This is a genomic window from Pseudomonas shirazica (genome assembly GCF_015168335.1).
Classification (GTDB): Bacteria; Pseudomonadota; Gammaproteobacteria; order Pseudomonadales; family Pseudomonadaceae; genus Aquipseudomonas; species Aquipseudomonas asiatica.
Window position 1 is genome coordinate 3295070 of sequence record NZ_CP063456.1, and the last position, 54708, is coordinate 3349777.

At 63.5% G+C, this 54708-nt stretch carries 55 protein-coding genes, 4 tRNA genes and 2 pseudogenes (2 of these 61 only partly in view); 23 read left to right on the top strand and 38 right to left on the bottom strand.

The window, feature by feature from the left end:
- A protein-coding gene (locus tag IMX18_RS15210; RefSeq protein ID WP_003259781.1) for a GNAT family N-acetyltransferase crosses the window boundary here: on the bottom strand, window positions 1-148 show its 5' portion. The gene continues 134 nt to the left of window position 1, outside the view; only the first 148 of its 282 coding nucleotides appear in the window; it begins with the start codon at window positions 146-148; its stop codon lies off the left edge, out of view.
- Between the two features lie 510 nt (window positions 149-658).
- Between IMX18_RS15210 and oprI the strand changes: the two genes are divergently transcribed.
- Window positions 659-910, top strand: a complete 252-nt coding sequence (oprI, locus tag IMX18_RS15215; RefSeq protein WP_003259780.1) for an outer membrane lipoprotei OprI — start codon at window positions 659-661, stop codon at window positions 908-910.
- 132 nt (window positions 911-1042) lie between these two features.
- On the opposite strand, the gene IMX18_RS15220 is transcribed toward oprI, so the two are convergent.
- From IMX18_RS15220 to IMX18_RS15230, 3 genes are all read right to left on the bottom strand, one after another.
- A complete protein-coding gene (locus IMX18_RS15220; protein WP_003259779.1) occupies window positions 1043-2020 on the bottom strand; it encodes a L,D-transpeptidase family protein in 978 nt (325 codons plus the stop codon).
- Between the two features lie 111 nt (window positions 2021-2131).
- Window positions 2132-2422, bottom strand: coding sequence for a hypothetical protein (locus IMX18_RS15225; protein WP_013971899.1), 291 nt, complete (start codon window positions 2420-2422; stop codon window positions 2132-2134).
- A 58-nt stretch (window positions 2423-2480) separates the two neighbouring features.
- On the bottom strand, window positions 2481-3086 hold the full coding sequence (locus tag IMX18_RS15230; RefSeq protein ID WP_191472943.1) for an arylesterase: 606 nt from the start codon (window positions 3084-3086) through the stop codon (window positions 2481-2483).
- A gap of 10 nt (window positions 3087-3096) precedes the next feature.
- Here IMX18_RS15230 and IMX18_RS15235 point away from each other — a divergent pair, with 10 nt between their 5' ends.
- Window positions 3097-3780 carry an ABC transporter ATP-binding protein gene (locus IMX18_RS15235; RefSeq protein ID WP_003259775.1) on the top strand — a complete coding sequence of 228 codons (684 nt, stop codon included), beginning with the start codon at window positions 3097-3099 and terminating at the stop codon, window positions 3778-3780.
- On the top strand, window positions 3780-6287 hold the full coding sequence (locus IMX18_RS15240) for an ABC transporter permease (RefSeq protein WP_191472945.1): 2508 nt from the start codon (window positions 3780-3782) through the stop codon (window positions 6285-6287). Before IMX18_RS15235 ends, IMX18_RS15240 begins: the two co-directional genes overlap by 1 nt.
- Window positions 6288-6413: 126 nt before the next feature.
- Here the strand turns inward: IMX18_RS15240 and greB are convergent, their stop codons facing one another.
- From greB to IMX18_RS15260, 4 genes are all read right to left on the bottom strand, one after another.
- Window positions 6414-6887, bottom strand: coding sequence for a transcription elongation factor GreB (greB, locus tag IMX18_RS15245; RefSeq protein ID WP_054572842.1), 474 nt, complete (start codon window positions 6885-6887; stop codon window positions 6414-6416).
- An 11-nt stretch (window positions 6888-6898) separates the two neighbouring features.
- The gene (locus IMX18_RS15250) at window positions 6899-7207 is read right to left on the bottom strand and encodes a hypothetical protein (RefSeq protein ID WP_054572841.1); all 309 of its coding nucleotides are present in this window, start codon (window positions 7205-7207) and stop codon (window positions 6899-6901) included.
- Window positions 7208-7456: 249 nt separating this feature from the next.
- Window positions 7457-7894, bottom strand: a complete 438-nt coding sequence (locus IMX18_RS15255) for a DoxX family protein (protein WP_015269705.1) — start codon at window positions 7892-7894, stop codon at window positions 7457-7459.
- A 114-nt stretch (window positions 7895-8008) separates the two neighbouring features.
- Window positions 8009-9415 carry an MltF family protein gene (locus IMX18_RS15260; RefSeq protein WP_015269704.1) on the bottom strand — a complete coding sequence of 469 codons (1407 nt, stop codon included), beginning with the start codon at window positions 9413-9415 and terminating at the stop codon, window positions 8009-8011.
- A 158-nt stretch (window positions 9416-9573) separates the two neighbouring features.
- Here IMX18_RS15260 and IMX18_RS15265 point away from each other — a divergent pair, with 158 nt between their 5' ends.
- The 3 genes from IMX18_RS15265 (at window position 9574) to IMX18_RS15275 (ending at window position 12550) form a co-directional block, all read left to right on the top strand.
- Window positions 9574-10371 (top strand): TatD family hydrolase, encoded by a 798-nt coding sequence (locus IMX18_RS15265; protein ID WP_217190578.1) that lies wholly within the window; start codon window positions 9574-9576, stop codon window positions 10369-10371.
- A 256-nt stretch (window positions 10372-10627) separates the two neighbouring features.
- Entirely contained in the window at window positions 10628-12106 is a 1479-nt protein-coding gene (locus tag IMX18_RS15270) for a methyl-accepting chemotaxis protein (protein WP_013971890.1), read from the top strand.
- Between the two features lie 75 nt (window positions 12107-12181).
- Window positions 12182-12550: an Mpo1-like protein gene (locus tag IMX18_RS15275; RefSeq protein ID WP_054572839.1), complete on the top strand. Its 369-nt coding sequence runs from the start codon at window positions 12182-12184 to the stop codon at window positions 12548-12550.
- 168 nt (window positions 12551-12718) lie between these two features.
- Here IMX18_RS15275 and IMX18_RS15280 read toward each other — a convergent pair whose 3' ends face one another.
- The 3 genes from IMX18_RS15280 to IMX18_RS15290 form a co-directional block, all read right to left on the bottom strand.
- Entirely contained in the window at window positions 12719-13516 is a 798-nt protein-coding gene (locus IMX18_RS15280) for an acyl-CoA thioesterase (RefSeq protein WP_015269701.1), read from the bottom strand.
- 77 nt (window positions 13517-13593) lie between these two features.
- Complete coding sequence (locus IMX18_RS15285; protein ID WP_015269700.1) at window positions 13594-14373, bottom strand: CHAD domain-containing protein; 780 nt, start codon at window positions 14371-14373, stop codon at window positions 13594-13596.
- Window positions 14374-14390: 17 nt separating this feature from the next.
- Window positions 14391-14669 carry a hypothetical protein gene (locus IMX18_RS15290; RefSeq protein WP_003259403.1) on the bottom strand — a complete coding sequence of 93 codons (279 nt, stop codon included), beginning with the start codon at window positions 14667-14669 and terminating at the stop codon, window positions 14391-14393.
- Between the two features lie 178 nt (window positions 14670-14847).
- On the opposite strand from IMX18_RS15290, the gene IMX18_RS15295 reads away from it, so the two are divergent.
- On the top strand, window positions 14848-15888 hold the full coding sequence (locus tag IMX18_RS15295; RefSeq protein WP_024086621.1) for a patatin-like phospholipase family protein: 1041 nt from the start codon (window positions 14848-14850) through the stop codon (window positions 15886-15888).
- A gap of 237 nt (window positions 15889-16125) precedes the next feature.
- Here the strand turns inward: IMX18_RS15295 and IMX18_RS15300 are convergent, their stop codons facing one another.
- From IMX18_RS15300 to IMX18_RS15330, 7 genes are all read right to left on the bottom strand, one after another.
- Entirely contained in the window at window positions 16126-17997 is a 1872-nt protein-coding gene (locus IMX18_RS15300) for a SurA N-terminal domain-containing protein (RefSeq protein ID WP_015269698.1), read from the bottom strand.
- Window positions 17998-18180: 183 nt separating this feature from the next.
- Window positions 18181-18453: an HU family DNA-binding protein gene (locus tag IMX18_RS15305; protein WP_003259401.1), complete on the bottom strand. Its 273-nt coding sequence runs from the start codon at window positions 18451-18453 to the stop codon at window positions 18181-18183.
- Window positions 18454-18605: 152 nt separating this feature from the next.
- Window positions 18606-21002: an endopeptidase La gene (gene lon, locus IMX18_RS15310; RefSeq protein WP_015269697.1), complete on the bottom strand. Its 2397-nt coding sequence runs from the start codon at window positions 21000-21002 to the stop codon at window positions 18606-18608.
- Window positions 21003-21165: 163 nt separating this feature from the next.
- Window positions 21166-22449 (bottom strand): ATP-dependent Clp protease ATP-binding subunit ClpX, encoded by a 1284-nt coding sequence (gene clpX / locus IMX18_RS15315; RefSeq protein WP_013971882.1) that lies wholly within the window; start codon window positions 22447-22449, stop codon window positions 21166-21168.
- 108 nt (window positions 22450-22557) lie between these two features.
- Window positions 22558-23199: an ATP-dependent Clp endopeptidase proteolytic subunit ClpP gene (gene clpP, locus IMX18_RS15320; RefSeq protein ID WP_003259400.1), complete on the bottom strand. Its 642-nt coding sequence runs from the start codon at window positions 23197-23199 to the stop codon at window positions 22558-22560.
- Between the two features lie 91 nt (window positions 23200-23290).
- A complete protein-coding gene (gene tig / locus IMX18_RS15325) occupies window positions 23291-24604 on the bottom strand; it encodes a trigger factor (protein ID WP_015269696.1) in 1314 nt (437 codons plus the stop codon).
- A gap of 247 nt (window positions 24605-24851) precedes the next feature.
- The gene (locus tag IMX18_RS15330) at window positions 24852-25151 is read right to left on the bottom strand and encodes a DUF6388 family protein (RefSeq protein ID WP_100413772.1); all 300 of its coding nucleotides are present in this window, start codon (window positions 25149-25151) and stop codon (window positions 24852-24854) included.
- A gap of 206 nt (window positions 25152-25357) precedes the next feature.
- Here IMX18_RS15330 and IMX18_RS15335 point away from each other — a divergent pair, with 206 nt between their 5' ends.
- Window positions 25358-25714, top strand: coding sequence for a type II toxin-antitoxin system RelE/ParE family toxin (locus IMX18_RS15335; protein ID WP_015269694.1), 357 nt, complete (start codon window positions 25358-25360; stop codon window positions 25712-25714).
- Window positions 25711-26013, top strand: a complete 303-nt coding sequence (locus tag IMX18_RS15340) for an XRE family transcriptional regulator (RefSeq protein WP_015269693.1) — start codon at window positions 25711-25713, stop codon at window positions 26011-26013. Before IMX18_RS15335 ends, IMX18_RS15340 begins: the two co-directional genes overlap by 4 nt.
- Window positions 26014-26086: 73 nt before the next feature.
- Here IMX18_RS15340 and IMX18_RS15345 read toward each other — a convergent pair.
- The 4 genes from IMX18_RS15345 to IMX18_RS15360 form a co-directional block, all read right to left on the bottom strand.
- A tRNA-His gene (locus tag IMX18_RS15345) sits at window positions 26087-26162 on the bottom strand.
- A 44-nt stretch (window positions 26163-26206) separates the two neighbouring features.
- Window positions 26207-26291, bottom strand: a tRNA-Leu gene (locus IMX18_RS15350).
- A 52-nt stretch (window positions 26292-26343) separates the two neighbouring features.
- A tRNA-His gene (locus tag IMX18_RS15355) sits at window positions 26344-26419 on the bottom strand.
- Between the two features lie 42 nt (window positions 26420-26461).
- Window positions 26462-26538 (bottom strand) — tRNA-Arg (locus IMX18_RS15360).
- A gap of 272 nt (window positions 26539-26810) precedes the next feature.
- Here IMX18_RS15360 and folD point away from each other — a divergent pair.
- Window positions 26811-27665, top strand: a complete 855-nt coding sequence (folD, locus tag IMX18_RS15365; RefSeq protein WP_015269692.1) for a bifunctional methylenetetrahydrofolate dehydrogenase/methenyltetrahydrofolate cyclohydrolase FolD — start codon at window positions 26811-26813, stop codon at window positions 27663-27665.
- A 166-nt stretch (window positions 27666-27831) separates the two neighbouring features.
- On the opposite strand, the gene IMX18_RS15370 is transcribed toward folD, so the two are convergent.
- From IMX18_RS15370 to IMX18_RS15395, 6 genes are read right to left on the bottom strand one after another with little or no spacing between them, the layout of a single operon-like run.
- A complete protein-coding gene (locus IMX18_RS15370) occupies window positions 27832-29571 on the bottom strand; it encodes an ABC transporter substrate-binding protein (protein WP_217190576.1) in 1740 nt (579 codons plus the stop codon).
- A gap of 39 nt (window positions 29572-29610) precedes the next feature.
- Complete coding sequence (locus tag IMX18_RS15375) at window positions 29611-29883, bottom strand: DUF2160 domain-containing protein (protein ID WP_013971877.1); 273 nt, start codon at window positions 29881-29883, stop codon at window positions 29611-29613.
- A gap of 12 nt (window positions 29884-29895) precedes the next feature.
- A complete protein-coding gene (locus IMX18_RS15380) occupies window positions 29896-30696 on the bottom strand; it encodes a carbohydrate ABC transporter permease (protein ID WP_013971876.1) in 801 nt (266 codons plus the stop codon).
- A gap of 3 nt (window positions 30697-30699) precedes the next feature.
- Window positions 30700-31563 (bottom strand): carbohydrate ABC transporter permease, encoded by an 864-nt coding sequence (locus IMX18_RS15385; protein ID WP_015269691.1) that lies wholly within the window; start codon window positions 31561-31563, stop codon window positions 30700-30702.
- Window positions 31560-32672, bottom strand: coding sequence for an ABC transporter ATP-binding protein (locus tag IMX18_RS15390; protein ID WP_015269690.1), 1113 nt, complete (start codon window positions 32670-32672; stop codon window positions 31560-31562). Before IMX18_RS15390 ends, IMX18_RS15385 begins: the two co-directional genes overlap by 4 nt.
- Entirely contained in the window at window positions 32672-33766 is a 1095-nt protein-coding gene (locus IMX18_RS15395) for an ABC transporter ATP-binding protein (RefSeq protein ID WP_015269689.1), read from the bottom strand. Before IMX18_RS15395 ends, IMX18_RS15390 begins: the two co-directional genes overlap by 1 nt.
- A gap of 224 nt (window positions 33767-33990) precedes the next feature.
- Here IMX18_RS15395 and IMX18_RS15400 point away from each other — a divergent pair, with 224 nt between their 5' ends.
- The 3 genes from IMX18_RS15400 to IMX18_RS15410 all read left to right on the top strand — a co-directional run bounded on the left by IMX18_RS15400 (window position 33991) and on the right by IMX18_RS15410 (window position 37707).
- The gene (locus IMX18_RS15400) at window positions 33991-35739 is read left to right on the top strand and encodes a sigma-54-dependent Fis family transcriptional regulator (RefSeq protein WP_015269688.1); all 1749 of its coding nucleotides are present in this window, start codon (window positions 33991-33993) and stop codon (window positions 35737-35739) included.
- 261 nt (window positions 35740-36000) lie between these two features.
- Window positions 36001-37065 carry an ornithine cyclodeaminase gene (locus IMX18_RS15405; RefSeq protein ID WP_217190574.1) on the top strand — a complete coding sequence of 355 codons (1065 nt, stop codon included), beginning with the start codon at window positions 36001-36003 and terminating at the stop codon, window positions 37063-37065.
- A 162-nt stretch (window positions 37066-37227) separates the two neighbouring features.
- Window positions 37228-37707 (top strand): Lrp/AsnC family transcriptional regulator, encoded by a 480-nt coding sequence (locus IMX18_RS15410; protein ID WP_015269686.1) that lies wholly within the window; start codon window positions 37228-37230, stop codon window positions 37705-37707.
- A 3-nt stretch (window positions 37708-37710) separates the two neighbouring features.
- Here the strand turns inward: IMX18_RS15410 and IMX18_RS15415 are convergent, their stop codons facing one another.
- The 3 genes and pseudogenes from IMX18_RS15415 to IMX18_RS28515 form a co-directional block, all read right to left on the bottom strand.
- Complete coding sequence (locus IMX18_RS15415; RefSeq protein WP_085721235.1) at window positions 37711-39396, bottom strand: putative bifunctional diguanylate cyclase/phosphodiesterase; 1686 nt, start codon at window positions 39394-39396, stop codon at window positions 37711-37713.
- A gap of 13 nt (window positions 39397-39409) precedes the next feature.
- Window positions 39410-40579: a methyl-accepting chemotaxis protein gene (locus IMX18_RS15420; RefSeq protein ID WP_425355287.1), complete on the bottom strand. Its 1170-nt coding sequence runs from the start codon at window positions 40577-40579 to the stop codon at window positions 39410-39412.
- 114 nt (window positions 40580-40693) lie between these two features.
- A pseudogene (locus IMX18_RS28515) lies at window positions 40694-40975 on the bottom strand (PAS domain-containing protein); the annotation flags it as partial.
- Between the two features lie 55 nt (window positions 40976-41030).
- Here IMX18_RS28515 and IMX18_RS15425 point away from each other — a divergent pair.
- The 5 genes from IMX18_RS15425 (at window position 41031) to IMX18_RS15445 (ending at window position 45529) form a co-directional block, all read left to right on the top strand.
- Window positions 41031-41204, top strand: coding sequence for a hypothetical protein (locus tag IMX18_RS15425; RefSeq protein ID WP_156485969.1), 174 nt, complete (start codon window positions 41031-41033; stop codon window positions 41202-41204).
- Between the two features lie 275 nt (window positions 41205-41479).
- Window positions 41480-42790 carry a C4-dicarboxylate transporter DctA gene (locus IMX18_RS15430; protein WP_191471838.1) on the top strand — a complete coding sequence of 437 codons (1311 nt, stop codon included), beginning with the start codon at window positions 41480-41482 and terminating at the stop codon, window positions 42788-42790.
- Window positions 42791-42834: 44 nt separating this feature from the next.
- Window positions 42835-43539 (top strand): FadR/GntR family transcriptional regulator, encoded by a 705-nt coding sequence (locus tag IMX18_RS15435; RefSeq protein WP_015269682.1) that lies wholly within the window; start codon window positions 42835-42837, stop codon window positions 43537-43539.
- A gap of 16 nt (window positions 43540-43555) precedes the next feature.
- Window positions 43556-44224 (top strand): GntR family transcriptional regulator, encoded by a 669-nt coding sequence (locus IMX18_RS15440; protein WP_015269681.1) that lies wholly within the window; start codon window positions 43556-43558, stop codon window positions 44222-44224.
- Between the two features lie 243 nt (window positions 44225-44467).
- Window positions 44468-45529: a hypothetical protein gene (locus IMX18_RS15445; RefSeq protein WP_085721233.1), complete on the top strand. Its 1062-nt coding sequence runs from the start codon at window positions 44468-44470 to the stop codon at window positions 45527-45529.
- A gap of 97 nt (window positions 45530-45626) precedes the next feature.
- Here IMX18_RS15445 and IMX18_RS15450 read toward each other — a convergent pair whose 3' ends face one another.
- The gene (locus tag IMX18_RS15450; protein WP_015269679.1) at window positions 45627-46055 is read right to left on the bottom strand and encodes a PACE efflux transporter; all 429 of its coding nucleotides are present in this window, start codon (window positions 46053-46055) and stop codon (window positions 45627-45629) included.
- 101 nt (window positions 46056-46156) lie between these two features.
- On the opposite strand from IMX18_RS15450, the gene IMX18_RS15455 reads away from it, so the two are divergent.
- The 3 genes and pseudogenes from IMX18_RS15455 (at window position 46157) to IMX18_RS28525 (ending at window position 49064) form a co-directional block, all read left to right on the top strand.
- Window positions 46157-47035: a LysR family transcriptional regulator gene (locus tag IMX18_RS15455; protein ID WP_023661323.1), complete on the top strand. Its 879-nt coding sequence runs from the start codon at window positions 46157-46159 to the stop codon at window positions 47033-47035.
- Window positions 47036-47177: 142 nt separating this feature from the next.
- A pseudogene (gene mcpA / locus IMX18_RS28520) lies at window positions 47178-48161 on the top strand (methyl-accepting chemotaxis protein McpA); the annotation flags it as partial.
- 162 nt (window positions 48162-48323) lie between these two features.
- Window positions 48324-49064 (top strand): methyl-accepting chemotaxis protein, encoded by a 741-nt coding sequence (locus tag IMX18_RS28525; protein ID WP_370290711.1) that lies wholly within the window; start codon window positions 48324-48326, stop codon window positions 49062-49064.
- A 157-nt stretch (window positions 49065-49221) separates the two neighbouring features.
- On the opposite strand, the gene IMX18_RS15465 is transcribed toward IMX18_RS28525, so the two are convergent.
- The 3 genes from IMX18_RS15465 to IMX18_RS15475 form a co-directional block, all read right to left on the bottom strand.
- Window positions 49222-50292, bottom strand: coding sequence for a YkvI family membrane protein (locus IMX18_RS15465; RefSeq protein ID WP_015269676.1), 1071 nt, complete (start codon window positions 50290-50292; stop codon window positions 49222-49224).
- Window positions 50293-50475: 183 nt separating this feature from the next.
- A complete protein-coding gene (locus tag IMX18_RS15470) occupies window positions 50476-50853 on the bottom strand; it encodes a RidA family protein (RefSeq protein WP_085663135.1) in 378 nt (125 codons plus the stop codon).
- Window positions 50854-50865: 12 nt separating this feature from the next.
- Window positions 50866-52002: an NAD(P)/FAD-dependent oxidoreductase gene (locus IMX18_RS15475; RefSeq protein WP_191471839.1), complete on the bottom strand. Its 1137-nt coding sequence runs from the start codon at window positions 52000-52002 to the stop codon at window positions 50866-50868.
- Window positions 52003-52116: 114 nt separating this feature from the next.
- On the opposite strand from IMX18_RS15475, the gene IMX18_RS15480 reads away from it, so the two are divergent.
- Both IMX18_RS15480 and IMX18_RS15485 read left to right on the top strand, forming a co-directional pair.
- Window positions 52117-52710, top strand: a complete 594-nt coding sequence (locus IMX18_RS15480) for a helix-turn-helix domain-containing protein (RefSeq protein ID WP_075044520.1) — start codon at window positions 52117-52119, stop codon at window positions 52708-52710.
- Window positions 52711-52853: 143 nt separating this feature from the next.
- Window positions 52854-53639, top strand: coding sequence for a sulfite exporter TauE/SafE family protein (locus IMX18_RS15485; protein WP_191471840.1), 786 nt, complete (start codon window positions 52854-52856; stop codon window positions 53637-53639).
- Between the two features lie 3 nt (window positions 53640-53642).
- Here the strand turns inward: IMX18_RS15485 and IMX18_RS15490 are convergent, their stop codons facing one another.
- From IMX18_RS15490 to IMX18_RS15500, 3 genes are all read right to left on the bottom strand, one after another.
- A complete protein-coding gene (locus IMX18_RS15490; protein WP_191471841.1) occupies window positions 53643-54182 on the bottom strand; it encodes a histidine phosphatase family protein in 540 nt (179 codons plus the stop codon).
- Between the two features lie 100 nt (window positions 54183-54282).
- Window positions 54283-54615 carry a DUF3325 domain-containing protein gene (locus tag IMX18_RS15495; RefSeq protein WP_191471842.1) on the bottom strand — a complete coding sequence of 111 codons (333 nt, stop codon included), beginning with the start codon at window positions 54613-54615 and terminating at the stop codon, window positions 54283-54285.
- On the bottom strand, window positions 54612-54708 hold the final stretch of the coding sequence (locus tag IMX18_RS15500; RefSeq protein WP_191471843.1) for a PepSY-associated TM helix domain-containing protein. Its footprint extends 1418 nt past the window's final position; 97 of the gene's 1515 nt are visible here — the last part of the coding sequence; its start codon lies beyond the right edge, outside the window; it ends in the stop codon at window positions 54612-54614. Before IMX18_RS15500 ends, IMX18_RS15495 begins: the two co-directional genes overlap by 4 nt.

A 54708-nucleotide genomic window follows, 5' to 3' on the forward strand; every position in this document is an offset into this window, starting at 1 on the left:
CGCGCAGGGCGTTGGGTACGAAGGTGCGATAGATGTCCAGCGTCTGCTTGCCCAGGTCCATGTACGTCAGATAGGCACGATGACCGTCCACGCTGGTCTCGAACTGATGACCGGCCTGGTCATGATGGATGGTCAGCGCTTCGCTCATCACTACTCCTCGCAGGTCTTCTCGGCAGACCCATACCTTAACCGATGGTGGTTTATCCGGCACAGAATCCTCTACGCCACCTGTTGCCCACTTCGACCACTGGACGATTGCAATCGTTCGGATCTTCTGGCACTCACAAGATAGTAGGCGCCGCAGGCAGGATTGCTCAAGGTGGTGGCGGTTAAAAATGGCGAAAATGCAGCCAAATGCCATTCTTGACCGCGCGCCCTGCAGCAACCGGATGTACTAGGGCTTAAGACGCTGGCAGACAGTTAGAGTCACCCTTAGTTCAACAAAAAAGTTCCTGTACTACAGTCGCTTGCGAGCCTTGCACGTTTTTTTCACGGAGCGTGCCGCAAATCTTGTCGAAAAGGCGTCAGGCAACATTTTTTTTGCAGTTCTTGCGCTTAGTCAGTTTACTTACTACAAGTAATGGGTACTATGTACGCCGGCCAGTTTCTCTTTTCCGAGAGATGGCTATTTAATAGAAAGTCCTTGAAGGGGAACACGATGAACAACGTTCTGAAATTCTCTGCTCTGGCTCTGGCCGCAGTTCTGGCTACCGGTTGCAGCAGCGTATCCAAAGAAACCGAAGCTCGTCTGACTGCGACTGAAGACGCAGCAGCTCGCGCTCAAGCTCGTGCTGACGAAGCCTACCGTAAGGCTGACGACGCACTGGCAGCCGCTCAGAAGGCTCAGCAGACCGCTGACGAAGCCAACGAGCGCGCTCTGCGTATGCTGGACAAAGCCAGCCGCAAGTAATAATCCTCACGGATTGTTATGAAGCCGACCCACTTGTGGGTCGGCTTTTTTATTGCCTGCGCACAAGGCAAACGCGCCAGGCAGAAACGAAAAGGCCTGCACTAAGGCAGGCCCGGGTGTGTCGCAATTACCTTACTGCAGTTCGGGCGGAATGCTCGAAACCATCGGCGCACCACCCTGGTTTTCGGTCGGTACGGCAATTTCCACCGGCATGCCATCTTCCGCGGCCACCACATCACGCACCATGTCCCAGTTCATGCGTAGGTTATTGGCCAGGTCTTCTCGCTTGAGCAAGGCATTGATAACAGCAGTGTGTTTATCGACCACCGACGGATTACCCTGGTCGTCCAGCGGCGTGTGCGCCTCCAGATAGACCTTGCCACCACTGATACCGAACTTGTAGGGCTCGTTGATGATGCGCACCGGCGTACCCACCGGCACCATCTTCGACAGTTCCAGCACGTTGTTGTTGAGCATGCGGAAGCAACCGTGGCTGGTACGCATGCCAATGCCGAACTTCTTGTTCGAACCGTGGATCAGGTAGCCCGGCACGCCGAGGGTGAACTTGAACGGCCCCAGCGGGTTGTCCGGGCCAGCCGGCACCACGCTCGGCAGGATGTCGCCGTCAGCCGCGTGCTCGGCACGGATGGACGCTGGCGGAGTCCAGGTCGGGTTTGGCGTCTTGGCAGTGATCTTGGTATTGGCGATCGGCGAACCCCAGCCTTCACGACCGATGCCCAGCGGGAATGTATGCACCACGTTCTGCCCTTTCGGGAAGTAGTACATACGGTATTCGGCCAGGTTGATAACGATGCCTTCACGCGGGCCAGGCGGCAGGATGTAGCGGGTCGGCAGGATGATCTCGGTGCCGGCACCTGGCAACCACGGGTCCACGCCCGGGTTGGCGGCGATCATTTCCAGGTAGCCGAGGTCGTTGGCAGTGCCGATATCGGCGAACGTGTCCTCGTACTTTGCCTTGATCACATGCACCTGGCCGATGATGTCTTCACCGGGTGGTGGCAGTGGCAGCTCCAGCGCAGCAGCGGGGCCTGCTACCAGCAGGGCGGCCAGGGACAGGCTACGGGTGACGGCAGGAAAGCGCGGCAACATCCGGTAAATCCTTCGAAAGGTGGGTCAAGAGAATCGATTGTACACCCGCGCCGATGCAAGCGGGAGGCATTGGCGCCATGCAAGCGTTTCAGATGATGAAAGGTGCGGCGTTCAGCCGCCCTGCAGCTCTGGCCACACCGGGCGCATGCCGCGCCGCTGGGCATCGAGGATGGCGCGGCACAGGTCGCACAGGCGGCCATCGCGGTAGATCGAGCGCGGCACCCCCGACCAGCGCGGTTGCGCCGGCAGCAGGCCACCGCACAAGGTGCGATCGGCCGGTACGCCCAGCTCCAGCTGGCGGGCCACGAGGTGGACGCGGATTTCCTGGCAGGCGAACAGGTCGAGCTGCTCATCAGGCTCGATCAGTTGGTAGGCATACAGGGACCAGGCAGGGCGCGGCATCGGTGGCACTCGAAACGGGGGGCGCAACATTAGCCGAAAGCCGGCGCCGTTTAAAGCGTCACAGCAAGGGTTTTATCGCCGGCCAGGCATTTTCCAGCAGGCGCTGCTGGGCGGCCTGGGCCGGGTGAATGCCATCCGCCTGCATCAACTCAGGCACGCCCCCTACCCCCTCGAGGAAAAACGGCACCAGCGGCACCTGTTTTTCCGTCGCCAGCCGCTCATACACCTGGGCGAAGGCGGTGGTGTAGCGGACGCCATAATTGGGTGGCAGGCGCATGCCCAGCAGCACCACCTTGGCACCGGCCTTGCGCGAGCTCTCGATCATCGAGGCAAGATTTTGTTGCAATTGCGCTGGCGGCTGCCCACGCAGGCCATCATTGCCGCCCAGTTCCAGTACCACCAGGCTCGGCTTGTGCGCTGCAAGCAGCGCCGGCAGCCGCGCCTGGCCACCTGCACTGGTGTCGCCGCTGATCGATGCATTGACCACCTTGTCGTCGAAACCTTCGTCCCGCAGGCGGGTCTGCAACAGGGAAACCCAGCCCTGGCGGGTATCCAGGCCAAAACCGGCGCTGATACTATCGCCGACAACCAGCAGTGTTCCCGCCGCCGCGCTCTGGGCCAGGCAATACAGGGCCAGACCGGCACTCAACCACCACACTCGCATCGGATTCTCCATGGGCCCCAGCATTCTCGTTGCGCAGAACCTTAGCAAAGTGGTCCCCAGCGCGGAAGGTGACCTGACCATCCTGCACGCCCTGTCCCTCGACCTGGCCCAAGGCGACAGCCTGGCAATCGTCGGCGCCTCGGGTTCGGGCAAGTCGACCCTGCTCGGCCTGCTCGCCGGCCTCGACCAGCCCAGTGCCGGCAAGGTCATCCTTGCTGGCCACGACCTGGGGCCGCTGGATGAAGACCAGCGCGCGCGGGTGCGCGCCGAACATGTGGGTTTCGTGTTCCAGTCGTTCCAGTTGCTCGACAGCCTCAATGCCCTGGAGAACGTCATGCTGCCGCTGGAACTGGATGGCCGCCGCGATGCCCGCGAACACGCGCGCACCCTGCTCGAACGGGTCGGTCTGGGCAAGCGCCTGAGCCACACTCCGCGCCAGCTTTCGGGCGGCGAACAACAACGGGTGGCCATCGCCCGCGCCTTCGCCGCGCAACCGGCAGTGCTGTTTGCCGACGAACCCACCGGCAACCTCGACAGCCACACCGGCGAACGCATCAGCGACTTGCTGTTCGAACTGAACAAGGAGCGCGGCACCACCCTGGTGCTGGTTACCCATGACGAACGCCTGGCCCGGCGCTGCCGCCGCCAGATTCGCCTGGATGCGGGCCGCCTGGTGGCCCCGGCGGAGGCCTGATGACCCACATGCCGCTGTCCCGCCTGTGCGGCCTGGCCCTGCGCCAGCTGCTGCGCGACATTCGCGCAAGCGAAGTGCGCGTGCTGTTCTTCGCCCTGCTGGTGGCGGTCGCGGCCAGCACTGCCATCGGCTATTTCGGTGCCCGCCTCAACGGCGCCATGCAACTGCGCGCCAGCGAGTTCCTTGGTGCCGACCTGGTGCTGCAGGGCAGCGCCCCGGCCCGCGACCAGCAGATCGAGGCCGGCAAGGCACTGGGCCTGCGCCACGCCCAGGTCGTCGAGTTCACCAGCGTGGTCGGCGGCGACAACGGCATCCAGCTGTCCAGCGTCAAGGCTGCCGACGGTGCCTACCCATTGCGCGGGCAAGTGCGCAGTGCTGCGCAGCCCTATGCCACAGAAACCCCGGGCGGCGGCCCGGCACCTGGCGAAGCATGGGTCGAACCACGCCTGTTGGCGGCATTGGGGCTGAAGGTTGGCGACAGCATCGACGTGGGCATGAAGACGCTGCGCATGAGCCGCGTACTGACCTACGAACCGGACCGCGCCAACAACTTCTACAGCCTTACCCCACGGGTAATGATGAACCTGGCCGACCTGCAAGCCACCGGCGTGATCCAGCCGGGCAGCCGGGTCACCTACCGCGACCTGTGGCGCGGCGATGCCGAAGCGCTGGCCCAGTACCGCGGGGCACTGAAAAAGGACCTGGCCGCCAACCAGCGCCTGCGCGACACCCGCGATGGCAACCAGCAGGTCGGCGGCGCGCTGGGCAAGGCCGAGCGCTACCTGAACATGGCCAGCCTGGTGGCGGTGCTGCTGGCAGGCGTTGCCGTGGCCCTGTCGGCCAGCCGCTATGCCGCACGCCGCCTGGACGCCAGCGCCCTGCTGCGCTGCCTGGGCCTTTCGCGCCGCCAGGCACTGGGCCTGTACTGCCTGCAGCTGGCCATGCTCGGCCTGGTCGCCGCGCTGGCCGGCGCCCTGCTCGGCTGGCTGGCGCAACTGGGCCTGTTCCGCCTGCTGCATGGCCTGTTGCCAAGCGTGGTGCCTGCAGGCGGCATCGTCCCAGCCCTGGCCGGCATCGCTACCGGGCTGGTAGCCCTGGCCGGTTTCGCCCTGCCGCCAATTGCCGCGCTGGGCCAGGTACCGCCGCTTCGCGTGCTGCGCCGCGACCTGCTGCCGATACCGCCCAGCAGCTGGCTGGTGTACGGTGCGGCCCTGTTCGCCCTGGGCCTGATCATGTGGCGCCTGAGCCTCGACCTGCTGCTCACCTTCGCCCTGCTCGGTGGCGGCCTGGTCGCCACGCTGCTGCTCGGCGGCCTGCTGCTGCTCGGTTTGCGCAGCCTGCGCCAATTGCTGGCCGGGGCACCACTGACCTGGCGACTGGGGCTGGGCCAACTGCTGCGCCACCCCATGGCCGCTGCCGGCCAGGCCCTGGCCTTCGGCCTGATCCTGCTGGCCATGGCCCTGGTCGCGCTGCTGCGCGCAGAACTGCTCGACACCTGGCAAGCGCAGCTGCCCAAGGATGCACCCAACCATTTCGCCCTGAACATCCTGCCGGATGATCGTGAGCCCTTCGCCCAACACCTGCAGCAGGTCAATGCCACCTCGGCGCCGCTGTACCCGGTGACACCCGGCCGCCTGGTAAAAATCAACGAGCAACCGGTGCAGCAGGTGGTCAGCAAGGACTCGGCAGGTGAGCGCGCCGTTCAGCGCGACCTCAGCCTGACGTGGGCGGCCGAGCTGCCCGAAGGCAACGCACTGACAGGCGGCAACTGGTGGCAGGCGTTGCCCGCTGAAGATGAAATCCCCGGTGTGTCGGTGGAGGCTGAACTGGCCAACAGCCTGAAGCTGCAACTGGGCGACCTGCTAACCTTCGACATCGGCGGCCAGCAACGCCAGGCACGGGTCAGCAGCCTGCGCAGCGTGCACTGGGACAGCTTCCAGCCGAACTTCTACATGATCTTCCAACCCGGCACGCTGCAGGGGCTCCCGACCACCTACCTGACCAGCTTTTATCTGGCACCGGGCCATGACCTGGATGTGGTGGCGCTGTCACGGGCATTCCCGGCAGTGACCATCCTGCAGGTGGACGCCCTGCTCGATCAGCTGCGCAGCATCCTCGCCCAGGTGACCCTGGCGGTCGAGTATGTGTTGCTGTTCGTGCTGGCAGCCGGGCTGGCGGTGCTGTTCGCTGGCTTGCAGGCAACGCTGGACGAGCGCATCCGCCAGGGCGCCTTGCTGCGTGCGCTGGGCGCAGCGCGGCCATTGCTGGTCAAGGCGCGGCGGATCGAGTTCGGCTTGCTGGGTGCGGCCAGCGGCTTGCTGGCGGCGGTCGGGTGCGAGCTGATTACCCTGGTGCTGTACCGCTATGCCTTCGACCTGCAATGGAGCCCGCATGTATGGTTGCTGCTGTTGCCCCTGGCAGGGGCGCTGCTGGTAGGTGGGGCGGGGGTGCTGGGGACGCGGCGGGCGTTGAATGCCAGCCCGTTGGCGGTCTTGCGGGAAGGGTGAGACTTACCTGTCAGGGCCCTATCGCCGGCAAGCCAGCTCCCACCTCGACCGCATCGGCCTCGAGGCATGCGCTATCCCTGTGGCAGCTGGCTTGCCGGCGATAGGGCCATAACAGGCAATATCAGATCAGTGCCCGTAGCTGATGCTGTTCACATACCAGGTCGCTTCACCGGTAGGTGTGTGCACCACCACCTCATCACCCTCCTCCTTCTTCAGCAAGGCACGAGCCATGGGCGAGTCGATCGAGATGTAGTCATTGCGCCCATAGATCTCGTCATACCCGACAATGCGAAACTTCATGGTCTCGCCCTCGTCGTTCTCAATCTCCACCCAGGCACCGAAAAACACCTTGCCCTCCTGCTGCGGCGAGTAGGCCACCACCTTCACATCTTCAAGACGCTTGCGCAGGTAACGCACCCGGCGGTCGATCTCGCGCAGCAGCTTCTTGTTGTACTGGTAGTCGGCATTCTCGCTGCGGTCGCCCAGCGAGGCCGCCCAGGTAACCTTCTGGGTAATCTCCGGGCGGTACACCCGCCACAGGTGGTCCAGTTCTTTCTTCAGCGCCTCATGGCCTTCCGTGGTGATGATATTGGTACTCAACAGCGCGCTCCTCAGCGGCGGGTAATCAAGCCTTGACGCGCGATACGGGTGAGGTGGCCGATGATATCTGCGGCCTCGTCCGGCGCCGGGGCCTGGATCACGGCCAGGTCGAAACGGTCATTGCCATACTGCGCGAGGTGACAGCCGCTATCGGCAAACTGGATCAGAAAGGCCCGCGCCTGGCCCTTGCGCCTGGACAGGCCTTCAAGGTGACGCAAAAGAGTGGGTTGATGCTGGCCGCCGAGCAGGATGCGCGGTGTGCGGGACGCCTGGCTGGCAGGCAAGGGGCTCAAACAGACACTGGTACGTGGGCAACTCATGGAGCTTCTCTCCGCCTCGCGAATCCCGCTGGGCAGCGGTGGGAGGCGTCACCGAACCAGCGCTTTAGCGGTATTTCGGATGACCCGGAGAGGGGCTTTCCTGCGCCCCGCAAGTAGCTGTTTAAATCGGCGCAGACGGTATGCTAGAGCCATGAGCTGGAAGTTGCAAGCAACAAGCCGCAAGCAGTGGCAGGCCAATACTCGGTCTGCTCTTGCTTGCGGCTTGTTGCTTGTAGCGTGCAGCTGTCGTTACCGGGCGATCAGGCGGTCCAGCGAGAAGCGGCCAGCGCCTTCGATCAGCACCGCGACGGTGCCAGCCAGCAGGGCCAGGCCGAACTCATAGCCGTTGTTGGACATGAACAGGCCGTTGCCGATGTGCACCGAGAGGATCGCCACCACCAGGGTCACCGCCAGCACCAGGGCCGCCGGGCGGGCCAGCAGGCCGATCACCAGCGCCAGGCCGCCGAAGAACTCGGCACTACCGGACAGCAGGGCCATCAGGTAACCCGGGGCCAGGCCGATGCTCTCCATCCACTGGCCAGTGCCTTCCAGGCCATAGCCACCGAACATGCCGAACAGTTTTTGCGCGCCATGCGCAATGAAGATGATGCCGACCAGGATACGGATGACGCTCAGGCCAGCGCCGGCGCGGGTGGAGAACAGAGCGTTGAGGGTAGCGTTGTTCATGTCGAAGACTCCTTGAAGCGGGAAAGTTGTGTTGGGATGGGCGCCATCATAATCGATTATATAGATATGAGAATCGCAAAAAAACCCAACATAACAATCGACAAAATCGATTTATCAACGTTTAGCCACACGCTCCAGCGCGGCACGCTCCCGGTTGAACGCTACAAAGTACTTGTTCACGCTATTGACGAAGTTGACGGGCCCCATGCCCACCTGCTCCATGGCGATACGTTCGGTCTGGAAAAACCACTGGTCGCCATTCAGCCCGCGACGCCGCGCCTCCGCACGCATGGCCTGGACCCGCTCGGGCCCCAGGTTGTAGGCCGCCAGGACGAAGGCCATGCGCTCGCGCTCGTTGATCTTGGCGCTGGCAAAGAACTTGCGCCGGATCAGCGCCAGGTAACGGGCGCTAGCCTGGACATTGCCATCCACCGTGGCGGTGTTGCTCACCCCCACGCGCTGCGCCGCCGAAGGGGTGATCTGCATCAGGCCATGGGCCCCTCCGGTGCCGCGCGCTGCCGGGTTGAGCGTCGACTCCTTGAAGGCCAGCGCGGCCAGGTTGAGCCAGTCGATCTGCTGCGCCTCACCGTGTTTCTGCAGCACCGCCCGCAGTGCGGTCAGGCGCTGGCGATTCTTGCTGGCCAAGGGGTCGTGCACCCGGTACTGGCGGCGGTAGATGCGCTCGAACGCGGCGTCCTGGTTGTCCGGTGCGCGGTAGCCCTGCAGAAAGCGATCGACCGTGGCCTGCAACTGCGGCGCATCGGGCCTCACATACCAACGCATGGCTTGCGGCGCCCCCAGTTTTACGCGGCTGTCCAGGCGCAGGCGCGGCATCACCCGGGCCCAGCGCCGGGCGATCGGCTGCTCGACCACGGTCAGGTGATAGATGCCGGCCTGGACCATTTCCAGCACATCCTCCACCGCCAAGGTCGAGTCGACCCACTCCACCTTGATCGGCGCGCGCTTGCGCAGCGCCAGCTGCTGGTTGACCTGCTGGATCAAAGGGCCGGCCGCGCTGGCGCTGGTCAGGGCCACGGTACGCCCGGACAACTGCTCGACATGGCTGAAACTGCGCTCGCCCTTGCGCCCCACCAGCAGCAGCGGCACCTGGTCGAGCACTGGTGCGCTGCTGCTGACCCCGCGCACCACGGCGGGGTCGAGCAGCTCGCCCGGCGCGGCCAGGTCGCCCTCGCCACGGGCCAGGGCGCCCAGCAACTGCTCCTTGGCCCGCGGGATCAGCTTGAGCTGGATCTCCTGGCCGTCGGCGGCGCGGGCATTGAGGTAATGCTCCAGGGCACGCAAGCGATAGTATTCGATGCCGACCGGCTCGCCCTTGACCTCACCGGAGCTGTTGCGGCTCTGGTTGACCAGCACCCGCAGCACCTGGCTGGTGCGAATCTGTTGCAGGTCACGGACCTTGGCCGGCGCGATGTTCTGCTGCGGTCCCGGCACGCGCGCGTGGGCAGGCCCGGTCAAGGTCAGCCCAAGCATCAGCAGGAAAATGAGCCAGCATCGCTGCATGCGAAAACGTGTCCGTGGTCGGTGAGCGGCATCCATGGGGTTGCACCGCCAAGAGAGAAATGACGGCAAAAGACCACGGCAACAGCATGAAGTTCTTGGTTTTTTCAGAAAAACACGGTTTTTGCTATGCTGGCCGCCCCGCGGCACGAGATAGCACCATGCAACTGATCGATATCGGCGTCAACCTGACCAACAGCAGTTTCCACGACCAGCAGGCGGCAATCGTCGAGCGCGCCCTTGAGGCCGGGGTCACGCAGATGGTGCTGACGGGCACCAGCCTGGCGGTCAGCGAACAGGCGCTGGAGCTGTGCCAGCAACTGGATGCGAGCGGCGCGCACCTGTTCGCCACGGCAGGCGTACACCCTCATGATGCCAAAACCTGGGATGCCGGCAGCGAGCGCCAGTTGCGCCAGCTGTTGAGTGAACCACGTGTACGCGCCGTGGGTGAATGCGGCCTGGACTTCAACCGCGACTTCTCCCCTCGCCCGCTGCAGGAAAAAGCCCTGGAGGCACAACTGGCACTGGCTGCCGAGCTGCGTCTGCCGGTGTTCCTGCACGAACGCGACGCCAGCGAACGCCTGCTGGCGATCCTCAAGGATTACCGCGACCACCTGACCGGCGCAGTGGTGCACTGCTTTACCGGCGAGCGCGACGCGCTGTTCGCCTACCTGGACATGGACCTGCACATCGGTATTACCGGCTGGATCTGCGACGAACGCCGTGGCACCCATCTGCATCCGCTGGTGGGCAACATTGCCGAGGGGCGGCTGGTGCTGGAGAGCGATGCGCCTTACCTGCTGCCGCGCAGCCTGCGGCCCAAGCCGAAGAACGGGCGCAACGAACCAGCGTTCCTGCCAGAGGTGTTGCGTGAAGTGGCCTTGCACCGGGGTGAGTCGACCGAACATACGGCGGCACATACCACGGCAACGGCGCGGGCGTTTTTCCAACTCCCCTGAACCCGACGCGTTCTCCTGTAGGAGCGGCCTTGTGTCGCGAAAGGGCCGCAACGCGGCCCCGGCAATCTATCCGCTGAAGCTGAAAACCTGGGGGCGCTTCGCACCCCTATCGCGCCACAAGGCCGCTCCTACAAAAGCGCGGCAGTACTTGCGGCGGAATTTTCTTGATACACATCAAGAAAGGCCCTGGCTTGCGCAGGCACAATGATGGCACCTTGCCAATATTGTTCCCGCTCAACTCAGAGAAGACCTGCCCATGGGTGCCTGGCTTAGCAATGTTTCCCTGAAGTACAAGTTCTGGGCCGTCAACGCGGTGGCCTTTGTCACGACCTTGCTGCTGGTGCTCTATGCCGTGCACCTGGAGCAGCGCGCCCGCGCCGAGGCCGCGCAGGCCCAGGCGGCCGCGCAGGCGCAACTGCTTGCTGCCTGGCCGGCCGGCCAGCCGCTACCCCGCCCGGCCAATGTCATCAGCTGGTCGCCCGGGCAAACGCCCACCTTCGCGGGCGAACCCCTGGAGGCCCTGCGCAATGCCCAAGGCTGGGTCGAACTGCCTGCCGCCCGGCTCTTGGGCAACAACCCGCTACAGGGCGCGCAGGTACTGCGCAACGGTGATCAGCAAATGGCCGTGCTGGCCCAGTCGCCAAGCCTGCGCCAGGTGTTCTTCGACCGATTCAGCAACTACGCGGTATGCGTACTGATCCTGATGCTGGCCATGCTCGGCGCCTCACAGTTGCTGATCCGCTTCCTGCTCAGCCAGCTCAACACCCTCAAGGATGTGATGCTGCACGTGGAAAAGACCGGCGACCTGTCGGCCCGCGTGCCGTTGGCCTGTGGTGACGAGGTCGGCCAGATGGCCGGGGCCTTCAATGCCATGCAGGCGACCTACCACCGCGTGGTCAGTACTGTCGCCCACACCGCTGCGCAACTGGACTCCGGTGCCGCGCGCCTGGCCGCGAGCATGAGCGACGTGCGCCACGGCATGCTCGGCCAGCAGAGCGAGACCGACCAGGCCGCTACCGCCATCAACGAAATGTCAGCAACGGTGCACCACATCGCCCAGCATGCCGGCGCCACCCGTGACCTGTCACAAACAGCCGACGCCCTGGCCGGTAGCGGCCAGGAGGTGGTCAGCCGGGTACAGGACTCGATCTCCGGGCTGTCCAGCGGCGTGCAGCAAACTGCCGAGATGATTCGTCAACTGGCCGAAGACAGTCAGAAGATCAATGGCGTGGTCAGTGTGATCCACAGCATCGCCGAGCAGACCAACCTGCTGGCGCTCAATGCCGCCATCGAAGCAGCGCGCGCCGGCGACCTGGGCCGCGGCTTTGCCGTGGTGGCCGATGAAGTGCGCAACCTGGCCAAGCGCGTACAAAACTCCACCGACGAGATCACCACCATGGTTTCGGCCCTGCAGTCGGGCACCCGGGATGCAGTGGAGTTCATGCAGGAGAGCTCGTACAAGGCCGACGACTGCGTCCGCCAGGCCCAGGAGGCCGGCGAAGCACTGGCCGAGATTACCGGTGCCGTGGCGCAGATGCGCGAAAGCAACACCCAGATTGCCGTGGCAGCCGAGCAGCAAAGCCAGGTGGCCGAGGAAATGAACCGCGCCGTGGTGAGTATCCGCGATGTCACCGAACAGACCGTGCAACAGACCGTGGGCTCGGCAACCACCAGCAGCGAACTGGCAACCTTGGCCGGTGAACTGAACAAGGCCATTGGCCAGCTCAAGCTATAGTCACCATAGCCAGCCTCGATTGGCCCCCGCCTGGGGGGCGCACTAAGCTTTGGGCATGACCGAGAGGAAATGCCCATGAGCAAACGCCTGCCCAACCTGCCCGCCTGGCAATGGCGCGGCTACCACCACAATCACCGCCACCCGGCCAACCTGGTGCTGCACCTGATCGCCGTGCCTTTGTTCATCCTTGGCACGTTGCTGATTCTGTCCGGCCTGTTCAGCCTGGACCTGGGCCAGATTGCCGTTGGCATCATTGCGCTGATCGCCGGCCTGGGCCTGCAACGCCAGGGCCACCGACTGGAAGCCGAGCAACCCGAACCCTTCGCCAACCGCAAGGATGCCGTGCAACGCCTGCTGACCGAGCAGTTCATCACCTTTCCGCGCTTCTTGCTGAGCGGGGCCTGGTGGAAGGCCTGGCGGGAACGACACAAGCATCGCCATTGATGCTCCAATCACGCGCAATCTTTTGTAGGAGCGGCCTTGTGTCGCGAAAGGGCTGCGCAGCAGCCCCGGATTTACAGCTTCGCCGCGAAGATTGCCGGGGCCGCTTTGCGGCCCTTTCGCGACACAAGGCCGCTCCTACAGGAAAGCGTGCAGGCCTGCAGGTATCTGCTAGGCAAACACGGTAACCGTCTGCCGGCTCAAGGCCAGCAACTCGCCCTGCGCCGTCCTCAACGCAGCGGCAGCGTGCCCGTAACCATCCCGCGCATGCTCGGTTTCCACGCAATAACGGCACCAATCCAGGGTCGATAGCTGCGCCGTGGGCTGCATGAATTCTATGGTCCAGGTCAACGTACTGCCGGCAGCCGGCTGTTTGAGAAACGGCATCAGGCTTGGCGGCCAGGCATCGACCAGCGCCAGCAGGTGCGCCTCGTTGACCGGTTCTTCGGCCACCCCGCGCAAACGTACCCAACCGCCCATTTGCCGCGACTGATTGCCACTGAACGGCAAACCACCCACCGCCCAGCGCAAGGCCACATGCTGCATGAACTCCGGAGTAACGCCTTTGATATGGGGTAGCTCGGGAGCTGCATCGTCGAGCGCTTTCATTTCCTCGGCCGGCAAGGCTGGCACATCGACCACCGACGGCCGCCCTGCACCGAAATTGCCCTGCACCAGCGTCACTACCTGGCCGTCTTGAACGGCACGGCCCAGCAAGGTGCTGACAGCCTTGCCTTCACGCAGCACCTCTACATCGAAGCGGATTGGCACATCTGCCGCGGCTGGCGCCACAAAGCTGATGGCCAAAGAACGCACGGGGCGGTCATCGGAGATTTTCTGGCGCATGGCTTCATACACCATGGCCGCCATCAGCCCGCCAAAGGCGGCGCGCCCCTGGGCCCAGCTTGGCGGGACACATACAGCTTCGGGGTTGGCCCGCACGGCGTCGAGCAGTTGGTTGAAATTCATTGGCCGGCTCCTGCCTGCTGCGAATAAGGTCTGCCCATCCTAGCCAGCAAACCCATACCGATCAGCCCGCATTTCGGTCATTTTTCGGGCTTTCGCCGCGCCAACGCCCGCTGCAGTGCATCCAGCGTCGCATCCGAATGGCGCTCGGCCTCGTGCAATTCCTGCTCCCAGGCGACCTTGCACGGCGCCAGGTCGGCATGCTCGCGCGCCTGCAGCAGCCATTGCAGGCGATCATGCCAGTCACCCAAATCGCCCTGGGCCTGCTTCAGCAAGCGCCGCAACTGCTTGCCCGCATGGTCGAGCTGCGGATAGGCCTCATCGCCATAGCGCGCACGCTTGATCAGCAAGCGCAAGCGGTGGCGGTCGTGGGCCGGGTCCTGCAGCGCCTGGTACAACTTGCGCCACTGCTTGACCAGGCGTTTGTCGATGCGCTTTTCCAGCGCCTTGACCAAGCCCTCGCGACCGGCTGCACGCATGAACAGCGGAAACGCGTCGACAATCGCCAGCACCCGCGTCAGCTCGGGGCTGGCGGCAACACTGGCGAATGTCCTGGCACGCCCTTCCAGGCGCCGCTGCCCGGCCTCGGCAAAACCATGCCCAATCAGTTCGGCCGCCAGCACCTCACGGTCGCGCAACGGCGTGGTGAGGGTACCCAACGACCTGGCGGCCTCCTCCAGCTGCTCCACCCCCGGCAGCCCACGCAGCGGCCGCAGCAGGCTGCGCAGGCGCCGCAGGGTGGTGCGCAGGTCATGCAAGGCCTCGCTGTCGGTATCGGCAGCCAGGCGCTCGCGGCAGGCCAGCAGGCGCACCTGCAAGGCCACTATCTGGGCAACCACGTGATCGAGCATGGCAGACATTGAAAGACGCTCCTTGGTCAGCGCCCGGCGCGAGACTCACGAATGTAGAAACGGGCCTTTTCGGCTTTTCTGGTACAGCTTTCATAACCTTCGAACTGCTGTTGGGTCTTGGCACCGGTCAGCAGCGACAAGGCCTTGGAGTAGCTCACGGCACCGGCAAAGCCTTCGGCCTTGGCCAGGTCCAGCTCCTTCCAGGCGGCATCCAGTTGGGTTGCGCAACTCTCGCGGTAGGCCGTCTTGCCCGCGCAGCCAGCAAGGGCCAAGGCAATCAGTGGAAGGCAGATCCAGGCTTTCATCGGTAATACCTCAATGGAAAAAACATTGGCTGTTCGACGCCCCGGCATCTGAAAAGTGCCCTGCCCAGCCAGCTTGGCCCAGCCAGTTTTATTACAGTAGCTCAGCACGATGCACATTGAAGCACAGGTGGCGATGGGTGCATTGTAGGACCATGGTTGCACTGGCCGGGGAATGTTCATGAGCAAACGCGTGGCACTGGTACTGGGATCGGGTGGAGCCCGGGGGTATGCACACATCGGGGTGATCGAGGAAATCGAGCGCCGCGGCTACGACATTGCCTGTATCGCCGGCTGCTCGATGGGTGCGGTGATCGGCGGCATCTACGCCGCGGGCAAGCTGGAAGACTACCGCAACTGGATCGAGAGCCTCGACTACCTGGATGTGTTGCGCCTGGTCGATGTCAGCTTTCGCCTCGGCGCAATTCGCGGCGACAAGGTGTTCGGGCAAATCCGCAAGATCGTCGGCGAGATCAACATCGAGCAATTGCGCATCCCCTACACCGCGGTTGCAGCCGACCTCACCAACCAGCAGGAAATCTGGTTCCAGGAGGGCTGCCTGCACCAGGCCATGCGCGCCTCGGCAGCCATCCCCAGCCTGTTCACCCCGGTGATGCAAGGCAACCGCATGCTGGTCGACGGCGGCATCCTCAACCCGCTGCCGATCGTGCCGGTGGTGTCCAGCCACTGCGACCTGATCATCGCGGTCAACCTCAATGCCACCAACCAGAAGCAGTACCAGCTACCGGTGATCGAACGCCCAGCGGCGTTCAAGATGCGCTTCGATGCGCTACTCAGTTCGCTGGGTTCGCGCTTGCCGTTCCGGCGCAAGCCGGCGGAGGAGCTGATACGTATCGAGCAGGAAATCGTCGCCGAAGGGCTGGCGCCGCCTAACCCGTGGCTGGCCGATGCCGCCAACCCGGAAGGCCAGCAACCGGCGGCGGCACCGGAGCGCGAGGGTGCGCCAAAGTCTGCGACCGGCTCGTTCATCATCGACAACGTGGGGCCCGCTTCGCTGCTGGACTTGATCAACCAGAGCTTCGAGGTCATGCAGACCTCGTTGGCACAGTACAAGATCGCAGGCTATCCACCGGATGTGCTGATCAACGTGCCCAAACGAGTGTGCCGGTTTTTCGAGTTCTACAAGGCGCCGGAGCTGATTGCCCTGGGGCGGGAGATTGCGCGGGATACGCTGGATATCCATGAAGGGGTGAAACGCTAACATGGCCTGTACTGGCCTCATTGCCGGCATCGACGTCAAGACATGCGAAGCACATGTAGGAGCAGCCTTGCGCTGCGAAGAGGCCATCAGGGCCGAAGAGAATCTATTGCCCTGCTGGCCTCTTCGCAGCGCAAGGCTGCTCCTACAGGGGTATCGAACAGGCCTAAAGCGCGGCGATGAGCAACAGAAACGAAACAGGCCGCTCAAGGCGGCCTGTTCGTTCATGCATCCATCACCTTAGTAGCGGGTGATGTCCGCCTTGGCTTCCAGCTGCTTGCGGTATGCCGCGAAGTCCTGCTGGCCAGCACGCGATGCGAGGTAGCGGCGGATCTGCTGCTTCTCTTCGTCGGTGGCAGCAGCGCCTTCGTTGACACCCTTGAGCTGCAGTACCACCAGGCTACCGTCACGCAGCACGACGCTGCCATAAACCGGCTTGTCCTTGGCCTGTGGCTTGCCCAGGCGGAACAGCGCCTGCAGCTCGGCCGGGTCGATACCGTCCTCGCCGCGGGTAACTGCTTCATAGGCCTTCCAGCCCTGCCCTTCGTGCACACTGCCCGCTGCGATGGAACCGTCACGCAGGCCGGCAATCAGCTTGTCCGCCTTGGCCTTGAGCTCGGCAGTTGCCTTCTCCTTGGCCAGGTGCTCGCTGATGTTCTTGGCCACGGCTTCCAGCGGCAGCTGCTCAGGCTTGCGGTGCTCCTTGACGCGCAGCACCACGGTGGTTTCCGGGTCGAGCTCGATGGCGGTGCTGTTGGCACCCTCCTCCAGCACTTCTTCGGAGAATGCGGCCTGCACGACCGAACGGTTGGCAGTGATGCCTTCGCCACCCTCGCGGCCGAACGCTGCGGAGGTTTGCACCTTCAGGTTCAGGTCCTGGGCCGGCTGGGCCAGGTCGGAAGCCTCGTAGGCAGCATCCTGCAGCTGCTTACTGGCATCTACGTAACGCTGCTCGACCAGCGGGATCTTCAGGTCACGGGTCAGCTTGTCCTTCAGGCTGGCGAAGCTCGGCACTTCCGGCGCCTGCACGCCCAGCAGCTTGATAAGGTGGTAGCCGAACTCGGTGCGAACCGGCGCCGAGACCTGACCGTCCTGCAGCTTGTACAGCGCATCCTCGAACGCCGGGTCGTAAACGCCCGGGCCGGCGAAGCCAAGGTCACCGCCGCTATTGGCCGAACCAGGGTCCTGGGAGAACTCCTTGGCCAGCGCGGCAAAGTCTTCGCCCTTGGCCAGGCGCTGCTCGATCTCTTCGGCGCGGGCCTTGGCCTGGGCGTCGGTGACCTTGTCGTTGACCTCGATGAGGATGTGCGCGGCATGGCGCTGCTCGGCGAGGTTGGCGATTTCCTTCTCGTACTGGGCCTTGAGCTCTTCGTCGGTCACCTTGACCTGATCGAAGAACGCCGACTTCTTCAGCTCGATGTAGTCGATCACCACCTGGTCTGGCGACATGAACTCCTTGGCGTGCTGGTCGTAGTGCGCCTTGATCTCTTCATCGCTGACCTTGACCGCGGCCGGGTCGGCCTTGAAGGTCAGGGAAGCGAAGTCACGGGTCTGCTTCTCGAGGCGGGCAAAGGCATCGACCTGCTGGTCGGTCACGAAGCTGCTGCCGGCCAGGCCGGTGCGCAGCTGGCCGATGAGCATTTCCTCGGCAAGCATGTCGCGGAACTGCATGCGGCCATAGCCCATCTGGCGAATGACCTGGTCAAAACGGTCGGCACTGAACTTGCCGTCCACCTGAAACTCCGGCGTCTGCAGGATCACCTGGTCCAGTGCGGCCTCGGAGAAGGCGAATTTGGCATCTTCGGCGCCTTGCAGCAGCAGCTTGCGGCTGATCAGCCCCTTCAGTGCCTCTTCGCGCAGCAATTTGTCATCCAGCAGCGCCGGGTCGAAATCCTTGCCCAACTGTTGCATCAGCTGACGGCGCTGCATGTCGGCCGCCTGGCTCAGCTCGTTCTGGCTGATGGTCTGGCCGTTCACCTTGGCGGCGTCCTGGCTATGGGTGGCGGCCTGGAAAATGGCTTCGAAGCCGGTCAACGCCATCAACACGACGATAAGGCCGATGATGGTCTTGGCAATCCAACCTTGTGAATTGTCCCTGATATTTTGCAGCATGCGTCCCCCAGAAACGGCTGTACCACTGCGTCGACAACCGCGGAGCGTGGGTAGAAACCTGATAAAAGAAAGGCGCATCCGAGGATGCGCCTTTTCTTAGCAAACGTGTCAGGCGGGAACGTTTGCGCCCCGCCATCACCGTGCTCGGACCTGGCCAGGCCGGGTCCGGCTGAAAGAGACGACTTAGTTGACGGCGTCTTTCAGGCCTTTGCCAGCCTTGAAGCCTGGAACCTTGGCGGCAGCGATCTTGATCGCGTTACCGGTTTGCGGGTTGCGGCCGGTGCGCTCTGCACGCTCCTTGACCGAGAAGGTACCGAAGCCAACCAGTACCACATCGTCACCTTGCTTCAGGGCGCCGGTGACGGATTCGATGACTGCGTCCAGCGCACGGCCGGCTACAGCTTTCGGGATGTCAGCAGATGCGGCGATAGCGTCAATCAGTTCCGACTTGTTCACTCTAAGTCCCCTTATTTCTCTATTGAGTTTGTTTCTAAGTATGTAATGAAAAGCTTATGAAACGTGCGCTGGGTGGCCTGATGACAATAGCGTGCCGCTTTATAGCAAGGCCCCGAAAAAACTGTCAAGGAAAGCCCCCCAGCCAAAAACTACTAGTGCGTGCTAATTCTTTCCTTAGCATCGCCGTCGCGCTTTTCATCTTTCGCGACAATCTCCGGAGCCACATCTGGCAAGGGCTCCGGGGCGTATTGCAGCGCAATTTGCAGGACTTCGTCAATCCATTTGACTGGTTTGATCTGCAGATCCTGTTTGATATTTTCCGGAATCTCCTTCAGATCGCGAACATTCTCCTCGGGAATGATCACCGTCTTGATCCCGCCACGGTGTGCCGCCAGCAGTTTTTCCTTCAACCCGCCAATGGCCAGCACCTGGCCACGCAGGGTGATTTCGCCGGTCATGGCCACATCGGCACGTACCGGAATCTGCGTCAGCGCCGACACCAGCGCGGTGCACATGCCGATACCGGCACTTGGGCCATCCTTCGGCGTGGCGCCTTCAGGCATGTGGATATGCACGTCGTGCTTCTCGTGGAAGTCGGCGGCGATACCCAGGCTGCGGGCACGGCTGCGCACCACAGTCTGCGCGGCGGTGATCGACTCGACCATGACGTCGCCCAGCGAGCCGGTCTTGATCAGCTGGCCCTTGCCGGGGATGACCACGGCTTCGATGGTCAGCAGTTCGCCGCCCACCTGGGTCCAGGCCAGGCCGGTAACCTGGCCGATCTGGTCCTGCTGCTCGGCCAGGCCGTAGCGGAACTTGCGCACGCCGAGCAGGTGCTCCAACTGCTCGCTGGCTACCTTGACCTTGACCTGCTTCTGCCCGGTATGTTCCTTGACCACCTTGCGGCAGACTTTGGCGATTTGCCGCTCCAGGCCGCGCACACCGGCTTCGCGGGTGTAGAAGCGGATGATGTCGCGGATCGCCGAGACATCGACTTCCAGCTCGTCCTTCTTCAAGCCGTTGGCCTTGACCTGCTTGGGCACCAGGTACTTGACCGCGATGTTGATCTTCTCGTCCTCGGTGTAGCCCGGCAGGCGGATGACTTCCATCCGGTCGAGCAGCGCCGGCGGGATGTTCATCGAGTTCGAGGTGCACAGGAACATCACGTCCGAGAGGTCGTAGTCGACCTCCAGGTAGTGGTCGTTGAAGTTGTGGTTCTGCTCCGGGTCGAGCACCTCGAGCAGTGCCGAGGCCGGGTCGCCACGCATGTCGCTGCCCATCTTGTCGATTTCGTCCAGCAGGAACAGCGGGTTGCGCACCCCCACCTTGGTCATCTTCTGGATCAGGCGGCCAGGCATGGAACCGATGTAGGTACGGCGGTGACCACGGATCTCAGCCTCGTCACGCACACCACCCAGGGCCATGCGCACGAACTTGCGATTGGTGGCAGCGGCGATCGACTCGGCCAGCGAGGTCTTGCCGACGCCGGGTGGGCCAACCAGGCACAGTACCGGGCCGCGGATCTTCTTGACGCGCTTTTGCACGGCAAGATACTCGAGGATGCGTTCCTTGACCTCTTCCAGGCCGTAGTGGTCGGCATCGAGGATTTCCTCGGCCTTGGCCAGGTCCAGACGCACCTTGCTCTGGGCCTTCCACGGCACCTGCACCAGCCAGTCGAGATAGGAACGGACCACAGTGGCCTCGGCCGACATCGGCGACATCTGCTTGAGCTTGTTCAGCTCGGCCTGGGCCTTGGCCAGTGCGTCCTTGGGCAGGCCAGCGGCTTCGATGCGCTTTTTCAGCTCTTCGACTTCGTTGTGGCCTTCGTCGCCATCACCGAGTTCCTTCTGAATGGCCTTCATCTGCTCGTTCAGGTAGTACTCGCGCTGGCTGCGCTCCATCTGCTTCTTGACCCGACCGCGAATGCGCTTTTCGACCTGCAGCAGGTCGATTTCGGCATCCAGCAGCGCCAGTACGTGCTCGACACGGGTCGGCAGGTCGACGATTTCGAGAATTTCCTGTTTCTGCTCGATCTTCAGGGCCATGTGTGCGGCCATGGTGTCGACCAGGCGCCCTGGCTCTTCGATGCTGTTCAGCGACGACAGCACTTCGGCTGGGACTTTCTTGCCCAGTTGCACGTATTGCTCGAACTGCGACAGCAGCGTGCGCACGAACACTTCCGACTCGCGCTCGGCGGCGTCGACTTCGTCGATCAGGGAAACTTCGGCACGGATGTGCCCTTCTACTTCGCTGAAACGCTCCACGGCGCCGCGTTGCTCGCCCTCGACCAGCACCTTGACGGTACCATCGGGCAGTTTCAGCAATTGCAGCACGGTGGCAACGGTACCGACGCGGTACAGGGCGTCTTCGCCCGGATCATCGTCGGCCGGGTTTTTCTGGGCCAGCAGAAGAATCTGCTTTTCGCCCGTCATCGCCGCCTCAAGGGCTTCGATGGACTTTTCGCGCCCCACGAACAGCGGGATGACCATGTGCGGGTAAACAACGACATCGCGCAATGGCAAAAGAGGCAAGTCGAGGGTGGTCTTCATGATTTCGCCTCTACAGCGGCCTTATGGCCGGAAACCGGTGGAAATGATGCTTGGACCTAATGTGGGGGCAGGCTTGGGAAATTACAAGCGCTAGCGCAGGAAAAGCAGAAAGGGGCCCGTAGGCCCCTTCTTGCTTGCAACCGTCAACCAGCCATTGCCTGGATCAGGCGTCCGGCGCGGCCTTGGCTTGCGGCTCGCTGTTTTCGTAGATCATCAGCGGCTGCGAAGTGCCATCGATGACGCTCTCGTCGATCACCACCTTGCTGACATCCTTCTTCGAAGGAATCTCGTACATGGTGTCGAGCAACACGCCTTCGAGGATCGAACGCAGGCCACGGGCGCCGGTCTTGCGCTCCAGGGCCTTGCGCGCCACGGCCTTGAGCGCATCGCTGCGGAACTCGAGGTCGACGTTTTCCATCTCGAACAGCTTGGCATACTGCTTGGTCAGGGCGTTCTTCGGCTCGGTGAGGATCTGCATCAGCGCGGCCTCGTCCAGCTCGTCGAGGGTTGCCAGCACCGGCAGGCGGCCGACGAATTCCGGGATCAGGCCAAACTTGACCAGATCGTCCGGCTCGACCTCACGCAGGGACTCGCCAACCTTCTTGCCCTCTTCCTTGCTGCGTACTTCGGCGCCAAAACCGATGCCACCCTTGGTGGAGCGGTTCTGGATGACCTTTTCCAGGCCCGAGAAGGCACCACCGCAGATGAACAGGATGTTGCGGGTATCGACCTGCAGGAATTCCTGTTGCGGGTGTTTGCGGCCGCCTTGCGGCGGAACCGAGGCCACGGTGCCTTCGATCAGCTTCAGCAGTGCCTGCTGCACGCCCTCGCCCGATACGTCACGGGTGATGGACGGGTTGTCCGACTTGCGCGAAATCTTGTCGATCTCGTCGATGTAGACGATGCCCATCTGGGCCTTTTCCACGTCGTAGTCGCACTTCTGCAACAGCTTCTGGATGATGTTCTCGACGTCCTCACCCACGTAACCGGCTTCGGTCAGGGTGGTGGCGTCAGCAATGGTGAACGGTACGTTCAACAGGCGTGCAAGGGTTTCGGCGAGCAGGGTCTTGCCCGAGCCGGTTGGCCCGATGAGCAGGATATTGCTCTTGCCGAGTTCGACTTCGTCACCCTTCTTGTCACGCTGGTTCAGGCGCTTGTAGTGGTTGTACACCGCTACGGCAAGCACCTTCTTCGCGCGTTCCTGACCAATGACGTACTGGTCCAGGATACCGCTGATTTCTTTCGGCGAAGGCAATTTGTGCGCGCTGCTCTCGGCCTGGGCTTCCTGCACCTCCTCACGGATGATGTCGTTGCACAGGTCGACGCACTCGTCGCAGATAAATACCGAGGGCCCGGCAATCAGTTTGCGCACTTCGTGCTGGCTTTTGCCGCAGAAGGAGCAATAAAGCAATTTGCCGCTGTCCTCGCCGTTACGGGTGTCAGTCATTCGATCGATCCAATCCGGTAGGCTTGCAACACAAGATGAAGGCAATTGCGGGCTTTTTCAAGTCCGCAGGTAGGCGCTTTCCGCGCCTACCTGCTCTGGCACCCCGGTTCAGGAGGCCAGTTGCCGCTTGTCGTAGACCGAGTCGATCAGGCCGTACTCGGCCGCGCGCGAGGCGCTCATGAAGTTGTCACGTTCAGTGTCGCGCTTGATGGTCTCGAGATCCTGGCCGGTGTGGTAGGCCAGCAGCTCGTTCAGGCGGGCCTTGATATTGAGGATTTCCTGGGCGTGGATCTCGATATCGGTGGCCTGACCCTGGAAGCCGCCCAGCGGCTGGTGGATCATCACGCGCGAGTTGGGCAGGCAGTGACGCTTGCCCTTGGCACCAGCAGCCAGCAGGAAGGCGCCCATGCTGCAGGCCTGGCCGATGCAGATGGTCGAGACGTCCGGCTTGATGAACTGCATGGTGTCGTAGATCGACATGCCGGCGGTGACGGAACCGCCCGGCGAGTTGATGTACAGATGGATATCCTTGTCCGGGTTTTCCGCTTCAAGGAACAGCAGTTGCGCAACGACGAGGTTGGCCATGTAGTCCTCTACCGGGCCAACCAGGAAGATCACACGCTCCTTCAACAGGCGCGAGTAGATGTCGTAAGCGCGTTCGCCACGGGCGGACTGCTCGATAACCATCGGGACCAGACCGCCTGCGGCCTGGATGTCAGAGCTCTGCTGAATATAAGAATTGCGGGACATGTCCTGCGCTCACTCCCAAATAGTCATGGCTTGAATACGCACAAGCCAGCTCGAAGGCTGGCTTGTGGGGGTTTCCTACGAGAGAAGCCTGTTACTCAGCGGCGGCTGGAGCCTGTGCTGGTTTAACGGCATCTTCGTACGAGACCGACTTGTCGGTCACAGTCGCTTTCTGCAGAACAGTATCTACAACTTGTTCTTCCAGCACAACCGAACGGACTTCGTTCAGTTGCTGGTCGTTCTTGTAGTACCAGGCGATGACCTGCTCAGGCTCTTGGTAAGCCGAAGCCATTTCTTCGATCATTTCGCGAACCTTGCCTTCGTCCGGCTTCAGTTCGAACTGCTTGACCACTTCGGCCACGATCAGACCCAGGACTACACGGCGCTTGGCTTGTTCTTCGAACAGTTCGGCCGGCAGCTGCTCAGGCTTGATGTTGCCACCGAACTGCTGAACAGCCTGCACGCGCAGACGGTTGACTTCGTTTTCCAGCAGGGCTTTCGGTACTTCGATCGGGTTGGCAGCCAGCAGACCGTCCATGACCTGATTCTTCACCTTGGCCTTGATGGCCTGGCGCAGTTCACGCTCCATGTTCTTGCGAACTTCGGTGCGGAAGCCTTCCAGGGTCGATTCCTTGATGCCGAACTGGGCGAAGAACTCTTCGTTCAGCTCTGGCAGCACAGGAGCGGCAACGCTGTTGACGGTGATGGTGAACTCGGCGGCTTTGCCAGCCAGGTCCAGGTTCTGGTAGTCCTCTGGGAAGGTCACGTTAACAACGCGCTCTTCGCCAGCCTTGGCGCCAACCAGGCCGTCTTCGAAGCCTGGGATCATGCGGCCGGAGCCCAGTACCAGCTGGGTGCCCTTGGCCGAACCACCGGCGAACACTTCACCGTCGACCTTGCCGACGAAGTCGATGTTGACCTGGTCGTCGTTCTGCGCGGCACGCTCGACGGCCTCGAAGCGGGTGTTCTGCTTGCGCAGCACTTCCAGCATGTTGTCCAGGTCGGCATCAGCCACTTCGGCGCTCAGGCGCTCGACGCTGATCGACTCGAGGCCGCCAACGGTGAACTCCGGGAACACTTCGAAGATGGCGACGAACTCCAGGTCCTTGCCCTTCTCGAAGGACTTCGGCTCTACCGCAGGGGCGCCAGCCGGGTTCAGCTTCTGCTCGACGATGGCTTCGTAGAAGGAAGCCTGGACGAGGTCACCGAACGCCTCTTGACGGGCATCGGCTTCGAAACGCTGACGAATCACGCTCATCGGCACTTTGCCTGGGCGGAAGCCGGCAACCTTGGCGCGCTTGGCAGTCTGTTGCAGACGCTTGTTGACTTCGTTCTCGACGCGCTCGGCCGGAACGGCGATGGTCATGCGGCGCTCGAGAGCGGAAGTGTTTTCAACAGAAACTTGCATGGATATTCCTCGTTGCACAGACGTTAGCCGGCGTTAGCCCGACTCCAGAATCAAGGGCAAGCATTCTAGTGAGTCGCGCAGCAGAAGTCACCCCACTCGGGACGACGAGAAACCACGCCGGTCGATTAACTTTCAAGGCCCGTACGACATAACGCCGAGCCTGCTTCAATGGGGCCGCACGACGCCACCAGGCGACCTGCAGCCGAAATACCTTGTCAAACAACTGCCACCAACGAATTCGCTTCCTTTATTCAGGTTCGATTTCGTTGAACTGGCAGTACTCCTCCCACTCCATCCCCAGCGCCTCGGCTACCTCGCGGTGCGTCTCCAGGCGCATGGCCTGCAGCTGCTCGGGGGTTTCGGCGATCAGTTGCAGGGCCAGCTCCCAAGGCTGGATACCCTGCTCCTCGGCCGCATCCTCGAACGCCCACTCGATCTGCTGGGCCTGCTCGCGCGCATCCAGCTCACGGATCTCTTCGAGCAGCTGCGGGTTGGCCTCGGCAAAGCGCTGTAGCGCCAGGGCCTGACGGCCTTCTTTTGCGATCATCGGGTTGTTCCTCTGCCGGCCAAATGGGCCAGTGTTTCAACCGGCTGAAATCTAACAGCTTTTATTGGGGTGTCACCAGAGGATTGCAAGGGCCGGGATCGATTGATTTGCAACCCGGCGAACACTCCTACAGCACTGCGGGAAACACGCTATGGCACAAGCGATTGCCCTGCGCTTGAATGGAGCACCTTTTTTGGTACACTTCCATGGGCAGGAACACGACAACACTAGATGTCCGCTTCTTTCGCACCGAAGCCGGCAATGAGCCTGTACGCGAATGGTTGACCTCACTCCCCCGCACCCACAAATACCTGATTGGAACCGAGATCAAGACAATACAAATCGGATGGCCGCTAGGCATGCCCATTGTCAGGAAGCTCGGGAAAGGCCTATGGGAGGCCAGGGTCAACCTTGAGAACACGATCGCCCGGGTACTTTTTACCGTGGATGGAAACACCATGATCCTGCTTCACGGCTTCATCAAGAAGAGCCAGAAAACACCAGCGCCGGACCTGGCCGCCGCCAGGCAGCGCCAAGCCGCCATAAAGAGGCACAAGCAATGACCATACATATCGGCTCCGACTTCGACGACTTCCTGGCAAGCGAGGACCTTGCAGAGGAGGTATCCGCAGCCGCCCTGAAGCGCGTGATCGCCTGGCAGATCGCCGAGGCCATGAAAGCGCAGAAGATCAGCAAGAAGGCATTGGCCGAGCGCATGCACACCAGTCGCACCGCGGTTGACCGGGCGCTCGACCAGAACGACTCAGGCATGACACTGGCAACCCTGGCCAGCGCAGCGCGCGCCCTCGGGCATCGCGTAGAGGTGCGCCTGATACCGGAAAACAGCCCTGCCCTCGCCTGAGCGCAGCGCCGCCAGATCAGGGCGCAAAACAAAAAGGCGCCCGATCTCACGATCAAGGCGCCTTCAAAGAATATGGGGTGGACGATGGGAATCGAACCCACGACAACTGGAATCACAATCCAGCGCTCTACCAACTGAGCTACGCCCACCATATTGCGGTCTTGCGATGTTGCAGTACAACCTTACAGAAGCATGGTGCGGACGAAGAGACTCGAACTCTTACAGCTTGCGCCGCTGGAACCTAAATCCAGTGTGTCTACCAATTTCACCACGTCCGCGTAACGCTTAAAACAAAGGCGCCAGATGCTATCGAGGCGCCTTTGAAGAATATGGGGTGGACGATGGGAATCGAACCCACGACAACTGGAATCACAATCCAGCGCTCTACCAACTGAGCTACGCCCACCATATTGCATTACAGCCTACTTGCTTGCCAAAGCTGCCTAAATGGCGCACCCGGCAGGACTCGAACCTGCGACCATCCGCTTAGAAGGCGGATGCTCTATCCAGCTGAGCTACGGGCGCTTAAGCTTGAAGCCTAACCGAACGAGACCTTTAACAGGTAACTGCTAAACCACTCATTCTGCCCGACTTCGCCAACCAGTGCTAGGCTGTGCCCGACAAGTGCGGCGAATCTTATAGGCGAGCCTGAAAGTCGTCAACACCTTTCTCAAAAAAATTTAAATTATTTAAGGGCTTAGGGGATTTGCCCGACCACCCGCCTTTGCCCTTGGCCCATGTCGTGCGAGAATGCGCCCTCTTTAATTGTTTCCTTCTCGATGGTTAATCACGCGTCTATGACTGCACACCTAATCGATGGCAAGGCGATCGCCGCCAGCCTGCGCCAGCAGATCGCTCAACGTGTCGTGGAGCGTCGCCAGCAAGGCCTGCGTACGCCGGGCCTGGCGGTGATCCTGGTCGGCACCGACCCCGCCTCCCAAGTCTATGTCTCGCACAAGCGCAAGGACTGCGAAGAGGTCGGCTTCATTTCGCAGGCGTTCGACCTGCCCAGCGAAACCACGCAGCAGGCCCTGACCGAGCTGATCGACCGCCTCAATGACGATCCGGCCGTCGACGGTATCCTGCTGCAGTTGCCGCTGCCGGCGCACCTGGACGCCTCGCTGCTGCTCGAGCGCATCCGCCCGGACAAGGACGTGGATGGCTTCCACCCGTACAACATCGGTCGTCTGGCCCAGCGCATCCCGCTGCTGCGCCCGTGCACACCGAAGGGCATCATGACCCTGCTGGAAAGCACCGGCCAGGACCTGTACGGCATGAACGCGGTCATCGTCGGCGCGTCCAACATCGTTGGTCGCCCGATGGCCATGGAGCTGCTGCTGGCCGGCTGCACCGTGACCGTCTGCCACCGCTTCACCAAGGACCTCCCCGGCCATGTCGGCCGCGCCGACCTGGTGGTAGTGGCCGCAGGCAAGCCTGGCCTGGTCAAGGGTGAATGGATCAAGGAAGGTGCCATCGTTATCGACGTGGGCATCAACCGCCAGGAAGACGGCAAGCTGGTCGGCGACGTGGTCTACGAGACCGCCCTGCCGCGCGCCGGCTGGATCACGCCGGTGCCGGGCGGCGTCGGGCCGATGACCCGCGCATGCCTGCTGGAGAACACGCTGTATGCGGCTGAAGAGCTGCACAGGTAAGACCGCGTGATATGAAAACGGCACCTCTGGCAGGTGCCGTTTTTTTTGCCCGTAAACTATGCACCGCGCCGGCTTCTTCGCGGGCTTGCCCGCTCCCACAAGTACTGCGCCGCTCTCAAGATGCGCGGGGTACCTGTGGGAAGAAGCCAGCGCGGTGCTCAGCCGATCACTTCCTGGCCGCCTCCCACGACTTCAGCAGTTCGTTGTAGCTGACTGTCTCGCCCTTGGGCTTTTCGTTGGCCAGTTTCGGTTTCGGCGCCCCAGGCTGGTCGAACCAGTATTGGGCATCCTTCTCCGGGTTCAGCTTCGGTGCGCAGGTGGCCTGGGCGTTGGACCGCTGCAAGCGCTCCATCATCCGGTCCTGGTCGCGGGCCAGGCCGTCCAGCGCTTCCTGCGGGGTCTTCTCGCCACTGGCCACTTCGGCGATGTGGCTCCACCACAACTGCGCCAACCGCGGGTAGTCCGGCACGTTGGTGCCGGTCGGTGTCCACTGTACCCGCGCCGGGCTGCGGTAGAACTCCACCAGCCCGCCCAGCTTGGGCGCCAGCTCGGTCATGGCCTGGGAGTTGATGTCCGATTCGCGAATCGGCGTGAGGCCGACGATGGTCTTTTTCAGCGACACGGTCTTGGAGGTGACGAACTGGGCGTACAGCCACGCAGCCAGGCGTTGCTTCTCGGGGGTGGACTTGAAGAAGGTCCACGAACCGGTGTCCTGGTAGCCCAGCTTCATCCCCTCCTCCCAGTACGGCCCCTTCGGCGAAGGCGCCATGCGCCACTTCGGCGTGCCGTCGGCATTCACCACCGGCAGACCGGGCTTGGTCATGTCGGCGGTAAACGCGGTGTACCAGAAGATCTGCTGGGCGATGTTGCCCTGGGCCGGCACCGGGCCGGCTTCGGAGAAGGTCATGCCCTGGGCTTCCTTGGGCGCATAGGCACGCATCCAGTCCACGTATTTCTGCGTGGCATACACGGCAGCCGGGCCGTTGGTGTCGCCGCCACGGGTCACGCTGGACCCCACCGGATGGCAGTCCTCCACGCGAATGCCCCATTCGTCCACCGGCAGACCATTGGGCAAACCTTTGTCGCCGCCACCCGCCATGGAGAACCAGGCATCGGTGAAGCGCCAGCCCAGTGACGGGTCTTTCTTGCCGTAGTCCATGTGGCCATAGACGCGTTTACCGTCGATTTCCTTGACGTCTTCGGTAAAGAACCTGGCAATGTCCTCGTAGGCTGACCAGTTCACCGGCACACCAAGTTCGTAGCCGTATTTTTCCTTGAACCTGGCCTTCAGTTCGGGCCGCTCGAACCAGTCAGCACGGAACCAGTAGAGGTTGGCGAACTGCTGGTCCGGCAGCTGGTAGACCTTGCCATCCGGCGCGGTGGTGAAGGAAATGCCGATGAAGTCCTTCAGGTCCAGGGTCGGCGAGGTGTAGTCCTTGCCTTCGTTGGCCATCAGGTCGGTGATCGATTCCACCTCGCCGTAGCGAAAGTGCGTACCGATCAGGTCGGAGTCGTTGACCCAGCCGTCATAGATGTTCTTGTCCGACTGCATCTGTGTCTGCAGCTTTTCCACCACGTCGCCTTCCTGCAGCAGGTCGTGGGTCAGCTGTATACCGGTGATCTCGCTGAAGGCCTTGGCCAGCACCTTGGACTCGTATTCATGGGTGGTGATGGTTTCCGACACCACGTTGATCTTCATGCCACGGAACGGTTCGGCAGCCTTGATGAACCACTTCAACTCGGCCAACTGCTGTTCAGGGGTAAGGGTCGAAGGCTTGAACTCACTGCCGAGCCACTTCCTTGCCGCATCCTCGTACTGGTCGGCCCAGGCTGTGCCCTGCACGCTGGCCAGTACCAGCAACGCGGCCAGGGTCAAATGTCGCCTGTTGTACTTGTTGTCGAACATTGTGATCTCCCGTTTCAGTTATCCCACAGGGCCGCTCGCTCAGCCCCAGCGCAGCACCACCACCAGCCACGCCAGCGACAGCAGCGAGGCCACCCACAATGGCCACTCGCTGACGCCAACCACCAGCAAATGCAGGTAGGCGCTGGCCAGCAGGCCGATGAACAAACGGTCGCCACGGCTGGTGACCAGCGGCAGGAAGCCGCGTCGCTCCACGCAGGGGCGGCGCAGTTCGAGCAGGGTCATGCCCAGCAGCAGCACACCAACGGCGGCGAAGAACAGCGCCGTCGGCAAGGTCCAGGCCATCCACTCCATGCCTTGCCCTCCTCACACTCGGCCCAGGGCGAAGCCCTTGGCCACATGGTTGCGCACGAACCAGATCACCAGCATGCCCGGCAAGATGGTCAGTACCCCCGCCGCCGCCAGTACCCCCCAATCTATGCCCGAGGCAGACACGGTACGGGTCATCACCGCGGCGATCGGCTTGGCATTCACCGAGGTGAGGGTGCGCGCCAGCAGCAGCTCCACCCAGGAGAACATGAAACAGAAAAACGCCGTCACGCCGATGCCGGAGCCAATCAGCGGAATGAAGATCTTCACGAAGAAGCGTGGGAAGCTGTAGCCGTCGATATAGGCCGTTTCGTCGATCTCCTTCGGCACACCAGACATGAACCCCTCGAGGATCCACACTGCCAGCGGCACGTTGAACAGGCAGTGGGCCAGGGCCACGGCGATATGGGTATCGAACAGGCCGATCGACGAATACAGCTGGAAGAACGGCAGCAGGAACACCGCTGGTGGCGCCATGCGGTTGGTCAGCAGCCAGAAGAACAGGTGCCGGTCACCGAGGAAGCGGTAACGCGAGAAGGCATATGCCGCTGGCAGCGCCACTAGCAGCGAAATCAGCGTGTTCAGGCACACGTAGTACAGCGAATTGATGTAGCCGCTGTACCAGCTGGCATCGGTGAAGATCACCCGGTAGTTGTCGAGGGTGAACGCCTGTGGCCACAGGGTCAGGCCGCCGAGGATCTCGGTGTTGCTCTTGAACGACATGTTCAGCAGCCAGTAGATCGGCACCAGCAGGAAGAAGAAGTACAGCAGCAGGGCCAGCGATTTGCGCGTGCTCATGGCCTAGTCCTTGTCGGCATGGGTCATGGCTGTGTAGAACAGCCAAGAAACCAGCAGGATGATCAGGAAGTACACCAGCGAGAACGCCGCCGCCGGGCCCAGGTCGAACTGCCCCACGGCCATGCGCGTGAGGGTCTGGCTGAGGAAGGTGGTGGCGTTGCCGGGCCCGCCACCGGTCAGCACGAAGGGCTCGGTGTAGATCATGAAGCTGTCCATGAAGCGCAGCATCACCGCGATCAGCAGCACGTTCTTCAGCTTGGGCAACTGGATATGGCGGAACACCGCCCAGCCCGAGGCGCGGTCGATGCGCGCAGCCTGGTAGTACACGTCGGGGATGGCGCGCAGCCCCGAGTAACAGAGCAACGCCACCAGCGATGTCCAGTGCCACACGTCCATCACCAGCACGGTCAGCCAGGCGTCGAACGGGTCGCCGGCGTAGTTGTAGCTGACCCCGAGCTTGGCCAGGGTAGCGCCGAGCAGGCCGATGTCGGCCCGGCCGAAAATCTGCCAGATGGTGCCGACCACGTTCCACGGGATCAGCAACGGGATGGCCATGACGATCAGGCACACCGAGGCCAAGCGCCCCTTGGTCGGCATGGTCAGGGCAATGGCGATACCCAGCGGGATTTCGATCAGCAGCACGCAGGCGGAATAGATGAACTGACGCAGCAGCGCATCGTGCAGCGCCGGGTCGCGCAGCACCTGACGGTACCAGTCGGCGCCGACGAAGTAGCGGTTGGACTGGTCGAAGATGTCCTGCACCGAGTAGTTGACCACCGTCATCATCGGCACCACCGCACTGAATGCCACCAGCAGGAACACCGGCAGCACCAGCCACCAGGCCTTGTTGTTCGGCACCTTGTTCATGGCCCGGCCTCCAGCAGCACATCGTCGAGGTACAGCATCAGCCACTGCGCCGGCAGGCTGACCCAGGCCTGGGCCACCGGCACCGGGCGGTCCTCGCCCAGGCGTGCCTTGAGCGCGACACCTCCCAGCTCGAGGGTGACGATGCGGTAGGTGCCCAGGTCCTCGACGTCCAGCACCCGTGCCGGGTAGGCATCATCGAACGGGCTGTCCCACAGCTGCACGAATTCCGGGCGGATGCCCAGCTGCAGGCGACCACCACCACCTGTGGCCGCCAGGCGCTCTTGCAGATGTTCCCGCAAATGCCCGGGCAGCATCAGGTGAATATCGCCGAACGCCACCCCGTCCGCTTCGGCGCGCACCTCGATCAGGTTCATCCCCGGGCTGCCGATGAAGTAACCGACGAAGGTATGCCGCGGCCGCTCGAACAGTTCGCGCGGGGTACCGAACTGGACGATGCGCCCGCCGTGCATCACCGCGATCTTGTCGGCGAACGTCGAGGCCTCCAGCTGGTCATGGGTGACGTAGATCATCGTGATGTTGAACTGCTCGTGGATCTGCTTGAGCTTGCGCCGCAGCTTCCACTTCAGGTGCGGGTCGATCACCGTCAGCGGCTCGTCGAACAGGATCGCCGACACGTCATCGCGCACCAGGCCCCGTCCCATGGAGACCTTCTGCTTTTCGTCGGCACTGAGGTTGCGCGCCTTCTTGCGCAGCACGGCCGACAGGTCGAGCACCTCGGCAATCTCTTCCACCCGGGCCTGCACCCGGGCTTCGTCCAACCCTTGGTTGCGCAAGGGAAACGCCAGGTTGTCGAACACCGTCATGGTGTCGTAAACCACCGGGAACTGGAACACCTGGGCAATGTTGCGCGCCTGCGGTGACAGCTGGTTGACCGGCTTGCCGTCGAACAGCACCTCGCCGTGGGAAGGGGTCAGCAGCCCGGAGATGATGTTGAGCAAGGTCGACTTGCCGCAGCCCGACGGCCCGAGCAAGGCGTAGGCACCGCCCTGCTCCCACACATGCTCCAGCGCGTGCAGGGCATAGTCCGCCTCGCTGGCGGGCTGGCGGCTGTAGCTGTGCGCCAGTTGGCGCAGGCGGATCTCGGCCATCAACCTCTCCTTGCCTGGCGCAGCCCCGGGGCCTGCACCAGCGCCCCGGTACTGTCGAACACGAACAGCTTGTGGGTGGGGATGAACACGCGGATCGGCGTGTCCACCTGGTATTCGTGTACCCCTGGCAGGTGCAGGATCATGCGCCAGTGTTCGTTGCGTACATGCAGGAAGGTCTCTGAACCACTGATCTCGGCGAGTTCCACCAGCACCGACAATTCCAGGTCGTCGTCGTGCGCCGGCACCAGGCTGATGTGGCTGGGCCGCACGCCAAAGCGGTAGTCACCCTCGGCAAGCGGCTGCAAGTCGGCATTGCGAGCAAAGTGCACGGCCTGGGCCAGGCTCACGTCGTTGCCGCTGATACGGCCAGGTACCAGGTTGATCGGCGGCTCGGAAAACAGCTCGGCAGCCAGCACGCTGCCCGGGCGCTGGTAGACCTCGGCGGTAGGCCCGCTCTGGACGATACGGCCCTCATGCACCAGGGTGGTGGTGCCGCCCAGAGCCAGCGCCTCGTTGGGCTCGGTGGTGGCATACACGGCAATGCAGTGGCGCGCCGCGAACAGTTCGCGCAGCTCCTGGCGCAGGCCCTCGCGCAGCTTGTAGTCGAGGTTGACCAGTGGCTCGTCGAACAGGATCAGCGAGGCATCCTTGACCAGCGCCCGGGCCATTGCCGTGCGTTGCTGCTGGCCACCGGACAGCTCCAGCGGCAGGCGCTGCAGGTAGGCTTCGATGCGCAGCATCTCGGCGGTTTCCTGCACCCGTCGGCGAATCTGGGGCTCGTCCATGCGTGCCTGGCGCAGCGGTGACGCAATGTTCTCGTAAACGCTGAGGGTCGGGTAATTGATGAACTGCTGATACACCATCGACACATTGCGTTGGCGCACCGGCACGCCAGTCACGTCCTGGCCATCCATCAGCACCCGCCCCCGGTCCGGGCGATCGAGCCCGGCCATCAGGCGCATCAGGCTGGTCTTGCCGGCCAGGGTGCGGCCCAGCAGCACGTTGAACGAGCCGGGTTCGAAACGCAGTGAGGCATCGACGATCCAGGCCTGGTTGTCGACGCTGCGGCTGACCTGTTCCAGCACCAGGGACATGGCGTGGCCTTCTTGTGGTTTTTGTCTGCCGGACACAGCCAGTTTCGTGCCAGATGCGCCGCAACCGTCTGGCCCGGGGCCTGGCCGGCAATGCCGGTCAATCGCAGGTTCACAACTGAACACAAGCACTGAACAACTGAACACTTGCCGGTTTGACATTGAACAACCGTGCACGACACTGAACAGCGGTCGGCCCCATGACAACAATCACACAGGACAGGCCCATGGCCGCATCCGCTTCGCCCCATGCCCAACTGATCCAGGCCTCCTGGGCCCGCTGCCGCGACCACGGCCTGCACCCCCAACACGCCCCGGACTTCGACTGCCTGACCCGCGCCGAGCTGAGCGCCCTGCTGGAGCGGCGCCAGGCCCTGCTGCACCTGACCCGCGAAGCGGTGCTGCCGCAATATGCCCACCTGCTGGGCAATGCCAGCTACCTGGTGATGCTGGCCGATGCCAGCGGCTGCCTGCTCGACAGCTGGGGCTCGCGGCGGTTCATCGAGCCGCGCCAGCAGCATGGTTTCAGCGCCGGTGCCCACTGGCACGAGCGCGGTGTCGGCACCAATGCGCTGGGCACCGCGCTGGTCTGCGCCGAGGCGATCCACGTGGGCCAGGAAGAGCACTTCCTGCGCCAGAACCGCTATATGTCCAGCGCCGCCGCGCCGCTGTTCGACGCCGAACGGCAGCTGGTCGGGGTGCTCGATGTGGCCAGCGACGGCTACCTGCCCGCCAGCCAGACCCTGGGCCTGGTACGCATGATGGGCCAGAGCCTGGAGAACCGCCTGATCCTCGCCAAGCATGCCGACCAGCATGCGCAATTGATCTTCAACAGCGCCTCCGACAACCTCGACAGCCCCTGGGCCGGCCTGCTGGTGTTCGATGAGCAGGGGCAGGTGCTGGCCGCCAATCACCGGGCCGACACCCTGCTCGGGGGCAACCCGCTGCAGCAGAACATCGCGCAACTGTTCCAGTTGCCCCTGCAACAGCTGCTCAGCCATCCCCGGCAACAGCCCTTCGCCCTGCAAGCCACCGGGCGCAACCGCTTTCATTGCCAGTGGCAGCCGCCGCGCGAGGCTCCCGGCCGCCCCGCCGCCAGCAGCGCCGAGCCACGCCTGGAGAAAGCCCTGGCGCAGGCCGGCCTGCTGCTGGAAAAGGACATCCCGGTCCTGGTGCAGGGCGAAACCGGCGTAGGCAAGGAGGTATTCGTCGATACCCTGCACCGGGCCAGCAGCCGCGCCAGCCAGCCGCTCATAGCCGTCAACTGCGCGGCGATCCCCGCAGAGCTGGTGGAGTCGGAGCTGTTCGGCTACGACAAGGGCGCGTTCACCGGCGCCCACCAGAAGGGCAACCCGGGGCTGATCCGCAAGGCCCACCACGGCATCCTGTTCCTCGACGAAATCGGCGACATGCCGTTGCCCACCCAGGCCCGCCTGCTGCGCGTGCTGCAGACGCGCAGCATCCAGCCATTGGGCAGCGGCGAACCGGTGGCGGTGGATATCCGCGTGGTGTCGGCGAGCAACCGCGACCTGGCCGAAGAAGTGCGCGCCGGGCGCTTTCGCCAGGACCTGTATTACCGCATCGCCGGGCTGGCAGTGGTTTTGCCGCCGCTGCGCGAGCGCAATGACCGCCGGCAGCTGATCGAGCAGGTGCATGCGCGCTACCGTGATCCCGGGCAGCCTGCGCGGCTGCCTGCGGCCATTATCGAACTGCTCGATCAGCACCCCTGGCCGGGGAATATGCGTGAACTGGTGAGTGTGCTGCAGGTGGCGCTGGCCTTGGCGGGCAATGGGCCTGTCGGCCTGGAACACCTGCCTGCGGGTTTTCTCGCCGAGGCTCAGGTGCCTGTGCCGATTGCGACCGAAAAGGCGGACCTGCGCGAGCTGGTGGCACAAGCCAACGGCAACCTCTCGGCGGTGGCGCGTGGGCTCGGGATCAGCCGCACCACGCTGTACAAGCGGCTGCGTGAGCGATGATTGCCCTGGCCTGTACTGGCCTCATCGCCGGCAAGCCAGCTCCCACAGGTACAGCGCCGCTCTCAAGGCCTGTGATATCCCTGTGGGAGCCGGCTTGCCGGCGATAGGGCCGGCCCAGCCACAGCCGATTCGGCTGCCAGCGCAGCGAAATCAGCCAAAGCCGCTGCCGCCACAGCCCATTACAGCCAGCTTTGCCTCCCCACCCGCCGCACAATGAAACCAGAGCCCACTCTGGAAGCGTCGACCGCAGGGAGACCCCTCATGACCCGCTATATCGATGTGCAAGACCTGGCCCGCCTGGTCAACCGCAAAGGCCTGCCCACGTGCCTGCTGGAAATGGCCGAGTACATCCGCCAGGACTACCTGCGCTGGCCCGCCTTCGAAAAATGCGCCCGGGTGGCCAACCATTCAGCGGACGGCGTGATCGAGCTGATGCCAATCTCGGACGCCAGCCGCTACGCCTTCAAGTACGTCAACGGGCATCCGAAGAACACTCGCCATGGCCTGCTCACGGTGATGGCCTTCGGCGCCCTGGCCAGCGTCGATACCGGTGCCCCGTTGCTGCTCAGCGAAATGACCCTGACCACCGCCATTCGCACCGCCGCCACCTCGGCCCTGGCCGCCCGCTACCTGGCGCGCGAGGACAGCCGCAGCATGGCATTGATCGGCAATGGCTCGCAGAGCGAGTTCCAGGCCATCGCCTTCAATGCCCTGCTGGGCATCGATGAAATCCGCCTGTATGACATCGACCCGGCTGCCTCGGCCAAGCTGGTCGCCAACCTGGCCAACCGCCCCGGCCTCAAGCTGAGCATCGCCAGCTCCGTGGCCGAAGCGGTGCGCGGGGCCGATATCGTCACCACGGTAACCGCCGACAAGGCCTGCGCCACCATCCTCACCCCGGAGATGATCGAGCCGGGCATGCACCTGAATGCCGTGGGTGGTGACTGCCCGGGCAAGACCGAGCTGCATCGGGCGATTGTCGAGCGGGCCCGGGTGATCGTCGAGTACGAACCGCAAAGCCGGGTGGAAGGCGAGATCCAGCAGATGCCTGCAGACTCGCCAGTGACCGAGTTCTGGCGTGTGGTCGCCGGGGAAGCCAAGGGGCGTGAGCACGGCGAACAGGTGACGCTGTTCGACACGGTGGGGTTTGCCCTGGAGGATTACTCGGCATTGCGCTATGTGCTGGACACGGCGCAGGCACTGGGTATCGGCACGGACATCGGGCTGGTGCCGGTGCTGGAGGATCCGAAGGATTTGTATGGGTTGTTGCAGCCGCGGGTGGTGGAGTTGCGGGCGGTGCCCAAGGCTGGTTCTGTCTGCGCCTGATGGATCCTGGGGCTGCTGCGCAGCCCATCGCGACACAAGGCCGCTCCTACACAAGGACCGCGTATCCCTTGTAGGAGCGGCCTTGTGTCGCGATGGGCCGCGCAGCGGCCCCCTTTACCGCCTACCCTGTCCCATGCCCTCTTCTGAAAGAAGCCCAAGCGCATGGACACCAAGGACGCCAACGCCCACCCCCTCGACCGCATCGACGAAGCGATCATCGACATCCTGCGCCATGACGGCCGCATCACTTTCGAAAAACTCTCCAGCCTCGTCCACCTCACCCCGCGCCCCTGCCTGGAGCGTGTACGCAAGCTGGAGCGCCGTGGCGTGATCCGCGGCTACGGGGCGATCATCGACCTGCAGAAGGTCGCGCCCGGGGTGTCGCTGCTGGTGCTGGTCGCCCTGTCCAACCAAAGCGGGCGGGCCGCGCAGAAGGCCTTCGAAGCCACCCTGCGCAACTGCCCGGAAGTGCACGAGTGCCAGCTGATCAGCGGCCACTTCGACTACAGCCTGCGCCTGCGCTGCCGCGACATGGAACACTACCGGCTGCTCAGCGAAAGCTGGATGAACGACGACGCCCTGCACATCGACAAGCTGGTGGCGCACCCGGTGCTGGCCGAGGTCAAGCCAATGGCCCGCTGATGATCAAGGGTCACGCCATTGCACCGGCTGCCGGTAGGCCTGCGCCCAGGCTTGCACCGCACTGGCCGGCATCGGCCGGGCGATGCAGTAACCCTGTGCCAGTTCGCAGCCCAGGCCCATCAGCACGCGGCCGTGCTCGACGCTCTCCAGCCCTTCGGCAATCACCTCGCGGCCAAACGCCCGGGCCAGGCCAATCACCGCTTCGGTCAGCGCCAGGTCGTCCTGGTCATGCAGGATGTCGCGCACGAATGACTGATCGATCTTGATCGTCTGTGTCGGCAAGCGCTTCAGGTAGCTCAGCGACGAATAGCCAGTGCCAAAGTCGTCCAGGGAGAAGCGCACACCCAGTGCGCGGCAGGCATCGAGACAGCAGCTGACATGCTGCAGGTTATCGATGGCCACCGACTCGACGATTTCCAGGTCCAGCCGCGCCGGGTCCACCTCCGGGTGCGCCGCCAGCAACTGCTGCAGGCGCTCGACAAAGTCACCACGCTGCAAATGCCGCGCGGCGATGTTCACGCTCAGTGACCAGGGCTGCCCCTGACGTTGCCATGCCTGCAACTGGTTCAGCGCCTGGTCGAGCACCCATTCGCCGATTTCCACGATCAGGTCGGTCTGCTCCACCGCCGGCAGGAAATCACCAGGCGGCACCAGCCCGCGGCCTGGCCGCTGCCAGCGCAGCAAGCCCTCGAAGCCCAGCACCTGGCCGCTGCGCAGGTTGACCTTGGGCTGGTAATACAGGCACAGCTCGCCGTTGTGCAGGGCCCGGCGCACCCGCGCCACGGTCTGGTGGGTAGCCTTGAGTTCCTGTTCCTGTGTCACGTCGAACAGGTGATAGCGGTTGCGCCCACGCTGCTTGGCCACATACATGGCCTGGTCGGCATGGCGCACCAAGGTGTCGGCGTCTTCGTCGTCCTGCGGGTACAGGGTCACGCCGATACTGGCGCTGAGCGACAGGCGCTGCTCGCGTACCACATAAGGCGCCGCCAGTGCCCGCAGCACCCGGCGCAGCGCAGCATGCAACTGGCGGTCTTCGACGTTGCGCAGGATCAGCACGAATTCGTCCCCCGACAACCGGGCCACTGCGTCGCCATCGCGCAGGATGTGCTTCAGCCGCTGCGCCACCTCGACCAACAGCAGGTCGCCCATGGCATGCCCGTAGCCGTCGTTGACTGCCTTGAAGCCATCCAGGTCGAGCATGCACACAGCCAGCGGAATGTCTTCACGGCGCGAGTAGGCCAGGGCCTGGTTCAGCAGGTCGGACAGGTAAGCGCGGTTGGGCAGGCCGGTTAGCACGTCATGGCCCACACGCCATTGCAAGGTATGCAGCAGCTGGCGCTTCTCGGTGACGTCGAAACGGATCGACACGTACTTGCGCACCTCTCCGGTGAGCGGGTCGACCAGTGGCACCATGGTGCTGTCGACCCAGTACAGCGAGCCGTCCCTGGCGCGGTTGCAGATCTCGCCCTTCCATACCCGGCCGGCGGCCAGCGCCCGCCACATGCCAACGAAGAACTCCGGCTCGTGCAGGCCGGAGTTGAGGATGCGGTGGTTGGCGCCCAGCAGCTCCTCGCGGCTGTAGCCCGAGATGCTGCAGAACTGCTGGTTGACGTAAGTGATGGTTCCACGCAGGTCGGTTTCGGAAAAGATCGCAGCCGCGTCAACGGCTGCACGATAGTTGTCATCCATAAAGCATCCTGCCTTAACGGTTGAAGCGCTCCACAAGGGCACGCAGTCCGGCGCACACCTCTTCCAGTTCGGCGCCGCGAGAGGCTGCGGCGTTGGCGCTGTGTGCGCTGTGCTGGGCTATGCCGGCCACACCATTGATCTGCCTCGAGACGTCTTCGGCGACGGCTGACTGCTGCTGCGAAGCCGTAGCCATCTGCTGGCTCATGTCACTGATGCGCTGCACCGCATCACGAATGCCATGCAACGCCTGCCGCGCTTCCTGCACCTGGGCAACGCCCTGCTCGGCACCGTCGATGCCCTGGCTGGCAATCGCCACGGCCTCTTCTGCGCCACTGCGCAGAGCATCGATGATAGCCTGGATGTGCAGTGTCGACTGCCGGGTCTTGTCGGCCAGTGCCCGCACTTCATCGGCGACCACGGCAAAGCCACGGCCTTGCTCACCGGCACGGGCCGCCTCGATGGCGGCATTTAGCGCCAGCAGGTTGGTCTGCTCGGCAATACCGCGGATCATCCCGGTGGCTTCGGCGATAGCACCGGTCTGACCAGCCAGGTGGCTGACCGCCTGGTTGATCTGGGCCACGGTACCGGCCAAGGTGCGGATTGCAGCTCCGCTGGCGTCGGCCACCAGGCTGCCCTGCTCGGCCAGCAGGTGCGCAGTGTGGGCTTCGGCAGCAGTCAGTTGCACATGGTTGGCAACCTCACCGATGGAAGCGGCCATCTGGTTCATGGCAGTGGCGCTCAGGTCGGTTTCCGCACGCTGCTCCAGCAATGCCGCCTCGGTGCTGCGCGACAACGCCCCGGCATCATGTGCAGCCACGGCCATCTGGGCCGCCAGGTCACTTAACCGGGTCAGCGCGGTTTTCAGCCGCGCCTCCTCGCTGATCAGCATCAATTGCAGTTGTCCGCCAGCACCGGGCAGGTCGCTGTAGGTCAAGGCGGCGATCGGGTCGGCGAAGGTGCCGCCTGCGCCCTGCACTACGCGCTCCATCTGCCGCCCAACGGCATTGCGTGCCAACAGGCCATAGGCCAGGAACAGCCCCAGGGTCAGCCCCTGCGCGACCAGGCCGGGCCACAGTTTGTTGGCCCCCAAAGCCAGCCCCCCGCCCACGAGCGGTACGGCCAGGTCACGCGCCAGCATGGTCGCGCGCCGTGACCAGGGCAACACAGCCTGACCGTTGCGCATGCGTGCATACAGGGCCTCGGCACGGGCCACCTGCTCACGCGTCGGGCACACCCGTACCGATTCATAGCCCACCACTCGCCCGGCTTCGAGAATAGGCGTGACGTAGGCGTTGACCCAATAGTAATCGCCGTTGCGGCAGCGGTTCTTGACGACGCCCATCCAGCTCTTGCCAGCCTTCAGGTAATTCCACATCAACTGGTACACCGCCGGCGGCATGTCCGGGTGGCGTACCAGGTTGTGCGGGCTGCCGATCAGCTCCGCCTCGCTGTAACCGCTGATGGCGGCGAATTCGGGGTTGCAGTAGGTGATCAGGCTGGTGGTGTCGGTAGCGGAAATCAATCGCTGATCGGGGGGAAAACGTTGCTCGACCGGGGTAACCGGAAGGTTGAGACGCACTATGAGACTCCATTCATTCAAACGCCGGGAGCCTGCTTGCGAGGCGATTATCAGGATGAACCCCTGCAATCGACCCTTTGGTGACTTCCCGGTCGGGCGCGGATTCTACGAGGTCAGCCAAGGAATGCAAATAAACCTTACGAATCATGGCGTTATCGAAAATATCGAGGTCGGCATGGCGCTTGGCAAGCTGATTGCAATGTTGCACGAGGCACTGGCCAAAGCCTGATCTGATTCATGTGCGCACGCGGTTCCCCGCTGCGATTCACCTGTAAACGACCGCACTGCGGCTCCACCCAACCAGATGCACCGAATTAGAGCCAGATACGCTGGATTGCCCCACAACTGGTCAGACCGGTAAGGCCAAAAAACCTTGCAATGTCGGATTTTTCGCGCTTTCATGGCTTCGCGCTGAACAAACCGGTAAGACCACAATAATTAAGTCCTGCGCTCTTTCGCCCCGTGCGGCTACCGAAGCAAGGACACCGATCAGAGATCCCTCCCATGCTCAAATGGTGCTCGCGTTCGATCTTCCTTCAAGTCGTGCTCGGCCTTGCCCTCGGCATCGCCTGCGGTCTCAGCTTCCCCGACCTTTCCCTGCAACTCAAACCCCTTGGCGACGGCTTCATCAAGCTGATCAAGATGCTCATCGGCCTGATCGTGTTCTGCGTGGTGGTCAGCGGTATCTCGGGCGCCGGTGACCTGAAAAAGGTCGGGCGCATCGGCCTGAAGTCGGTGATCTACTTCGAGATACTGACCACCCTGGCGCTGGTGATCGGCCTGGTGTTCGCCTTCACCAGCGGCATCGGCAGCGGCGCCAACATCCACCTGGACCAACTGTCCAGCGCCGACGCCAGCAGCCTGGCCGAGCGCGGCCAGCACATCCACGGTGCCACGGCGTTCTTCATGGACCTGATCCCCACCTCGGTGATCGGCGCCTTTGCCGACAACAACATCCTCCAGGTGCTGCTGTTCTCGGTACTGTTCGGTAGCGCGCTGAACCTGGTGGGTGACTCGGCAGCCGGCATCTCGCGGCTGATCAACGAACTGAGCCACGTGATCTTCCGCATCATGGGCATGATCGTGCGCCTGGCACCGATCGGCGTGTTCGGGGCCATCGCCTTCACCACCAGCAAGTACGGCCTGGAATCGCTGCAGCACCTGGGCGGGTTGGTGGCGCTGTTCTACCTGACCTGTGCCGGCTTTGTACTGATCGTGCTGGGCACGGTCATGCGCCTGTCGGGGCTGAAGCTGCTGCCGCTGATCAAGTACCTGCGTGAAGAACTGACCATCGTGCTGGGCACCGCCTCGTCCGACGCCGTACTGCCACAGATCATGCGCAAGCTCGAGCACCTGGGCATCGGCAGCTCCACCGTCGGCCTGGTGATCCCCACCGGTTATTCGTTCAACCTCGATGGCTTCTCCATCTACCTGACCCTGGCCATCGTGTTCATTGCCAACGCCACCGGCACGCCACTGGCAATGACCGACCTGCTGACCATCCTGCTGGTATCGCTGGTGACTTCCAAGGGCGCTCACGGCATCCCAGGCTCGGCGCTGGTGATCCTTGCCGCTACCCTGACCGCCGTGCCGGCGATCCCGGTGGTCGGCCTGGTACTGGTACTGGCGGTGGACTGGTTCATGGGCATCGGCCGGGCGCTGACCAACCTGATCGGCAACTGCGTGGCCACCGTGGCCATCGCCCGCTGGGAGAAGGACATCGACCTGGAACGCGCGCACAACGTGCTCGACGGCAAGCCCGGTTTCGCCCCCATGCCACGCAAGCAGCCCAACCCCCATCAACAGGAATTCTGAGGGAACGTGGCCGGCACTGACGCCGGCCCTTCCAGGAGCGAACCGTGATCAGCTCATCTACCGTCGTCAACTCAGTGGTGGAAAAACTGCGCCAGGCCCTGGCCCGAGGCCAATGGCGCACCGGCGACATGCTGCCAGGCCAGCGCGAACTGGCCGAACAACTGGGCATCAGCCGCCCCAGCCTGCGCGAAGCGGTGACCGTGCTGGAAACCCTGGGCCTGGTGCGTTCGCTGCCAGGCAAGGGCGTGCTGGTACTGGATGTCGATGCCGCCACCCAGGAACCGGGCCTGGACACCAGCGCCGCAGCCAGCCTGGCCGACGTGCTGGAGCTGCGCTACACCCTTGAGCCTTTCATCGTCGGCCTGGTGGCGCAGTCGGCCAACAGTCAGGACATCGGCCAACTGCGCCTTACCCTGATGGACATGCGTGAAGCGCTGGAGGCCGATGACAGCGAAGCCGGAGTCAGGGCCTACATCGCCTTCCATGAAGCGCTGTTCGCCCTGACCACCAACCCGATCTTCCAGAGCGTGGTGCAACAGACCGGCAATGCCCTCAAGCAAAGCGCTGACATGCTGCGCAATTCGCCAGAGCACCTGGCCGCGCGGCTGAAGGAAAACGAAGCGGTGGTGCGCGCCATACGTGAGCGCAGCAGCGCCCAGGCCAGTGCCCAGATGCGTCAGCACATCCTGGCCGAAGGGTTGCGCATGGGCATCCCGTTGAACATCCCGGACGAACACCCGCATCCATGACCCCAGGAGAGCGACCATGAACGCCGCCCCTCACTTGCCGGCCCTGCTCGCGGCCGGCGAAACCCGCCTGTCGGCCGAGCAGATCTACCCGCGGCTGTTCGATGCCATCCTCGAACAGCGCTTGCCACCTGGCAGCCTGTTGCCCGAACAGGCGCTGGGCCATGCCTTTGGTGTCAGCCGTACAGTGATCCGCCGTGTGCTCGGGCGCCTGTCCGACCAGCAGGTGGTGGTGCAACGCCCCAGCCACACTGCGCATCTGGCCGTGCCCGACCCGGAGCAGGCACGCCAGGTGCTCAGCGCCCGGCGTCTGGCCGAAACCACGCTGATCACCCTGGCCGCGCAACGCGCCCGGCCGGTACAGATTCGCCAGCTGCGGCAACTGGTGGCGCGCGAGCGCCAGCACCATGAAAACGGCGAGCGTTGTGCGGCGATCCGCCTGGGCGGCGAGTTTCACCTGAAACTGGCGCAGGTGGCTGCCAATGCGCCACTGGCGCGGTTTCTCAATGGCCTGGTGCCGATGACCTCGCTGATCATCGCCCGTTACGAGTCGCCTTGCTGCGACCACTGCGCGTGGGAGGAACATGCGGCGATCATCGATGCCGTGGAGCATGGCGATGCCGAGGCGGCGCTGGGGCTGATGCACAAGCACCTCGACCGCCTGGAAGAAAAGCTCGACCTGGAATGACCGATTCAAGCTGACGCCCCCCTTCTAGGAGCGGCCTTGTGTCGCGATGGGGCGCGAAGCGGCCCCAGGATTTCAGCTGTGCAGCAGAAATTGCCGGGGCCGCTTTGCGGCCCTTTCGCGGCACAAGGCCGCTCCTACATGGATCGCGTTGGCCGGACGATGGGCGATAGGCTGCACGGCAGCCCTTCACTACCCACCCTATACTCCGAGAACCACCCCAGCCTCTACCAGGGAGGCGGTTGCGTGAGCACTCGAGCCCTCCTGCTGCTGTGCCTGCTGCTGGCCTTGGCCGGCTGCGCAGGCAAGCCCCCACCTGTCCCGCCGCCACCGGTGGTGCTCACCCCCGCCACCTGGCAACGCATCGACCAGGAGCTGATCGAAGCCTCGGTCGGCGCCGGCAGCTCGGCCAACGACTATGCACGCCGTTCCATGCGGGTGTGGAAGGAACAGGTACAGCAGCGTACCGAAAGCGAATTCATCCCTTGGTTTACCGGCTACTGGACCCAGCAGTGGCTGACCCTCAAGGTGGCCTGGTACAAGATCGACAGCGGTGAAGGCCGGGAGCCGGCGGAAAAGCGCCTGGCGCTGTACCTGCAGGAGCAGTACCACAAGCGGGTGATCGAACCGGTGGCCGAGCAGATCAACCCCGAAGGCATTCGCGACCGCGCCAGCGAGCTGTACCTGCAACTGCTCGGCCAGCAGCTGCCGGCTATCATCAGCCGCTACAACGCTCCCCCCGAGCAGTTCAGCCAACGCCTCAACCGCATTCCCGCCATCGCCCTGGGGCCACCGGATGCGCGCAATGCCAGCCTTTACCAGCTTCTGCGGGCCAAGTCGCTGGCCCAGCAACCTGCCTGGCAAGCCATGCGCCAGCATCTGCACCAGCAGGCCAGCAAAGGCCCGGGCAAGACCGATGTCGGGCTGAACTCGGTGGCCAACCAGGCCAGCGAAAAGCTCGGCGCCACCCTGGCTCCGCGCGGCATCGCCAGTGCCGTGGCGTCGGCGGTGGGCAAAGTGGCGGGGGCGATGATTTCGATTGCGGCGGCCGGTTACGGGGTCATGACCCATGACCGCGAACACCCGCAGATGGTCGAGCAGTTGCGGGTGATCCTCAACGTGGCGCTGAACCAGGAATGGCAAGAGCTGATGGAGAACCGCCAGAGCGGGGCCATGTCGGGGGTGTACTACCTTTCGGGGCAGGTCGAGGACAGCTTGCTGGCCAGTGCACCGAGGACGGAGGAACAACCGGTTGAGCAGCAGGTGAAGCAGCAGCAGGAGCCTTTGATCATTCGCCTGCCGCCTTAGTGGTTGACTGTGTCGGCCTTTTCGCAGCTCCCGCCTGAAGGTTGTGCGGTCGCTGTAGGAGCAGCCTTGTGCTGCGAAGAGGCCGGAACAGGTTGAATCAGGCTGCTGCCAAGGCTGAGCTGGGCAAGCCAAAGATCCGGTCGAACGCCCAGTTGTAGGCAAAGGTGTAGCACGGCACCAGCACGATGAACGCCATGTCCACCAGCAGCGCCTCTAGCAATGTCATGTCCAGCCACCAGGCAATCAGCGGGATCAGGTACACCACCAGGGTCAGCTGGAAGCCGATGGCATGCGCCACCCGCCGTGCCACGCTGCGCCCGCGCTTGGCCTGGCGGCTTTCCCACCACTCGAACAGGGTGTTGTAGATCAGGTTCCAGAGCATGGCGATGGTAGTGATCATCACCGCCAGAGGCCCGGTATGCGATGCCTGGGTGTCCGACAGGTAGGCCAGCCCGAGGGTCGACATGCACAGCCCGATCAGTTCATAGAAAGTCACGTAGACGAGTTTGCGTTTGAGTCCCTGCACCCGGGATTACCTCCAATGACAAAGCGATGGGGCGCGATCATGCTTCATCGCTCTTGACAGCAAAAGTCAGCAGCTGTCAGATCTTCTGACAGGAGGCTGCCATGAACTTTTCCAGCGACAATATCCAGCTGTTTCTCGCCGTGCTCGACCGCGGTTCGTTTTCCGCCGCTGCGCGGGCTCTGCAGCGGGTGCCTTCGGCCGTGAGCATGGCCATCGGCAACCTCGAGGCCGAACTGGGCTACACCCTGTTCGAGCGCGGCCCACGGGAAGTCCGCCCCACCGCCGAGGCCAAGGCGCTGGAACCTCATGCCCGGTTGATCGCCGAACAACTGGGGCTGCTGCAGGTGCATGCCCTGGAACTGTCCCAGGGGCTGGAGAGCAGCCTGACCCTGGCCGTGGTGCCGGACATCGACCACCGCCCGCTGCTGGCGGCCATCGCTCACCTGGGTGAGCGGCACCCGCTGCTGGACATCGCCCTGCTCAGCGCCCCGCAGGAAGAGGCCGTACACCTGCTGGACAGTGGCCGCGCCGACCTCTGCGTGGCTTTTGCCGGGCTGCAGGTCGATGCCCGTCGCGGCTTCCAGCACATCGGCATGGAATCGCTGGTGGCCACACTGTCCCCCGCTCACCCGGCCTTGCGCGAGGGGCGTATCCACTACCTCGAAGACCTGACCCGAGTGCGCCAGATCCTGGTGCGTAGCCATGACCTTCCGGTGACAGACCCACGCCCGTTGATAGGCGCCACGCACTGGTCAACCGACAGCTTCGACCTCGCCCTGCAGATGGTCGAGGCCGGCCTGGGCTGGGGCGACTTGCCGCTGTCGAGGGTCGCGCCACTGCTGGCCAGCGGGCGCCTGGTGCGCCTGGATTTTCGCAACACCCGCAACGAGCTGCAGTTGCCGGTACACATCTTCTGGCGCAAGCAACAACCGTTGCAGCAGGCTGCACGCCTGCTGATCGAGCAGTTGTGTAGCCAGTGAATACCGTCCGTCGAAATGACCGTAAGAAATTTCTGTAAGCACTTCAATCTTTTACCCCTTGAGCCGATATCCCGAACGATAGGTTCCGCAATGCGTCATGAGCGCGCTGCGCCCTCCCCTCATTGGCCCAAGGTCTCGAAACATGAACCTGAAATTTCGCCACAAGATCCTGCTCAGCGCCTGCGGTGTCGTGGTCCTGGCATTTGCCCTGTTCACGCTCTACAACGACTACCTGCAACGCAATACCATCCGCCAGAACATCGAAGCTTCGGTGCAGCAGTCGGGCGCACTGACCGCCAGTAGTGTGCAGAACTGGATGAGCGGGCGCATCCTGGTGCTGGAAAACCTGGCCCAGGACATCGCCCAGCAAGGCGCTGGCGATACCCTGGAAGGACTGATCGAGCAGCCATCCTATACGCGTAATTTCCTGTTCACTTACCTGGGCCAGGCCACCGGTGCGTTCACCCAACGCCCCAATGCGCAGATGCCCGCCGGTTACGACCCACGTCAGCGCCCGTGGTACGGCGCCGCGGCCAGCGCCGGGCAGACCGTGCTGACTGCCCCATACCAAGGTGCTGTTGGTGGCCTGATGGTCACCATCGCCACGCCGGTGAAAAGCAAGGGCAATGGCGAGCTGATCGGCGTGGTCGGCGGTGACGTCACCCTCGACACCCTGGTCGAGATCATCAACTCGGTCGATTTCGGCGGCATCGGCCACGCCTTCCTGGCCGACAGCAATGGCCAGGTGATCGTCAGCCCCGACAAAGACCAGGTGATGAAGAACCTCAAGGACATCTACCCCGGCAGCAACCTGCGAGTCGCCGCCGGCATGCAGGATGTCACCCTCAATGGCCAGGACCGCATCATTTCCTTCGCCCCGGTGGCCGGCCTGCCTTCGGCACAGTGGTACATCGGCCTGTCGATCGACAAGGACAAGGCCTACGCTGCGCTCAGCCAGTTTCGCACCTCGGCGATCATCGCGATGCTGATTGCGGTGGCTGCCATCGCCGGCCTGCTCGGCCTGCTGATCCCGATACTGATGAGCCCGCTGACCACCATGGGCCGCGCCATGCGCGACATCGCCGAGGGCGAAGGTGACCTTACCCGCCGCCTGACCGTGCAGAACAAGGACGAGTTCGGCGAACTGGCCACTTCGTTCAACCGCTTCGTCGAGCGCATTCATGCCTCGATCAGCGAAGTGTCCTCGGCAACCCGCCTGGTGCACGACCTGTCGGAGAAAGTGGTCAATGCCTCCAATGCGTCGATCATCGGCTCCGAAGAGCAAAGCATGCGCACCAACAGCGTGGCCGCAGCGATCAACGAGCTGGGTGCTGCCACCCAGGAGATCGCCCGCAACGCCGCCGATGCCTCGCAGCATGCCAGCGGTGCCAGCGAGCAGGCCCACGGTGGCCGTGAAGTGGTCGAAGAAGCGATCAGCGCCATGACCGCCCTGTCGCAGCGCATCAGCGAGTCCTGCGCGCAAATCGAAACGCTCAACGCCAGCACCGACGAAATCGGCAAGATTCTCGACGTGATCAAGGGCATCTCGCAGCAGACCAACCTGCTGGCGCTGAACGCCGCCATCGAAGCGGCCCGTGCCGGTGAGGCCGGCCGTGGCTTTGCCGTGGTGGCCGACGAGGTACGCAACCTGGCGCACCGCACCCAGGAATCGGCGGAAGAAATCCACCGCATGATCACCAGCCTGCAGGTAGGCTCGCGCGAAGCGGTGCACACCATGAACACCAGCCAGGTTTCCAGCGAGCAGACCGTGCAGGTAGCCAACCAGGCCGGCGAGCGCCTGGCCAGCGTGACCCAGCGTATTGGCGAGATCGATGGCATGAACCAGTCGGTGGCTACCGCTACCGAAGAACAGACCGCCGTGGTCGAGAGCCTCAACCTGGACATCACCCAGATCAACGCCCTGAACCAGCAAGGGGTGGAGAACCTCAACGAGACCCTGCGCCATTGTGACCAACTGGCCCAGCAGGCCGGGCGCCTGAAGCAGCTGGTAGGCAGCTTCAGGATCTAAACCGGAACGCACACCCTCTGTAGGAGCGGCCTTGTGTCGCGAAAGGGTCGCGCAGCGGCCCCGGATTTTCAGCTACACCGCAGAAATCGCCGGGGTCGCTCTGCGACCCTTTCGCGACACAAGGCCGCTCCTACAAGGGATACGCGCCAGCAGCAGATCAAGCAGCATTGGCTACCGCTTTAACCACTCTGCTCCGCCGGACCCAGGCCAGCAGCACCGCCGCCATCAGCACGAAGCCCAGGTAGCCGAACAGCGGGTACACCTCACCCACCAGGCTGATGAACCCCACCAGGCTGCATCCGAACGCCGCCACGCCGGTCACTACCGAGCCCCAGCGAAACCTCACCGTACCCGCTGGCATCAGCCGCGAGAGAAACGAGAACAACGTACCCACCGCAGTGTTGACGATCATGCCGAAAATAATCAGGCACATCACCAGCCCCAGCAGTGGCGATACTTCGTTGGCAATCGACAGCATCGGCATCGGCAGGTCAGCCACGCTGTCCAGGCGCGACAACAGCCCGGCACTCATCACCAGCATCAGCCCACCCAGTGCGGCGCCACCAAGCAGCCCACCCCATACAGCGGTTCGCTCGCCCTTGGCCGACCCACCCAGGATGGCCAGGATCGGCGCGCCGGCAACGATGTTGTAAGACACGTACAGGAACGCCCCCAGCAGCCAGTGACGGGCGCCCGCCTGTTGCTGGCTGGCCAGCTGGTCGAGTTGGGCGAAGCTCTGTTCCCGGCTGAACACGGCGTACAACGCAATCGCCGAGGCCACCAGGATCAGCAACGGCGTGATGGCACCAATGGCGAGGATCACCCTGCGCACATCCAGGCACACGATGCCCACCACAACCAGCGTCACCAGCACGCTGCCGGCCAGCGCCGGGATACCGAACTGCTGCTCCAGCAAGGCACCACCACCGGCCAGCATGACCACGGTGACGGCAAACATGAAAAAGGTGATCAGCCAGTCGACGAACAGGCCCAGGTGACGGCCGCAGATGGCCTGGATCACATCCTTGTGCGAAGTGGCCTGCTGGCGATTGCCCAGCCCCGCCAGGGCCATGCCGAGGAAGGTGAACAAGGCTGCGCTGACCAGCGCACCGACCAGCCCCCACACACCGAAATCGACAAAGAACAACAACAGTTCCCGCCCCGAAGCGAACCCCGCCCCCACGATCACGCCGACAAACGCGCCGGCAATCTTCAGCTGCTCTTGCATGTGAACCTCTGGATTTATTGTTGTTGTCTCACTGCCACCACATCGCTTTTGTGGGAGCGGCCTTGTGTCGCGAAAGGGCCGCAGAGCGGCCCCCGGCGATCTGTGCAGCAATGCAGAAATCCTGGGGCCGCTCCGCGCCCCTTTCGCGACACAAGGCCGCTCCCACATGGGCGATTTGTTCGGTCAAAAATCTCCGACAAACGCCTGCACTTCGATCTCCACATCCACCCCCAGCGCCAATGCCGAGGCCACGGTCGAGCGCACGGGCAGCGCTGCGCCGAAGAACTCCTTGTACACCTCGTTGAAGCCGGCGAAGTGGCTCATGTCCGACAGCCACACCGTGGCCTTGACCACCTGGTCGAAACGCGCGCCGCAGGCCGCCAGGCTTTCGCCAATGCGCTCGCAGGCGGCGCGGGTCTGGGTCTGGATGTCACCGCGCACCACTTCGCCGCCGGCACTCATCGGCACCTGGCCGGAGAGGAACAGGAAGCCGCCGGCTTTCACCGCACGGGAGAACGGGAACGGCAGGCTGCTGGGGAAACGCTGGATATCATTGCTCATGGGATGCTCCTTTCAGGATTGCTGGAAACGGGCCGGGGACAGGCGCTCGGGCGCCACCCCCTGGCTGACAAGGCCAGGACACAGGGGCTGGCCCAGCAGCAGGTCGGCAGCCAGGCGCGAGGCGCCCGCAGCCGACTGGATGCCATAGCCACCTTGTGCCGCCAGCCAGAAGAACGCTGGCGCGTGCACATCGAAACCGATCACCAGGTCGCCGTCGGCGACGAACGAGCGCAGCCCGGCCCAGGTGTGGCTCGGCCGGCGGATCGACAGGGTGGTCATGGCTTCGATGTTGTAGATGCCCAAAGCCACGTCGAACTCCTCGGGCGCGGCGTCCTGGGGTTCGACCGGGTCGGCATTGGCCGGCGAACCCAGCAGCTGGCCGGCGTCGGGCTTGAAGTAGAAGCTTTCGTCCACGCCGATTACCGCCGGCCAGCGGGCGAAGTCCTGGTCTGCCGGGCCGGGGAAAGTGAAGGCACTGCGCCGGCAGGGTTGCAGGCCGATACGCGCCACGCCGCACTGCTCGGCCACACGGTCGGCCCAGGCGCCAGCGGCATTGACCAGCTGGCGCGCCTGCACGCGGCTGCCATCGCCCAGCTGCACCTGCCACAGGTCATCCAGGTACCAGGCCTGGACAAGCTCGGCGTTGCAGCGCAGTTCGCCGCCAGCGGCGCGATAGCCACGCAAGAAGCCTTGGTGCAGGGCATGTACGTCCAGGTCCATGGCCCCCGCCTCGAGCACCGCGCCGGCCAGGTTCTCGCCACGCAGGCTCGGCACCAGGGCCAGGGCGGCGGCGCGGTCGAGCAGGCTGACCTCGGTGCCGTTGGCCAGGTTCTGCGCATGGGTCTGCTCGAGCAGCGTGCGCTGTTCCAGGCTGGCGACGTACAGGCAGCCACGCGGTTCCAGCAGCGGGTGCTCGCAGAAACCCTGCGGTGGTGCTTCGTAAAAGGCCCGGCTGGCGCGGGTCAACGCCTGGATCTGCGGAGTGCCGTAGGCCTCCATGAACATGGCTGCCGAACGCCCGGTGGAATGGTAGCCAGGCTGTGCCTCGCGCTCGAGCAGCAGCACCTTCTGCTGGCCGGCCAGGCGATAGCCCAGGGATGCACCGGCAATGCCGGCGCCGATGATCAGGGTGTCGTAGATCGGGGTCATGCACGCTCCTGCCAGGCTAATTATCATTTATGAGAATTCTAATATATGAGAATTTACGAATACGCAAGGGTCCAAGGTAAGATGCCCGACCAACGCCGCATGCCGAGACCCCGAATGCCCGCTGCCCTACCCCTGCTGGACCGTGCCGTAGTCGGCCAGCGCCTGCGCCAGGTGCGCAAGGCGCGCCAGATGACCCTCAAGCAATTGTCCGAAGCCAGTGGCGTACCGCTGTCCACCTTGTCGAAGATGGAGCTGGCGCAGGTCTCGGTCAGCTACGAAAAACTGGCCGCCGCCGCCCGGGCGCTGAATGTCGACATTGCCCAGCTGTTGCGCGCCAGCGGCACGGTCACGGCACCGGCACCGGTGACCGTGGTGGTCGATTCACTGCCGGCGGCGGCGGGCTACTCGACCGGCACCTATGACTACCACCCGATCGCCGGCGACTTCCCCGAACGGCGCATGACACCCGCTTATGCCCGCATCATTGCCCGTGAACGCGGCCAGTTCGACGATTTTATCCGCCACCCCGGGCAAGAGTTCGCGTTGGTGCTGAGCGGGCGCGTTCGTATCGAGTTCGAAACCGGCGAAGCGGTGAGCATCGGGCCGCAGGAGACGGCGTATTTCGACAGCCAGGTGGGGCATATCTACCTGTCGGAAAGTGACGATGGCGCAGATGCGCATGTGATGGTGGTGATGACCGATCGCTGACTCGGTGCTGCCTGCCGGCGATAGGGCCCTGGCAGGCAAGCACCCGGTTATAACCTAATAACGAACAAGTCTATTTGGCTATAAAAAAATCTATATGCTGGGCTGCATCCGATAACGGGCAAAGTTGGGCAGTCGAGTAGCGTATGGATGTAGGTTCTTTCGGTTTCACCATTGCGGGCCTGGTCGTGGGTTTCATCGTCGGAATGACCGGCGTCGGTGGCGGTTCGCTGATGACCCCGATCCTGTTGTGGTTTGGCATCAGCCCGGCAACAGCCGTCGGCACCGACCTGCTCTACGCCGCCATCACCAAGGCCAGTGGCGTCTGGGTGCATGCGCGCAACAAGAACGTCGACTGGAAGATCACCGGCCTGCTCAGCCTGGGCAGCGTGCCCGCTGCGGCGCTGACCCTGTGGTTCCTCAGCACCCTGCACACCGACACCTCGGCGCTCAACGCCGTCATCAAGCAAGGCCTGGCGGTGGTGCTGATCCTGACCGCGCTGGCCATCCTGTTCAAATCGCGCCTGCAGGCCTTCGCCAGCCGCCATGCCGGTGACCACTACCACCTCAGCGACCGCAGCCTGAACTTCCTTACCGTGCTCACCGGCGTGGTGCTGGGGGTGATGGTCACCCTCACTTCCATCGGTGCTGGCGCACTGGGTACCGTGGCGCTGTTCCTGCTGTACCCGTTCCTGGTCACCCGCCGCCTGGTCGGTACCGAAATCGCCCACGCCGTGCCACTTACCCTGGTGGCGGGCCTGGGCCATGCCGGCATGGGCAACATGGACTGGTCGCTGCTGGGCTACCTGCTGCTGGGCTCGCTGCCAGGCATCTACCTGGGCAGCCACCTCACCGGGCGGATTTCCGACCGCGTGCTGCGTCCGTGCCTGGCGGCGATGCTGCTGCTGATCGGCTACAAGCTGGCGTTCTGACCTTCAGCCCAGGCGCAGGCGCCACTGCCCGGTAAAGCTCAGCTCCAGGCGCGACAGCGGCAACACGTCGACCCGCTGACTGGCGCTCTTCGGGCAGCCAAGTACGTGCACCAGCGCGGCGCGCATGACCATCGGGTGGGTAACCGCCACCCATTCACCCGGCCTGTCGAAGGCCGCCAACCAGGCGGCGATGCGCTGGCAAAGCACGGCGAACGACTCGCCGCCGTGCACATCACTGGCCGGGGCCTGCAGCCATTCGGCCATCGCCTGCGGTTGCTCGGCCTGCAATTGCTTCAGCGTCAGCCCTTGCCAACGCCCCAGGTCGCAATCGGCCAAGGCCGGCTCGACCTGCACCGGCCCCGAAAACCACGCCGCCGTCTCGCAGGCTCGCCGCTCTGGTGCAGTCAGCACCGGCACACCGGAAAGGTCGGCGAAAGGCTGCTGGCCCAACGGCAGGATGCCGTCGTCGGCACGGTGCAGGCGCCCGGTCTTCTGGGCCTGGGTAAGGGCGTGGCAGATCAGGGTCAGGCGGACGGCTTTCACCGGGTTTCTCTCGCAGCGGGTCGGGGCGCAAGGTTTAACATGCCTTGGCACTTTTTACCGCAACAACCTGGCACCGGCTGCGCCGACGATGGGGGCCTGGTCAGATCATCAGCAGCATCAGTCCCCAAACCGGCACCGCTGCCACCAACCCCACCGCCAGCCGCGGCCAGTATGGCAGCAGCAATACCAGCACCATCCCCGCCAGCGACATCACGGCAAACCAGGCCACCGGCCCCATGGCCCAGCCCCAGGCCTGGGCACACAGCACCAGACTGGCCAGCAACGCCAGCCAGCCGGCCGCGCGCAAGCCGACACGCAGCACCGGCGGGCAGTTGCGGTTCCATACCTGCTTGTAATGCCGCTCCAGCCCCTGGCACAGCCCCAGCATGCCAGCGAAGGCGAACAACACGCTGCCCATGATCCACATCATCATGCCCCGGCCTCCATCCGCCGCCCTGCCCTGGCCTTCTGCGGCACCCACTGCGCCTGCCATACGCGCCAGGCCAGCAGCCCGAGCAATACACCC

What these genes read in the sequence shown, in the direction of transcription:
- clpX (WP_013971882.1), bottom strand. Translation starts at nt 22,449, where the DNA reads ATGACTGACACCCGTAACGGCGAGGACAGCGGCAAATTGCTTTATTGC.
- IMX18_RS15220 (WP_003259779.1), bottom strand. Translation starts at nt 2,020, where the DNA reads ATGTTGCCGCGCTTTCCTGCCGTCACCCGTAGCCTGTCCCTGGCCGCC.
- IMX18_RS15480 (WP_075044520.1), top strand. Translation starts at nt 52,117, where the DNA reads ATGCCCGCTGCCCTACCCCTGCTGGACCGTGCCGTAGTCGGCCAGCGC.
- IMX18_RS15475 (WP_191471839.1), bottom strand. Translation starts at nt 52,002, where the DNA reads ATGACCCCGATCTACGACACCCTGATCATCGGCGCCGGCATTGCCGGT.
- IMX18_RS15285 (WP_015269700.1), bottom strand. Translation starts at nt 14,373, where the DNA reads ATGTCTGCCATGCTCGATCACGTGGTTGCCCAGATAGTGGCCTTGCAG.
- IMX18_RS28525 (WP_370290711.1), top strand. Translation starts at nt 48,324, where the DNA reads ATGCGCACCAACAGCGTGGCCGCAGCGATCAACGAGCTGGGTGCTGCC.
- IMX18_RS15250 (WP_054572841.1), bottom strand. Translation starts at nt 7,207, where the DNA reads ATGAGTTGCCCACGTACCAGTGTCTGTTTGAGCCCCTTGCCTGCCAGC.
- IMX18_RS15385 (WP_015269691.1), bottom strand. Translation starts at nt 31,563, where the DNA reads ATGAACAAGGTGCCGAACAACAAGGCCTGGTGGCTGGTGCTGCCGGTG.
- IMX18_RS15400 (WP_015269688.1), top strand. Translation starts at nt 33,991, where the DNA reads ATGGCCGCATCCGCTTCGCCCCATGCCCAACTGATCCAGGCCTCCTGG.
- folD (WP_015269692.1), top strand. Translation starts at nt 26,811, where the DNA reads ATGACTGCACACCTAATCGATGGCAAGGCGATCGCCGCCAGCCTGCGC.
- IMX18_RS15410 (WP_015269686.1), top strand. Translation starts at nt 37,228, where the DNA reads ATGGACACCAAGGACGCCAACGCCCACCCCCTCGACCGCATCGACGAA.
- clpP (WP_003259400.1), bottom strand. Translation starts at nt 23,199, where the DNA reads ATGTCCCGCAATTCTTATATTCAGCAGAGCTCTGACATCCAGGCCGCA.
- IMX18_RS15370 (WP_217190576.1), bottom strand. Translation starts at nt 29,571, where the DNA reads ATGTTCGACAACAAGTACAACAGGCGACATTTGACCCTGGCCGCGTTG.
- IMX18_RS15260 (WP_015269704.1), bottom strand. Translation starts at nt 9,415, where the DNA reads ATGCAGCGATGCTGGCTCATTTTCCTGCTGATGCTTGGGCTGACCTTG.
- IMX18_RS15465 (WP_015269676.1), bottom strand. Translation starts at nt 50,292, where the DNA reads ATGCAAGAGCAGCTGAAGATTGCCGGCGCGTTTGTCGGCGTGATCGTG.
- IMX18_RS15340 (WP_015269693.1), top strand. Translation starts at nt 25,711, where the DNA reads ATGACCATACATATCGGCTCCGACTTCGACGACTTCCTGGCAAGCGAG.
- IMX18_RS15390 (WP_015269690.1), bottom strand. Translation starts at nt 32,672, where the DNA reads ATGGCCGAGATCCGCCTGCGCCAACTGGCGCACAGCTACAGCCGCCAG.
- IMX18_RS15430 (WP_191471838.1), top strand. Translation starts at nt 41,480, where the DNA reads ATGCTCAAATGGTGCTCGCGTTCGATCTTCCTTCAAGTCGTGCTCGGC.
- IMX18_RS15495 (WP_191471842.1), bottom strand. Translation starts at nt 54,615, where the DNA reads ATGATGATGTGGATCATGGGCAGCGTGTTGTTCGCCTTCGCTGGCATG.
- IMX18_RS15395 (WP_015269689.1), bottom strand. Translation starts at nt 33,766, where the DNA reads ATGTCCCTGGTGCTGGAACAGGTCAGCCGCAGCGTCGACAACCAGGCC.
- IMX18_RS15425 (WP_156485969.1), top strand. Translation starts at nt 41,031, where the DNA reads ATGAACCCCTGCAATCGACCCTTTGGTGACTTCCCGGTCGGGCGCGGA.
- IMX18_RS15255 (WP_015269705.1), bottom strand. Translation starts at nt 7,894, where the DNA reads ATGAACAACGCTACCCTCAACGCTCTGTTCTCCACCCGCGCCGGCGCT.
- IMX18_RS15235 (WP_003259775.1), top strand. Translation starts at nt 3,097, where the DNA reads ATGGGCCCCAGCATTCTCGTTGCGCAGAACCTTAGCAAAGTGGTCCCC.
- tig (WP_015269696.1), bottom strand. Translation starts at nt 24,604, where the DNA reads ATGCAAGTTTCTGTTGAAAACACTTCCGCTCTCGAGCGCCGCATGACC.
- IMX18_RS15240 (WP_191472945.1), top strand. Translation starts at nt 3,780, where the DNA reads ATGACCCACATGCCGCTGTCCCGCCTGTGCGGCCTGGCCCTGCGCCAG.
- IMX18_RS15335 (WP_015269694.1), top strand. Translation starts at nt 25,358, where the DNA reads ATGGGCAGGAACACGACAACACTAGATGTCCGCTTCTTTCGCACCGAA.
- IMX18_RS15275 (WP_054572839.1), top strand. Translation starts at nt 12,182, where the DNA reads ATGAGCAAACGCCTGCCCAACCTGCCCGCCTGGCAATGGCGCGGCTAC.
- IMX18_RS15290 (WP_003259403.1), bottom strand. Translation starts at nt 14,669, where the DNA reads ATGAAAGCCTGGATCTGCCTTCCACTGATTGCCTTGGCCCTTGCTGGC.
- IMX18_RS15280 (WP_015269701.1), bottom strand. Translation starts at nt 13,516, where the DNA reads ATGAATTTCAACCAACTGCTCGACGCCGTGCGGGCCAACCCCGAAGCT.
- IMX18_RS15375 (WP_013971877.1), bottom strand. Translation starts at nt 29,883, where the DNA reads ATGGAGTGGATGGCCTGGACCTTGCCGACGGCGCTGTTCTTCGCCGCC.
- IMX18_RS15470 (WP_085663135.1), bottom strand. Translation starts at nt 50,853, where the DNA reads ATGAGCAATGATATCCAGCGTTTCCCCAGCAGCCTGCCGTTCCCGTTC.
- lon (WP_015269697.1), bottom strand. Translation starts at nt 21,002, where the DNA reads ATGAAGACCACCCTCGACTTGCCTCTTTTGCCATTGCGCGATGTCGTT.
- IMX18_RS15230 (WP_191472943.1), bottom strand. Translation starts at nt 3,086, where the DNA reads ATGCGAGTGTGGTGGTTGAGTGCCGGTCTGGCCCTGTATTGCCTGGCC.
- IMX18_RS15265 (WP_217190578.1), top strand. Translation starts at nt 9,574, where the DNA reads ATGCAACTGATCGATATCGGCGTCAACCTGACCAACAGCAGTTTCCAC.
- IMX18_RS15405 (WP_217190574.1), top strand. Translation starts at nt 36,001, where the DNA reads ATGACCCGCTATATCGATGTGCAAGACCTGGCCCGCCTGGTCAACCGC.
- IMX18_RS15330 (WP_100413772.1), bottom strand. Translation starts at nt 25,151, where the DNA reads ATGATCGCAAAAGAAGGCCGTCAGGCCCTGGCGCTACAGCGCTTTGCC.
- IMX18_RS15440 (WP_015269681.1), top strand. Translation starts at nt 43,556, where the DNA reads ATGAACGCCGCCCCTCACTTGCCGGCCCTGCTCGCGGCCGGCGAAACC.
- IMX18_RS15415 (WP_085721235.1), bottom strand. Translation starts at nt 39,396, where the DNA reads ATGGATGACAACTATCGTGCAGCCGTTGACGCGGCTGCGATCTTTTCC.
- IMX18_RS15270 (WP_013971890.1), top strand. Translation starts at nt 10,628, where the DNA reads ATGGGTGCCTGGCTTAGCAATGTTTCCCTGAAGTACAAGTTCTGGGCC.
- IMX18_RS15455 (WP_023661323.1), top strand. Translation starts at nt 46,157, where the DNA reads ATGAACTTTTCCAGCGACAATATCCAGCTGTTTCTCGCCGTGCTCGAC.
- IMX18_RS15295 (WP_024086621.1), top strand. Translation starts at nt 14,848, where the DNA reads ATGAGCAAACGCGTGGCACTGGTACTGGGATCGGGTGGAGCCCGGGGG.
- IMX18_RS15485 (WP_191471840.1), top strand. Translation starts at nt 52,854, where the DNA reads ATGGATGTAGGTTCTTTCGGTTTCACCATTGCGGGCCTGGTCGTGGGT.
- oprI (WP_003259780.1), top strand. Translation starts at nt 659, where the DNA reads ATGAACAACGTTCTGAAATTCTCTGCTCTGGCTCTGGCCGCAGTTCTG.
- IMX18_RS15420 (WP_425355287.1), bottom strand. Translation starts at nt 40,579, where the DNA reads ATGCGCAACGGTCAGGCTGTGTTGCCCTGGTCACGGCGCGCGACCATG.
- IMX18_RS15300 (WP_015269698.1), bottom strand. Translation starts at nt 17,997, where the DNA reads ATGCTGCAAAATATCAGGGACAATTCACAAGGTTGGATTGCCAAGACC.
- IMX18_RS15380 (WP_013971876.1), bottom strand. Translation starts at nt 30,696, where the DNA reads ATGAGCACGCGCAAATCGCTGGCCCTGCTGCTGTACTTCTTCTTCCTG.
- IMX18_RS15225 (WP_013971899.1), bottom strand. Translation starts at nt 2,422, where the DNA reads ATGCCGCGCCCTGCCTGGTCCCTGTATGCCTACCAACTGATCGAGCCT.